The organism is Paenibacillus solanacearum, assembly GCF_910593845.1.
Lineage (GTDB): Bacteria > Bacillota > Bacilli > Paenibacillales > NBRC-103111 > Paenibacillus_G > Paenibacillus_G solanacearum.
Map to the genome: position 1 here is coordinate 1 of NZ_CAJVAS010000039.1, position 57,062 is coordinate 57,062.

Here is a 57,062-nt window from a genome sequence, read left to right on the forward strand (position 1 = left end):
CTGTTATATTTTACACCTGGTGTTTATTTAGATCATGATTTTGCTACAACTGAAAATAAAAGTATTGCGCAAATAAAACAAGGTAAATTTTATAATATTCATAATTATGTTCCTAAAGAAAAAAGAATTATTTATAATGAAAGTCAGTTTAAAGATATTTCAGATTTTTTAGATAAGAATCTTGACGAAAATCAAACTTTCCTTGATTTTACCAATTCGCCTTTCTTATATGTTAGTGCTAATAAAAAGTTTCCAACATATCTTATACCAACAGTTTATAATGCTTCCGAACCAATTCAAAAGTTCGAAGTCTATAATTTGAATCGTATGTATGAAAAAGGCGAAATTCCTTTAGTTGTCTTTAAGCAAGGAAACTCTTGGGACTATCTTGATGATGTGCCTAACGAAATAAGAAGTTATAGAATTGCAGAGTTTATCTATAAAAATTACAGGCCATTTGGGAATATTAACAACTATCAAATTTGGATATCGAATGATTCTCAATATCGTTTTATGTTAGATAACGAAAAGGAAAATCAAAAAAAAATTCAATATAAAAACAATAATCAATTCGTAACAAATAACTTAACATTCACAAATAATGACCAAGCTTTAATTTTGACGACTAATGGTAAGGACCCTCATATTTCTAGCTTTTTAAATCTTGATGATATAATCATTAATGAAGGTCGAAATTATTTTTTAAAATTGAAATACAACAGTAACATTAGTGGGAATGTTCAGGTTTTCTTTTCTATTGACGACAAGCAATTTAATGAGGAAGATAGTATATATGTTCCAATTATTAAATCCACAAATTTAAATGATCTTTATATACCATTACCGAAATTAGAAGGCCATAAAATATCAAATATTCGGATTGATCCACCCGATGGTAGCAAAATAGAAATTAACGACATCTCCTTGGTAGCTAAGAATAACTCGGTTATCCCGATTAAAAGTGTCTCTCAACAGTTCGATTTGAAAAAACTACCGTTTATTTGGGCTAATTATGATGATAATCAAGCTGCTCTTAAGTCCAAAGATTTATTTAGGCTGTTAATTGACCAACAAGAATTGACTCCAAATCAAGTTTTAAGTTTAGCAATTACACCTATTGATGATAAAGAAACAGGGAATTATTTGTATCTAAGACTCCAATCTTCAAAAGATGCGCAGGTCAAAATTATATATGGAGAAGGTTCGGAAATATCCTTTGATGTACAGGCGTCATCCAACTATCAAGATTATATTGTTAGGATTAGTTCCCAGTGGGAGTGGATGGAAAAGCAAATTCAGACGATTAATATAATCTCTAATCAAAATATAAAAATTGAAAAATTAACAATAAAAAAAGGTGACTAATAATGAAAAAAGTTAAATATTTAATATTGGGAGCTGGCCCCTCAGCACTTAGTTTTGCACATAGACTTTTAGAACATGGTGAAGATTCTTTCTTGCTATTAGAAAAAGAAAAAGAAGGAGGAGGTCTTTGTCGAAGTATTGAAATTGATGGAAGTCCACTTGATATTGGTGGCGGACATTTTTTAGATATTAGGAAAAAAGAAGTTTTACGTTTATTGTTTAAATTTATGCCTGAAGAAGAATGGAATCTTTTTGATAGGATTTCAACTATTAAGGTAAAGAATAATGAAATAGATTATCCGTTCGAGTCAAGTATTTGGCAATTACCAATAGAGGAACAAGAAGAGTACTTATACTCTATAGCAAGAGCAGGTTGTAATTTAGGATTGCCAATGCCTGAAAAATTTAAAGAATGGATTTATTGGAAGCTCGGCGATAAGATTGCTGAAGATTATATGATTCCATACAATAATAAGGTTCAATCTATTGATCTTGATAGATTAGGAACATATTGGTTGTATAAGCTTCCAAATGTCAGTTTCAAAGAAACTTTATCTAGTTGTCTTAATAAAAAACAATGTGGAACAATACCGGCGCACGCTCAATTTCTTTATCCAAAAAAATACGGTTATGGAGAAGTTTGGCGAAGAATGTCTGAAAATCTTGACAATCGGATCATTACTAATACGACTATAAATAAAATTGATTTTGACGAACTTATTGTGAACGATTCCTTCAAGGGTGAAATAATTATTAATACAATTCCATGGACTGAATTCAAAACGAGAATAGGAATGCCAGACCAAGTTATTAAATTGATAAATGATCTTGAATATAGTTCAATCGATGTGACTTACTATGATGAAAACGAACAAACAAATGCACATTGGACATATATTCCTGATGAAAGAATTTCCCACCATAGAATTTTATATAGACATAATTTTTGCAGTAATTCAAGAGGGTATTGGACAGAAACAAATTCGAAAAGATCGGTTCTCCTGGATCTCAAATGGAAGTACACAAATAAATATGCTTACCCTTTAAATACCATTGCGAAACCGGAATCGATAAGTAAAATTTTAGAATGGTCAAAGTCAAAAAATGTTGTAGGATTAGGACGTTGGGGTGAGTGGGAACACATGAATTCTGATGTAGCTGTAGAAAAAGGTATCCAGCTAGCTGATAAAATATATTTATAAATTGTCCAAGATGGGTGGAAAAAATGAAAATAGCTCTTTGCTTACTTACGTTTAATGAAATAGAAGGTTGTAAACATGATGTACCATTAATTGATAGAGCTAACTTCGATGAGATTTATGCCATTGATGGTGGAAGTAATGATGGGACAGTGGAATATTTAATGCAGCAAAATATTCCCGTGTTTAAACAACCAAAAAGAGGATTAAATGCTGCCTGCGTTCATGCTATAGAAAAGTGTAGTTCTGATGCAATTGTTTTTTTTCATCCTAAGGGAACGATACCAGTAACAGATACTCTAAAATTTAGAGAGTATTTTGAAAATGGATACGATGTAGTAGTAGGAAGTAGAATGATTAAAGGTGCAGTGAACGAAGAGGATTCCAAATTTTTAAAGCCACGTAAATGGTTTGTGAAATGTTTAGCACTTACAGCCTTTGTGTTTTTTAGAAGAAAGGGGAAAATGATTTGGGATGTCTTACATGGTTTTAGAGGTGCTACAATAGATGCCTTTAAAAAGATAGATCCATTAGATTACGGATTATCAATAGATATTGAGATGGTTGTTCGTTCATATAAAAAGAACCTTCGCATGGTAGAATTCCCAACAGTAGAAATGCCAAGAATTGCTGGCGAAACACATTTTAAAGCAATCCCAACAGGAATGAAACTCTTAAAATATATGTACTATGAAACATTTATCCGGAATGACGAGAAAGTTGTTTCAGATCCTCCTTTATCGAAAAAGTTTGGTGCATAAATGCAAAAGATTATAGAATCTTATAAAAAAAATAAATTAGGCATATTCTTAATGATTGTATCGTCCCTATTAGTATCCCTAGGACAACTTTTTTGGAAGTATTCAATGGGTCAATTGGGAATATTAATATTTTTAGGATTTGTATTTTATGGGCTAGGTGCAATGTTAATGATTGTTGCATTTAAGTTTGGCAAATTTTCCGTATTGCATCCAATGATAAGTACCAGTTATGTTTTTGCGATTATCTATGGTTCAATTTTTTTAAACGAAGAATTGTCTATATTGAAATGTGCCGGTGTAATGCTAGTTCTTTTTGGCGTTGGCTTCATTGGGGGAAGCGATGATTAATTTTTTCTGGATATTTATTATTTTTACTATTATGGGTGCCTTCGGAGGATACTTTGTAAAAAAAGCGACATTAACTTCTGACGGAATAATTGGATTAATCAAGTCGAAATTCATCTATATTGGAGCTATCTTGTATTTTTTAAGTGCACTCTTAAATATATTTGCGTTAAAAATGTTTCCTTATACAGTGGTACTTCCGATAACTTCTATTACTTATGTATGGTCTCTCTTAATTTCGTCAGTTTTTCTTAATGAAAAAATTACAGTAGGTAAGGTTATAGGTGTGTTATTAATTTTCAGTGGATGCGTTTGTATAGGGGTTTCAACTTTATAAACTATTCTTGGAGGTATGGTAAGAATGAAAGGTATAATTCTTGCGGGTGGTACAGGTTCTAGATTATATCCGTTGACAAAGGTTACAAATAAACATCTTCTGCCTGTCGGTAAATACCCAATGATTTTCCATGCGGTAGCCAAGTTGAAAGAAGCCGATATTCAGGATATTCTTATAGTTACTGGTAAAGATCATATGGGTGATGTTGTTAACCTTCTTGGTAGTGGACGAGAAATGGGAGTGACATTTACTTATAAAGTTCAAGATGAAGCAGGGGGAATTGCCCAGGCTCTGGATTTAGCAGAGCACTTTGTTGGGGATGATCAAATGATTGTAATTCTCGGGGATAATGTCTTCTCAGGTAGTATTACACCCTATGCACAGAACTTTAAAAAGCAACATGTGGGCGCTAAAATTCTTATACAAGAAGTTCATGATCCTAAAAGGTATGGTGTTCCCGAACTTCAAGGCGATAAGATTGTCTCAATCGAAGAAAAACCGCAATATCCCAAAAGTAGCTACGCTGTGACTGGGATTTATATGTTTGACAGTTCAGTTTTTGAAATTATTAAAACATTAAAGCCTTCAGGACGAGGGGAATTGGAAATTACGGATGTGAATAACGCCTATATCGAACGTGGTCAACTTACTTATGATATATTGCAGGGTTGGTGGACGGATGCAGGAACACATGCATCGCTTGCAAAAGCAAACGAACTTGCAAAAGATCTTCAGTTCGGCGAAGAGTTTGGCAAACTTAAACTGTAAGGGGTGAGCCATTTGAATATCATAAAGACCAAGCTAGAAGGTTTAGTTATTGTCGAACCTGCTGTTTTCGGTGATAACCGAGGGTTTTTTATGGAAACCTATAGCAGCAAAATTTTTAAAGAGGCTGGAATTGATTGCTCGTTTACCCAGGACAACCACTCCTTGTCGGTTGAACCTGGAGTATTAAGAGGACTTCATTATCAATTAAATCCGAAAGCACAAACGAAATTAGTTCGCGTGGCATCAGGGGCTGTCTATGATGTGGCGGTAGATATTCGAAAAAACTCTTCAACGTTTGGACAATGGGTTGGCGTCATATTAAGCGCAGCTAACAAAAGACAACTTTTAGTACCTAAAGGCTTTGCTCATGGATTTTGTACATTGGTTCCTAATACTGAAGTATTATACAAAGTTGACGAGTTTTATGCACCTGAATGTGATCGTGGAATTGCTTGGAATGATCCAGCACTGGGTATTGATTGGCCTACAGCTAATCCGATTTTGTCTGAAAAGGATGGGAAACATCCGGTTTTAAAGGATGCCGAGAATAATTTCGAATAACGGAGGCTCATCAAATGAAAGTACTCGTAACCGGCGGTGCTGGTTTTATAGGTAGTAATTTTGTTATTTATATGCTCAATAAATATCCTGATTATCAAATTATTAATTTGGATGAACTAACATATGCTGGGAATTTAGAGAACCTGAATTCCATTCAAAATTTTCCGAATTATACGTTTGTCAAAGGTGACATCGCTGATGCTAGGGTAATTGATCAGTTATTCGAAAAAGGGGTAGACATTGTTGTTAATTTCGCGGCTGAATCACATGTAGACCGAAGCATCCTGGACCCGCAAATTTTTATTAAAACGAACGTGATGGGAACGCAAGTGCTACTTGATGCTGCGAAGAAATATGGTGTAACCAAGTTTGTTCAGGTTTCAACGGACGAAGTATACGGTTCCTTAGGAGAGACAGGATTGTTTACAGAAATGACGCCTTTATCTCCTAATAGCCCATACTCCGCGAGTAAAGCTGGGGGGGACCTTATTGTTAGAGCATATCATGAAACATTTGGAATGAACGTTAATATCACACGTTGCTCGAATAATTACGGACCTTATCAATTCCCGGAGAAGTTGATTCCATTAATGATTTCCAATGCTCTTAATAATAAGCAATTACCGGTTTATGGAGACGGCTTAAATATTCGAGATTGGCTTTATGTCGAAGACCATTGTAGTGCCATTGATTTGGTCATGCATAAAGGTATTAGTGGTGAGGTATATAATGTCGGTGGAAATAATGAAAGAACTAATATCCATATTGTAAAAACGATTTTGGAAGCTTTGGACAAACCCGAATCTCTCATTACTTATGTTGAAGACCGTCTAGGACATGATCGTCGTTATGGTATAGATGCCACCAAAATTACTCAAGAGCTCGGTTGGAGTCCAAAGTATAATTTTGAATCGGGAATAAAGGCAACGATTCTATGGTATTTGGAAAATAAAGAATGGTGGGAAAGAATTCAATCCGGTGCTTACCAAGAGTACTATACGAAACAGTATGCTTCTCGCCTGGGTGTATAAAGATGAGGATTTTAGTAACTGGCGCGAATGGTCAACTGGGACAGAATGTCGTATCCTTATTTCGGGATTATCATGAAGTTATAGGTGTGGGAAGAAATGAATTGGATATTACCGATATAAATCAATGTAAACAGCAAATTAATAATTACCAACCAGACGCCATTATCCATTGTGCAGCTTATACTGCAGTGGATCAAGCTGAGAGCGATGAGGACCAAGTCTATCTCGTTAATGCCTATGGGACGCGCAATCTTGCAGTTGCAGCTGAACAACAGGGGAGTAAACTTTGCTATATTAGCACCGATTACGTTTTTGATGGCCAAGCTTCTCAACCGTATAAGGAATATGATAATACGAATCCGACAGGTGTTTATGGAAAGTCTAAACGAGCTGGGGAAATATTAGTTCAGTCCTTAGCATCGCGATATTTTATCGTACGCACGTCGTGGGTATATGGTCTTCACGGGAATAACTTTGTGAAAACCATGCTTAAGTTGGCTAAAGATAGGGATCATCTGAAAGTTGTTAATGATCAAATAGGTTCTCCTACGTTTACGGAGGACTTGGCGGCATTCTTGTTACGGCTTGTAGCCACAGAAAAATATGGTATCTATCACGCATCCAATTCGGGTAAGTGTTCATGGTTCGATTTTGCAAAAGCGATATTTGAAGAGAGTGATTTGCAAATTGCTGTTGACCCTTGTACTACGGAAGAATTTCCAAGACCAGCGCCGCGTCCCAATTTTTCAGTGATGGACCATATGTCAATTCGGACGAATGGCTTTGAAGATTTACGTCCATGGAGAGAAGCGCTTCGTGATTTCTTAGATAAGCTAGGAAGAATCGAGCTATGAAAAAAGTCAGTGTTCATATTGTGACCTATAATAGCGATGCTTTTATTGTTGACTGTATAGAGTCCGTTATGAAGCAGTCTTATCCTATTGATCGCATTATTGTGGTTGATAACGGCTCTCGCGATCAGACTCGGCAAAAACTGCAAGAATACAGGGAAGTTGTTACGACCATATACAACCAAGACAATGTAGGCTTTGCAGCAGGGCATAATCAAGCGATTCATATGGCTGAAAGTGACTACTATTTAGTGCTTAATCCGGATGTAATATTGCATCCGGATTATGTTTATCATCTGGTTCAAACGATGGAAGCAGATTCGGGGCTCGGATGTGCAACAGGAAAACTGGTTTTTAAGCAGTCTCCCGATATAATAGATAGTACCGGTTTAAGCTTTACTAAGTCAAGACGTGCCTTTGATCGGGGAGCGGGGCAAACAGCGGATCTATGTGAGAATAAAGGATATGTAATCGGCGTATCCGGTGCAGCCGCTCTATATAAAAAGAAGATGGTTCAAGATGTAAGTATAGAGGGTTGTTTTTTTGATGAGGACTTTTTTGCATATAAAGAGGACGTAGACGTTGCATGGAGAAGCTACCTTTTCGGCTGGAAAGCTTTTTATTGTCCACAAGCTCTAGCTTATCATGATCGAGGGTGGAAAAAAGGGGCGAGGAGACAAATGCCAATTCGCATCCGAAGATTCTCGTATATTAACCGTTACAAAATGATCATAAAGAATGATCATTGGATATATCTTTTACGGCATCTGTTGCCGATTGTAGCTTATGAGATTCCCGGGTTTATTTACTTTCTAATAAAAGAACCTAAAGTTTTAGGTGCTTGGTGGGATTTTTTGCTCAAATTCGGATCTTTACTTAGAAAAAGAAGGGAGATCCAAGGAAAACGTAGGATCAGCTTTCGCGAGGTTTACAAATTTTTTGAATAGCGTTCAAGATCTGTCATATATTCGAAATGTTTTTCATGATATAATGTATCTATATGTCTTCACATTTGGAGAACGTTATGGACTTAAGTATTATCGTAGTAAATTATAATACACGTGAATTGACGCTGAATTGTTTGGAATCCATCTTCGATTCAGAAACATGTTTTAAATATGAAGTGGTGCTTGTAGATAATCACTCTACCGATTCCTCGGTAGATGCAATACTGAATCAATATCCTGATATTAAACTGATTTGTAATCATGTTAATTTAGGATATTCAAAAGCAAACAATCAGGGAATTTGTATGGCACAAGGCAGATATATTCTGCTATTAAATTCTGACACTATTGTCCAACGATATACTTTGGAAACGATGATCAGATTTATGGATCATAACCTTTCGGTAGGCGCAGCAGGCTGCAAGATCATATTGCCTGACGGCTCTCTCGATAGAGCTTGCCGTCGTGGCTTCCCAACACCGTCAGCTTCGTTTTATTACGCCTTTGGCATTTCAAAGCTCTTCCCGTCGATTTCCCGGTTTAATCAGTACCAGTTAAGCCATTTAGATCCTGATAAGGATTATCCGGTTGACTGCCTGGTAGGCGCCTTTATGATGGTAAGACGTAAGGTAATTGAACAGGTTGGGTTGCTGGATGAGGAGTTTTTTATGTATGGCGAGGATATTGATTGGTGCTATAGAATCAAACAAGCCAGGTGGGGGATATATTATTATCCTTATACTCATATCGTCCATTATAAAGGCGCAAGCAGCCGGCGTAAGCCTTTGAAGATTATATATGAATTTCACCGTGCGATGTTTTTATTTCACAAGAAGCATTTTCGTAAAAAGTACTCATTTTTGATCAATGGCTTAGTGTATGCTGGCATTTCCGCGAAATTATTGATGGCACTCTTATTAAACAGGTTTGGATCCGTGAGGTGAGAACGTGGTTAGGCAAAGTCAGAGCTTTTTATCTCAGTTATATGCGTTAACGGATTTTGTTTTTATCCAATTGGTGTTCTTATTTTCATGGTGGTTGAAATTTAAAAGTGGATTGATTCCTTACGAAAACCCTCTGCCGATTGAAAATTATGCTCTATGGAGTGTAGTATACGGCGGAATTGCAATATTATTAAGTTATTTTGTCAATTTTTATACGCCAAAGCGAAAAAAAGGATTTTCATACGAATTATTCACCATTATTCAAGTATACACCATTAGTTTACTGATACTTTTAAGTTTTTTGTTTATTTTCAAGGAACTTGATATTTCACGTTCTTATTTGTTACTTTTCCTGGTAAATAATATGCTAGTCATAAGCTTTTACCGATACATGATGAAGACAACTTTAAAAAAATTGAGGGAAAAGGGCTACAATAAGCAATTTGTGTTAATATTGGGTGCCGGTTCCGTAGGGAAACATTTTTATTCAAATTTAATACAGCATCCTGATCTAGGGTATGAGGTTGTAGGATTTTTAGATGATTTTCTTGTAAAACATGAATCTGGCTTTGATACCTTTAAGCCGATCTTAGGTAAGGTAGATGAACTCGAGGATATTCTTCAAAAATTATTGATTGATGAAGTAATCATTGCGTTGCCATTGAATGCGCACCGTAAATATGGAAGAATCATTGGTATTTGTGAAAAAGCTGGCGTTAAGACATTAATAATTCCTGACTATTTCGATTTTTTACCGTCTCGTCCTTATTTTGATAATTTTGCAGGTATCCCATTAATAAATGTTCGAGACATTCCATTAGATGAATTTCGCAACCGTTTCTTGAAAAGGGCTTTTGATATTATTTTTTCTCTAGCTGCAATATTTATAACCTCACCGTTGCTGATACTAATTGCAATTGGAGTTAAACTAACATCGCCAGGCCAGATCATCTTTAAACAAGAACGGGTGGGCCTAAATCGTAGAACGTTCATGATGTACAAATTTCGGTCAATGCGGGTACAAGCAGAAAATTCATCTGATAAACAATGGACTACGGCAGATGACCCAAGAAAAACAAAGTTCGGATCTTTCCTTCGAAAGACGAGTTTAGATGAACTGCCACAATTCTTTAACGTTTTATTTGGACACATGAGTGTTGTGGGGCCAAGACCTGAACGCCCGTACTTCGTAGAACAATTCAAGGAAGAAATACCAAAATACATGGTTAAACATCATATACGTCCGGGGATTACCGGGTGGGCGCAGGCGAGTGGATTACGTGGTGATACTTCGATAGAAGATCGAATCAAGCACGACATCTTTTATATAGAAAATTGGAGCTTCTTGTTCGACATTAAGATCATTTGGCGAACAATCATTAACGGTTTCGTAAACAAAAACGCCTACTGATATCGTAACCTAATATATATCAAACTCCTATAACCTCCCCGTTATAGGAGTTTTTATTTCCTCCCCCAACCTTGTCTGCATAATTGTCCAAGTCCCCACATAGACATGTTATCAGTTAGCATGATCATGTGGTGGAGGGGATGGAGTTATGCGGCGGTTCACGTGGGTAGTGGCCCTAGTGATGGTTTGTTTAAGTGTGGTGGTGAGCGGGTGCGGCCTCTCAAGGAAAGACGCCGGCTCGGTTGTGAAGGAACTGGATGGGACGATGAGTAAGCTGAGCAGCTACCATGGAATCGGCCAGATGACGCTCAAGACGGGACAAGAACCGCAGGAATACGCGGTGGAGGTCTGCTTCCAGGCACCGTCGTATTACCGGATTTCGCTGACGAACGCCAAGAAGGATATTACGCAAATTGTGCTTCGCAATGACGACGGCGTGTTCGTGTTGACGCCGCATTTGAACAAGAGCTTCCGGTTCCAGAGCGATTGGCCGGAGAACCAAGGGCAGGCGTACTTGTACCAGTCGCTGGCGCAAAGCATCATTATGGATAACGAGCGGCAGTTCGTATCCGATGAGAAAGCGTATATTTTCGATGTCGTGGCCAACTACCAGAACGGCTCTCTGGCGCGCCAGAAAGTATGGCTCGATAAGAAAAACTTGGCGCCGCAGCATGTGGAAGTGTCCGACCAAAATGCCAACGTGATGATGGTCGTGAACTTCGACAAGTTTGAATTTGGCACGAAGTTTGACAAGGATTATTTTGACATGCAGCGTAACATGACAAGCTGGAACCTCAAGTCGCTGCCGACAATGGCGCAGGGCAGCGGTGCAGCTTCGGCGGCAGGTACGCACGACACGACGCATAGCAACGAGAGCACCAAAGGTGCCGCTGCAAGCGCGGGAACGGGCAAAGAAGCCGCCGCGGGCAATGGAGCAGACAAAAATAACGGCGCAGCCGCGTCAACCGATAACAAGTCTACTGCAAACACCGGCTCCGGATCGAACGGTGCGGCTTCCAGCAGCAATGGGGCAGCGGCGAATGGCGGCAGCACGAATGGAGCGACCAGCGGCAATACAAGCGCTGCCAACGGTTCTGCCGCGGCTCCAGGCACGAATAAGGGCACAACGGCCGGGGCGGGAACTGACGCGCAGAAGCAGCAATCGTTCGGCATTATCGAGCCGAGGTATATGCCTACTGGCGTGAAGAAGCAGGATGTGACCGAAATCAAGCTGGGCGAGGATAAAGGGGTTATGCTGCGTTACTCCGGAAAATACAGCTATACGTTGACGGAGTCGCGTCCGCAAGCGCAGACGGTATCGCTGTTGCCGGGCGATATTATGGATCTCGGCTTCACGCTGGGCGTGGTGACGGGCGATGCCAAGAAAACGTTGACTTGGACGTATGATGGGGTGGAGTTCCGTTTGTCGACGGGCGACCTGCCTCCGGAGGAAATGATCAAGGTCGCGCAAGCGGTGCAAGGCGAAATGGGTAAATAAGCAGGTGTAGCTGGAAAGCTTCGCCCTTCGATGGAATTACAATCGGAGAGCGGAGTTTTTTGGCATAATTGGGAAGAAAGCTTGTAGGCGGCATTCAATCCGCTTTATTAAAAATGTCTACCATTGCTTGAGTTCTGCAACTCTTGAGTTATATAGGGATTACCCATCTCTAAGCAGCCATGCGTTTCTGGAATGATATGAGCATTATCGGTCATCTGGGGTTCCGAACACGGGTGGAACGACCTTCCAACGGCTGTTAGTAAGGCGGTTGGTAAATACTGACGAACGCATTTGTTACTGTTTTATTCGTTGACAGTCGGCGGTGGAACGCATTAACATGGGGATATTGCACGCCGGGAGCGCCCATTTGATGGATTGAAGCCACTCATGAAGCGCGTTCCATGAGACGGTCGTGCGCAATGAGAATTGAAGAAGGTGAGAGGGTATGGACTCGTTTTACCGGCCCACTCGAGTGGAGATCTCTCTGGATGCACTGCAGCATAATTTGCAGCAATTCCGGACGGTTCTGCCCGAGCATGTGAAATTGATGGCTGTGGTCAAGGCGGATGCTTACGGACACGGCGCTGTGGAGGTTAGCCGGGAGGCGCTTCGCTGCGGCGTTGAGTATATTGCTGTGGCATTTTTGGATGAAGGACTGGAGCTTCGCAGAGCGGGCATACAGGCGCCGATTCTCGTGCTGGGGTACACCCCGCCGGAAGGGCTGGAGACGGCCTGGACGCACGATATTACGCTGAACGTATATACGCATGAGCTGCTGGATGCATGGCAGAGGATCGGGCGAGCTAAGCACGACGAGCGTCCGTTAAAGGTTCATATTAAGATCGATTCCGGGATGCATCGAATCGGGCTCACAGATGTGGGAGAGGCTATCGCATTGATCGAGCGGGCTAGGCAGCTTCCTGGGCTTTGCGTAGAGGGCTTGTTCACGCATTATGCTTGTGCCGACGAAGCGGACAAAAGCTATACGTACGAGCAGTACAACAAGTTTGCGCAAGTGGTGGAGCATTTTCGGCGGGAGGGCGTGGAGTTCCCTTATGTTCATGCTGGGAACAGCGCTGCGGCCATCGATCTGCCCGATTGGACCTTCAATATGGTTCGGATCGGGATCAGCATGTATGGGATGTACCCGTCCGAAGAGGTGAATAAAGCCCGTATCGAGCTTCTGCCGGTGCTTAGCATCAAGTCCAGCGTCGTGATGGTCAAACAGGTTCCTGCCGGTGCAGGCGTCAGTTATGGGGCGATCTACCGGCCGGCTGCGGAAGAGACGATTGCGACGCTGCCGATCGGGTATGCGGACGGGTTCTCGCGTATGCTCACGGGCAAAGCGGAAGTGCTGGTTGGAGGAAGGCGCGTGCCGGTAGTAGGAAGAATTTGCATGGATCAATGTATGTTGAATGTGACCGGACTGGCCGATATAAGTATAGGGGAACAAGTTGTCATTCTCGGCAGCCAAGGGAACGAGTGCATTACGGCGGAGGATCATGCGGCATGGCTAGGAACGATCAATTACGAAATAACCTGCATGATTTCCCACAGGGTACCGCGAGTCTACATCAAGGATGGACGCGTATGTCTGACCGTCAATCCGCTGCTTCATCACGAGTGGGAGCAGCCGGGAGCGCCGCGCGATTGAATGGTAACCTGCCGTTGAGGTAAGGTACAGTGAGTCAGTGGCACACGGAAAATATGCTGCGAATAGTCGCTGACGATAGGCCTTATGCGGGGCGCACGTTAAGGCGTCATCCGTTCGAAAGTTGGGTGTGACGTATGCTTAATCCCGGTATAACAAGCCGTATGGGTACAATTGCCACCGAACTTTTTTTTGCCCATGAGAGGATTTTCTTGTTTTACCGCGAATATGTATATATCATACTTTTGCGAATACAGCGCACGGTATAACATACTTGCTATACTTCGTGCATATACTCACTTTGTATATTTTTACTGGAAGATTGCCATACTGGTGGTAACAGGTTTTTGTATTGTTTTGGGGGTGCATGTTCAGGTGTCCAATGCGCATAACACGAAGCGTATCATGATCAGTTTGCCGGATTATTTGCTGCAGGAAGTGGACCATCTGGTTGAAAAGGAAAATTCCAATCGGAGCGAATTCATTCGCCAAGCCATGAAGCTTTATCTGTTGGAACGGAAAAAGCGTCATTTGCGCGAATCGATGCAGCGCGGGTACATGGAAATGGCGAAGATCAACCTACACATGGCCTCGGAGGCATTTCAGGCGGAGGAAGATGCGGACCATACGCTAGACCGTCTAGTGAGCGGGGTGTGACGATTGATTGTCAAACGTGGCGATGTTTTTTTCGCGGATCTGTCACCAGTTGTCGGTTCGGAGCAGGGCGGTATTCGTCCGGTTCTGATCATTCAGAATGATATTGGCAATCGCTTCAGTCCTACGGTCATCGTGGCGGCGATTACGGCGCAGATTCAAAAAGCCAAGCTGCCAACGCATGTGGAGATTGACGCGGAAGCGCACGGTTTTGACAGGGATTCGGTCATTTTATTGGAGCAGATTCGGACGATTGACAAGCAGCGTCTCACCGATAAAATTACGCATTTGGACGAAGAGACCATGCGGAAGGTCGATGATGCTTTGCAGATTAGCGTTGGACTGATCGAATTCTAATGAATCTTCGAGGCGGGGGTGGTCGAGACCCTCGTTTTTTATTTGACGTCAAGTATCGGCAGGACGATGTTGCAGTTGCAATGTAAATTGACAACTGACATCCATAACTCGATGTAACAGTTGCAATGTGATTGACAACAGACATCAGTGAATTCGATGTAGCAGTTGCAATGTAGGAGGGGCAGCGGATGGCCAAGGAACAAGTGGGACAAGCGGACGAAGTCAGAGCGCATGTGGAATTGACGGATGAGATGAAAGCCGTGATTCGCGAACGTATTCTTAAACAGATCGCGTCGGAGCTGCAGCTGCCGGTAGGGCGCGTGAAGACGACGATCGGGTTGTTGGATGAGGGAAACACGATTCCGTTCATCGCCAGGTACCGGAAAGAAATGACCGGCGAACTCGACGAAAACCAGCTTCGCGATATTGAAGAGCGGCATTCGTATCTGAAAAACCTGGAGGACCGCAAGCTGGAGGTCATCCGGCTGATCGATGAGCAGGGCAAGCTGACGAGCGAGCTTCATGCTGCGATCGAAAGCGCTGTAAAGCTGCAGGAAGTCGAGGACTTGTACCGGCCGTACCGGCAAAAACGGAAAACGCGGGCCAGTGTGGCCAAGGAAAAAGGGCTGGAGCCGCTGGCAGCATGGATCCTCGCGCAGCCGAAGCAAGGCGATGTGATGGCCGAGGCCGGTAAATACGTGAGCGCGGATAAAGGCGTTGGCTCCGCCGAGGAAGCGGTGCACGGCGCGATGGACATCATCGCGGAGCAGATCGCCGACGACGCCAAGGTGAGAGCCTGGGTACGGCGCCATACATACGAACAGGGCATCCTTCGCACGGAAGCCAAGCATGCGGACCAGGAGTCCGTTTACGAAATGTATTATGCGTACCAGGAGCCGGTGCGTAAGCTGCCCCCGCATCGAATATTGGCGATCAACCGAGGGGAGCGGGAAGAGGTCCTGAAGGTATATCTCGAAGTTGCGCCGGAACGGATTCATGACTATATCGCAAAACAGGTTTTGAGAGGTCCGTCCGTCGTGCGCGAGACGCTGACGTCTGCGATCGAGGATGCTTACAAGCGGCTTATTGCCCCGTCGATCGAGCGCGAGGTTCGCAACGAAATGACGGAGAAGGCCGAGGAGAAGGCGATCGAGGTATTCGCCGAAAATCTTCGCAACCTGCTGCTACAGCCCCCGGTCAAAGGAAAAGTGGTGCTGGGCGTCGATCCTGCTTACCGGACTGGCTGTAAGCTCGCGGTGGTGGACGATACGGGCAAGATGCTGGAAATCGCCGTCACCTACCCGACGCCACCGAATAACAAGGTTACGGAAGCCAAGGCGGTCATTAAAAAATTGATCGACAAGTACAGCGTCGAACTCATCGTAATTGGCAACGGCACGGCGTCGCGCGAGACCGAGCAGTTTATTGCCGAGCTGATCGGCGAGATCAAGACGCGCAAGCTGCAGTATTTGATCGTGAACGAGGCGGGGGCGAGCGTGTATTCCGCATCGAAGCTGGCCCAGACCGAGTTCCCGGAGCTTGATGTGGCGGAACGCAGCGCCATCTCCATTGCGCGCAGGCTGCAAGACCCGCTGGCCGAGCTGGTCAAAATCGAGCCGAAAGCGATCGGCGTAGGCCAGTACCAGCACGACGTTACGCAAAAAAGGCTCGAAGAAAGCCTCAAGTTTGTCGTGGAGTCGGCCGTAAACCATGTCGGCGTTGACGTCAACACCGCTTCGCCGTCGCTTCTGTCCTATGTTTCGGGGATCAATAGCACATTGGCTAAAAATATCGTGAAGTACCGCGATGATAATGGGAAATTCGCGAGTAGGGCGGAGCTGCAGAAGGTGCCGCGACTTGGGGCCAAAGCGTTCGAGCAGTGCGCCGGCTTTCTGCGGATCGGCGAGGGAGACAGTCCGCTGGATAATACGCCGATTCATCCGGAGTCTTACGATGTGGTGGACAAGCTGTTTCGCGAGCTGAAGCTCGCGCTGTCCCAACTGGGCAGCGCGCAGCTGAAGGAAATGCTGCAGCATCTTGAGCCGGAGCAACTTGCGCCGAAGCTGGGCGTTGGCGTGCCAACGCTTCGCGACATATTGGACTCGCTGCAGCGGCCGGGACGCGACCCGCGCGAAGATGTGCCGGCGCCGATCTTCCGCACCGACGTGCTGCAAATCGAAGATTTGTCGCCGGGTATGGAGCTGAAGGGAACGGTTCGCAATGTCATCGATTTCGGCGCGTTCGTCGATATCGGGATCAAAAACGACGGGCTGGTGCATATCTCCCAACTGAGCGATTCGTACGTGAAGCATCCGATGGATGTCGTGTCTGTGGGCGATGTCGTGACGGTATGGGTGTTGAACGTCGATTTGAAGAAGGGCCGCGTAGGGTTAACGATGAAAAAGCCGTCCTAACACATAAAAATAGAGCATGCGTCGGCGCAGGAAACGCTCGCAACGAAGGTTGCGGCGGCTTTCTTGCGGCGCGCACATGCTCTATTCGTTTTTATTAACATTACAGTTCGGATGTCGACGATTCGCTGTCGCTTCGTTTCGTTCGGTAAAAAAACCAGCAATCGTTAAGCAGCCGGATTTGCCGGCGGTTTTTATTGTAAAACGCTCGCATTAACTGGTTGCAAAGCCATTGTGGCAAAACGATCAGTCCCTTCCGTTCTAGCTGCCTTCCCTACTGGTATAACATATGGGCGGCAGAACATAACGGTGCAGGTCCTACAACGGTCCGTTTGCACGTAAAAAAGGTTCCTGGCAGGCTGTTGAGAACGGCGGCAGCGCGGAAGACTACTCGAGTGCTTCCTCTTCTTCGTACCATTGCTCGAGCTGTGCCTGGAGCGCGCGAATTTCGGTGAGCAAAGAGACAAGCGGGTATTCCTTCTCCTGAATGGAGGCGAAGGTTTGCTCTAACCGGTTAATGTAATCCAGTCCGTTGTGGAGCTTGTAATCCGGGTGAATGATCTCGAGATTGTCGAATTCCGCAACGAAGCTCGGCAGCGCCGGTACGCCGCTTGCGGTGAGTTTGCTTACTTCTTTATGCAGACGCTGATTTAGGGCAGCCAGCTGGTACATATGGGAAGCGGGCATTTCCACAAATTCAATCGTTTCGTTTTGTTGAAGCAATGCATACTTTTTAGACATGTTGGGAAAAGCTCCTCTCATCGGGGGGAAGTGTCTTACAATGTCCGTAATGGATGATTCCTACTTGACAGTTTAGCCTAAGCAGCGGTTACAATTCAAGTGAGAAACGTGAGAGAGAGACTAGAAAACCAAGGGTGGGAGAGCCGATGGATGACCGGCAGCTGCAGCTGTGGGTGGAGCAAATATCGCTGTCGTCGTTTGGACGTCCTTTTGTGCATCGGGCAAGGTTCAATCGCAGGCTTCGTTCGACAGGAGGCCGCTACTTTACCCGGACGCACGACATCGAGATCAGCTGGCTTCAATACGAACAGTTCGGAGCCGCCGATGTGGAGAAAATCATTAAGCACGAGCTGTGCCATTATCATTTGCACTTGCTCAAGCAGGGCTACCAGCACCGGGATGAAGACTTCAAACGGCTGCTGGCCCAAGTAGGCGGGACGCGTTATTGCCAATCGCTGCCGACGTCGCTTCAGCGGAAGGAGCCGTACCGCTACAAGCTCGTATGCGTGGACTGTCGCGCGGAGTATATGCGCAAGCGAAAGACCGATCCAAGGAAATATGTGTGCGGCCATTGCAAGGGCAAATTGAAGCTGTACCAACTTGACTTCAAGCAGCATTCATGATAAATTAAAAATTGTCTTTCCCTGATAGCTCAGTTGGTAGAGCACTCGACTGTTAATCGAGTTGTCACAGGTTCGAGTCCTGTTCGGGGAGCCATTTCTTTCTGGAGAGATACCCAAGTGGCTCAAGGGGACCCTCTGCTAAGGGGTTAGACTGCGTAAGTGGTGCGAGGGTTCGAATCCCTCTCTCTCCGTATAACAAAGAAACCGCCGAAAGGCGGTTTTTTTTGTTATACACGGAGGAATGAGAGGGGTTCGAACCCGAGAAGAGGGGGCGTCGAAGCAGCGAGTGAGTGCTGCGGAGTCTCGCAAGCCAAGCGCGAGTATCCCGCTGTTTCTGTAAAATAATTAAACCGCCGAAAGGCGGTTTTTGTTATATACGTAGAATTAAAGTCGCGGCGAGCCGATGTCATGGGATCATTCGGGTAATTTAATACACCGCTCCCCAGGAGAGTGCAGTCTATCCAATCATTTATCTGTGCTGCAACAAGGATGCGACAAGATCTTTTTAATTAAACGAATATCCATATCACGATCTTGTACTATAGAAGATATGTCATTGAGGGACGATTCCTATTCGCTATTGCGAGCTGGCTGCTCACACACCGCATCGAGTTTGTCTTCGATACGATTCAATTTTGATTCAATGCGATCGAGTTTTTCAAGAATTTGTTTCATCAACTCTTCCACGATATCCTCTCCCAACGAACATATTATAGCGTGTATCAAGGGGTGTTGTAACGCTGAAAACTGTGATATAATCGAACCCGTTGAACATCGGCCCCGACTTTTCTGAGAGTGGAAAGTCAACTGAATATTATATGAAATGAGGGTGTTTCTTTGCGGTTGGCACAAAAACTGAAAACGACGTGGCTTGCTTCGCCAAAGAATGATTTGTTGGCGGGGATCACCGTAGCGCTGGCGCTCATTCCGGAAGCGATCGCTTTTTCCATTATTGCGGGCGTCGATCCGATGGTGGGACTGTACGCTTCTTTTTGCATCGCGGTCATTATTTCGATAGCGGGCGGACGGCCTGCGATGATCTCGGCGGCGACGGGCGCGATGGCGCTTCTTATGGGAACTTTGGTGGCCCAACATGGGATTGAATATTTATTTGTAGCGACAATTGTGACGGGAATCATTCAATTCATTTTGGGTATGCTCAAGCTGGGCAGATTCATTACCTTTATCCCGCATTCGGTCATGACCGGGTTTGTGAACGCGCTGGCGATTCTTATTTTTATGGCGCAGCTCGTACATTTTAAGGGCGCGGGCTGGATGATGTATGCGATGCTAGCGGGAACGCTGGTCATCATTTATGGATTGCCGCGTTTTACCAGAGCGGTTCCTTCGGCGCTCGTGGCCATTATCGTGATGACGACCGTGTCGATGCTAATGGGGCTCGATTTGAAAACGGTAGGCGATATGGGGAGTATAACGAGTGCACTGCCGATCTTCCATTTGCCGGGGGCTCCATTTTCCTTGGATACGTTGATGATTGTACTGCCCTATTCCATCGGGCTTGCGTTTGTAGGCATTATTGAATCGCTCTTGACGGCAACCATCGTCGATGAATTTACGGAAACCAAGAGCGACAAGAATAAAGAGATTCGCGGGCAAGGCATCGCCAACTTCGTTACCGGCTTTTTTGGCGGGATGGCCGGGTGCGCGATGATCGGGCAATCGGTCATTAATGTGAAATCTGGCGGCAGAGGGCGCTTATCTACCTTAGTGGCTGGTGTATTTCTGCTGTTTTTGATTATGGCGTTGAGCGATGTTGTGCAGCAAATTCCAATGGCTGCGCTCGTGGGTGTCATGGTTATGGTCTCCGTGGGTACGTTTGACTGGAAATCCCTCACGAATCTCGGGAAAATACCGCGCAGCGATTCTATTGTAATGATCATTACGGTGGCGATCGTGGTTTATACCGATAACTTGGCATTGGGTGTAGGAGCGGGCGTTATGTTAAGCGCCGTTATTTTTGGCTGGAGAATCGCTCGTTTACACAGTACGGTAAATTGGAGGGAAAACGGAACGAAAGTATATACGATTACAGGGCAATTGTTTTTCGGCACGATGTCCCATTTTGTTGAGCAGTTTGATTACAACAACGACCCGGACCGCATTGAAATCGATTTTAGTTCGTCGCATGTGTGGGATCATTCCGCCGTAACGGCCATATCGAAGGTCATTTCGAAGTATGAGACGCTTCATAAGAAGGTATCGATTATCGGACTTAACGAAGAAAGCAAGGTGCTGATCGAGCGCGTTGGCGTCGCGGCAACATCAGGGCACTAATGGCACGGACCGTCTGGCGTACTCGCGCGGGCGGTCTTCTGCATTAATGACGGCATTACTGGATGCATGCGTTGTCAGCAAAAGGGCAGGCTGACGTTGGAGGACATACTTCCACATGGTTTGCAGCCATCAAGGTGAGGCTGATCAGCTATTAAAAATAGCAGAAAAAAGCTTGTCAAAACATGTCGGCTCCGATATAATAACACTTGCTGATCGAATAGACGGCGTTTATAACAAGCGTGGCCCGTTGGTCAAGGGGTTAAGACACCTCCCTTTCACGGAGGTAACAGGGGTTCGAATCCCCTACGGGTCATAATAAAGTAGGGGTGAGAACCCAAGGGTTCGTCGGAGCAACGCTTCGGAAGGATGGCTTCGCAGTCTCGGAGAGTTCGGTCCCTTCTAATTTTTATTGCGCGGTTGTGGTGGAATGGCAGACACGCTATCTTGAGGGGGTAGTGGGCGTACGCTCGTGGAGGTTCGAGTCCTCTCAACCGCATAGAAATAAAAGAGAAGCCTGCGAGAGCAGGCTTTTTTGCTTTTTCGAAATTTTTGAAAAAAACCGTTCGCCCATCCGCTCAACTGCCAGCCCCTATCGCCCCGCAGCAAGGATTCCTTTTGTACAATTCAACATATCCATCGCCGTTCGGAGTGCTTTCCAGCCTGACATTTTGCAAAATACATTATGACATTCCCTTTTATTCCCGTTCAAGGTAATCTGAATGTAGCTTAAACAGCGTGCAACCAAATCGAGATCACCGGGGAGTTGTTCGAATGAAGCGGCCGAATATTTTGTTAATCACAAGCGATCAGCAGCACTGGAACACCATCGGGGCGTTCAATCCGGAGTTACGCACGCCGAATCTTGACCGGCTGGCCGAGGAAGGGACGACCTTTACCCGAGCCTATTGTCCGAATCCGACGTGCACCCCAACGCGGGCGTCGATCATTACGGGAATGTATCCGAGCCAGCATGGCGCTTGGACGCTCGGAACGAAGCTGCTGGAGGACCGCCATACGGTGGGAGAAGATTTCACGGCTGCAGGCTATAAGACAGCGCTGATCGGGAAGGCGCATTTTCAGCCGCTGAAAGAGACGGAGCAGTACTCGTCGCTGGAATCGTATCCGATATTGCAGGATTTGGACTTTTGGCGATCGTTCCACGGACCGTTCTACGGCTTCGATCATGTCGAGCTGGCGCGCAATCATACGAACGAGGCTCATGTGGGGCAGCATTATGCGCTCTGGATGGAAGAGAAGGGCTGCAGCAACTGGCGGGATTATTTTTTGCCGCCGACCGGTACGATGGACAAGAAAGTGCGGCACAAATGGCCGATCCCGGAGCCGTATCATTATGATACGTGGATCGCGGAGCGGACGAATGCGCTGCTGGAGCAATATAAGAACGAGGATCAGCCGTTCTTTTTGTGGTCGAGCTTCTTTGATCCGCATCCGGAATATTTGGTACCTGAGCCTTGGGATACGATGTATGACCCGGAGCAGCTCACGATACCGTCCATCACGCCGGGAGAGCACGACCGCAATCCGCCGCATTTCGGGATGACACAGCAGCAGAAGCCCGATTTCAGCCATTTGCGCGAAAGCGGATTCGGGGTGCACGGCTACAGGTCGCATTTGATGCCCGAAGGCGAGCGGAAGCGGATCGTCGCAACCTATTATGCCATGATCAGCCTGATGGACAAATATATCGGCAAAATTCTCGACAAGCTCGACGAGCTCGGTCTAGCGGATCAAACGCTGGTCGTCTTCACGACAGACCATGGCCATTTCTTCGGCCAGCATGGGCTGCAGCATAAAGGCGGATTCCACTATGAGGATTTGATCAAGCTGCCGTTCATCGTGCGCTATCCGGGACAGGTGCCCGCAGGAAAGCGGTCGGCTGCGATCCAGTCGCTCGTCGATCTGGCTCCGACCATGCTGCGCTTCTGCGGGATGGATGTACCGGCCGCGATGACCGGCGTAGATCAAAGCGCTGTCTGGACGGGGGCGCAGGAGCAGGCGCGGGATCATGCGATATGCGAGTTCAGACATGAACCGACGACCATCCATCAGAAAACATATGTGGATGCGCGTTATAAAATCACGGTGTACTACAATCAAACGTACGGTGAAATCTTCGATCTGCAGGAAGACCCCGGCGAGCTTCACAATCTGTGGGACGAACCGGAGCATGCGGCTTTAAAATCGGAGCTGCTGCTCAAATACGTGTGGGCGGAGCTCGGCAAAGAGCCGCTGGCGATGCCGCGAATAGGGCATGCTTGATATAGAAGGAGAACGGTAAGAGGGGAGAAGCGCGAGGGTTTCTCCCCTCTTACCATTTCGTTATCAATTCGATCCTGATGAAAATTCGGCCATGCGGTTAGCCGTTCGACAGCTGGCCGTGCCGCCACCACATTCCTGCGCATTCCGGAACGATGCTCCATCGGTGATGCCGTACAGCTTCTGCAAGCGTATCGCCAAAGAAGAACCGGGTGAGCCGCTCGGCTTCCTCCGGCGAATCGAACCGGTAATCCGTCCGATGGACGGCCCGGGTGAATCCGTATGTTTCTTCGAGCTGGCGGTAGTAGGCGTTCAGGAAATCGGGAGGTTGGGGCTGCTCCACACCCGTTCCCATCGTTTCGAAAACAATGACCGTCCCGTCCGGTTTCAAGACGCGGTCGATTTCGGCCATCGTCTGCTGCAGATTGCGCTGCCAGTCCGCGACGTTGCTGCTGGCAATATAACAGATGCTCCAGCCGGATACGACCAGGTCGACGGCGCTGTCCGCCACCGGCAAGCTGCGGTGATCAGCCGTCTCCGTCCGCCAGTTGGCATGTCCAGCTTCGGCCAGCTTGGCGGCCGTGATGCGAAGCATCGCTTCCGATGCATCCAGCGCGACGAGCGACCGGACAGCTGGCGCCAGCGCCATGGAGAACCGCCCGGTCCCCGCGCCCAGATCGAGCGCATCGAGTCCGGCTGCGGGTCTTACAGCCTCAATCAGGCGGAGCAGAGAGCGCTGCTTCGAGATGAGCTGATCGTACGTATCGGCTTGCGTGTTATAAATAACCGTGTGGTTTGGCATGTGAGCCTCCTCGAGTGTTTTTTTGCTGCAAGATGAGCGTACAGCTTCACGCAGCGAGAAGGTCAAGAATGAATTTTACTGGAGAGGGGAGAACGCTGGAGGGATGCAGCGAGCGGCCGTCCCGACGATGAAGCCGGGAACGGAAAACCATCGCTGTGTAATTGTTGAACCTGAATAAACAACGGCAGCAGACATCCGGGTTACTGCCGCATGATCGGAACGGCATACATGATGCACAGTTGCTCGTCCAGCATTTTATAGGTGGCAAGGTAGCCGCTGGCCTCGAACCAGCCGATCAAGCGCGGAATATCGGCAAAGTGCCGCTCGTCTGCAGGAGAGGCGGGCGTATGCGGGCTGCCCGTTGGTAAGCCTCCCTGCATCAGATCGGCGATGCAGATGCGGCCGTGCGGCTTCAGCACGCGCTTCATTTCCGCGAGCGCCAGCTTCTTCTCTTCATCGGTCAAATGGTGAAAAGCGTAGCTGGAGACGATAAAATGGAACTGCCGATCCGTGAACGGGAGCGATAAAAAATTGCCGAGCTTCGTCTCCAGCCCGGGATATTTGCGGCGGCAATGGTTCAGCATTTCTCTGGATTGGTCGGTTGCCGCCATTCGAATACCGTGAGCCAGAAACCGCCCGGCCAAATTGCCTGTGCCCGTGCCGATATCCAGCCCATACTCGCCCGGTGCAGGGGCGACCCAGCGCACGGTTTGGTCTAGCGCTTCGTCGTAATTGGGGTAATCGGCGCCGCCGGCGACCCGCTCGTCGTGAAGTGGAGCGAGCTTGTCGAAGTTCCAGTGGTCATGCCAGCTGGAACGCAATTCGCGAAGTCTTCGGGAGCCCTCGGCCAGCGTATAGACGTCGGCGAGAGGCAGCGATTGCTTCTGCTTGAGCATTGAGATCATCTCGTCCGTCGTTTCGACCATTTGCTTCAGCTCGAGCCATTGCGAGAACATGACCGATCGCTGAATCTCCAGCAGCGCCAGCAGCTCGCTCTGGTTGCCAGCCTCAACCTCGATCAGCGCCATCCGAATATCTTCGATGCGCATGCCAACTTCCCGCAGCGCAATAATGCACTGCAGCTTCCATACATCAGCTTCGGTAAATGACCGGTATTGGTTGTCGGCCGATTTGGCCGGACGAATCAACCCTTTCTCCTCGTAAAAACGGATGGCCCGCGGTGAAATGTTCAGCTTGGCGGCGATTTCTTTAATTTGCATGAGACAGCGGTCGTCCTTTCCCGGATTGCGGTTTGGAAACGTCTGGGGAAGATGGAGACGGATCTCCTTTTACGATAAACCTTTCCGCAACGTCAATGTAAAGAGCCGAGGAAGCGAGGCTGGTCGGCGAAAAGCCTGAACATACCATCGCCTACCGATCATGAAGAACAGGCAGCATCTCCTGTACTTTGCTGCGATAGGCCGCCGGGGAGATGCCGTACTTCTCCTTGAACACTTTATGGAAAAACGTGTAGCTCTTGAAGCCGCAGCTATCGGAAATTTGTCCGAGTGTCATCGAGGTATAGTTCATCCGGTCCACGGCGCCTGACAGTCGGATGTCCATGGCATACTGGATCATCGTCTTGCCGTAGCTCTCCTTGAACAAGTGCACGGCTCGCGAAACGCTCAAGCCGACATGCTTGGCAACGTCCTCGAGCGCAAACGTCTCCATCGCGTGCGCTTCGACGTACCGCTTCATGCGGGCTGCCGTGTAGGGTCGGCTCTGGGCGGGATCCGTCTCGTGAATCGCCCGGTCCAGATACAGGCAGAAAGCGCCGAGCAGATGGGCCGTCAGCTCGCGGTTATCCTCACTGAGCCGGTGCTTCTCCAATATAAGCTGCTTCCACAAGGATAATAGCATTTCGCTCGGCTCGATCCGGTATTTCCATTTGCGCGGTGCCCGATTCCACCATGCAATCATTTGATCATTCAAGCAAAATAAATAATAATCGCCGCTGGCGATTTTGGCGGCGGACGGGTCAGCCGCAGGTTCTTCGCCGATTCGCAGCTCGTAGAGGGTGCCGGGAGGCAGCAGCAGCACATCCCCTGGAGCCAGGCGGCTCTCCCGGCCGTTCACCGAGACGACGCCGGCGCCTTCCGTTTGCAGGCGAATCAAATAACTGCCAAGCCCTTGCCCCCGATGGCTTGTATAAAATTTGCTCGTGTGGTAAGAGAAGCCGCACACCAATATGTTCTTCTTCAATTAAGTCCACCACCCCAACAGCAAGATCGTTGAACTATTATATATTATCGGCGAAGTAGGAAGAGCTTGCAATCCGAGGATTCGTTCGCGGTAGAGAAGGAGGGGGATACGAAGAAAGGGATGCGGCATGAACAGACGTGAGGGCGCGCCCGGAACTCACACGCACGGGTCCGGGTAATAAGTGCTACCGGTAGGGGCCCTACCGACCGCCACGCAGTGCTGAATCACACGCCCGCATGCTTAAATTCGCGCCCATTGAAATCACGGGATCATGGTGCTCGGGCCGCTCACCCGCGTGCCCCCGTGCTTCCGCAGGGGGTACGCGTTCGAGTCAGGGGAGGGGGAGATACGGCGCTGAAATTTGCGTTCATACGCGCTATTGCTTGAATGGACATATGGCGGACGCATTATTCCGATCGCATGGAATGATGACAAGCCCGGCGTTCGTTACCATCCTGTGCCGGCGCGGTGGAAATGCAGGAACCGCGTGCCCTGGTACCCGAGCTGGCCTTGATCGCCTTCGGCCATCAGCCCGTAGTCTGCGCCGCGTACGTGCAGCTCGATCCGGTCGCCGTTCTCGAACTGAAACGTCACGTAGTACGAAGTGTGAGCGGACGTGTCGCCGCTCCCACCGCTGACCTGCGTCCGCTTGGATACGATGGTTGCGGAGGCGACGACTTTCTCGCTTGCGTTATTATTCATCCAGGTGAACAGCCCCTTGCCGATCACGAACACGAAGACGCCGATCACGAATATGGGAATTAAGGTGAACAAGACCGAAAAGAGGGGTGGCGGTCCGCCGAACGATACATGCACAGTATCAGCTCCTAACGTCGAATCTTTGATAATAAAGACGTGCGGGTACATAAAAAGTTCCATGATTTGCAAAAACGGGTCCCTGAAATTGCCGGAAGCCCCCACTTTACTCTTGCCGCGGAACGCGATATAATGACAGCATCACGCGGTTGTGGTGGAATGGCAGACACGCTATCTTGAGGGGGTAGTGGGCTTACGCCCGTGGAGGTTCGAGTCCTCTCAACCGCATATGCATTTGCGCAGGAAAGACGCCTTGGGCCCAAGGCGTCTTTATTCATGTCAAGCATGGGCCGGGTTTGCCGAGCCTGGCCTTCTGTCGTATACGCAATCGCTATTGTAACGCAGCAATCGCACAAGGCTGCGTTCACAAGCTTGCGTGCCTTCCCGCGGCCTATAACCGCGCCAGAGACTGCCGCTCCGCCTGCGGCTTGCATTTGCGGCAGACGCCCACAACTTTGCCGTGCACGGGGCCGGCATAGAAGGTGAGCTCCTTCGGATTTACTTTTTGCTTGCAATAAGAGCAGCTTTGCTTTTGCAGCGACAGCTTTTTTCGCTGCAGCGGAGTCGGTCCCTTACGGCTGCGCTTTCTCGACCCGACGATCCAGATCAATAACAGTATAACTGCCACGGCGACGAGTCCGTACGCAAGCTCCCGGCTGAAAAACGCCATTGCACTCACCTCGCAATATAGCTGCTCGCGGCACGCCAAGGCAGCTTCATTTCCTGGAACCTATAATATAATTCTGCAAACGGCGGGAGGATTCCTTTTTCTTGCCGCAAAATGGCCTATCCCGTATACTATACTGGTGAAATATGGATTGTTGGGGAAGGTGAGCCTCGTGAATGTGAATGCGGCATTGCAAGCGGCAAACGGTACCGATCTGCTCAAGCAGGCGGTCGGCATCACGCTGCTGAATACAGTGAAGGATACCCAGGCGGCGCAAGCGGCAACGATGCTGCGCGATTTTGCCGCGGCTCAGCATCCGCACCTGGGCAAAAGTCTGGATATACGCGTATAGCGGGTGCCGGCATGGCGTTTCACTGCTCCGTACAGGCGGCCGTCAAATGGCTGCGCTTGGGCGGGGCTGTTTTTTGTTCGGAGAAAGGTAACAAATTCCTTCCGGCCATCCGATATAAAAGATGAGAGAATGGAGGGAATTCAGTTGATGAGGCTTTCCTTACCGATGCGACGATTGCTTGTCGCGATGCTTATGGCTTCCTTGATGCTGACGCTTTGGCCAGCCCAAGCGATTCGGGCGGCAGCCAGCTTCTCCGATGTCGACGCCAGGTACGATTGGGCGGTTCGCTCCATCAGTGTCATGGCGGAAAAGCAAGTATTAACCGGCTATCCCGACGGGAGCTTTCGTCCGGAACTGCCGGTCAGCAAAGCTGAATGGTCGGTCATGGTATACCGGCTATTCGACAGATACCGGCCGAATTTGTATGTGGAAGGTCCGCGAAAACTCGGCGGCTTGGCCGATGTGCCTGCGCAGTATTGGGCGTATAAGGAAATTTCGGAGCTGTACGATACGACGTTCTCCATCGGCGGCTACGGCGTGAACCGGAGCGGGGAGCTCGCGTTCCGTCCCGACAAGCCGCTCACGAGACTGCAGCTCGCGCAGCTGCTGTATGCTTTCTTCGATAACCGGCTGATCGACTGGAGACTCGACAATTCGGTGGCTTGCTCGGTCGTTTCTCAGCTCAAGGATGTCCCGGTGAAGGTCTTCGCGGGCCAAGCGGGATATGATGCCGCTACGGCCGACGGACGGTATGCGGCGAACGGCTTGATGAACGCGGACAGCGACGAGATGTATACGACGCTGCTGCTCGATCACGAGCGCGACGATTGCACGCTTGGCAGCGACCCGCTTTCCAACGTGCAGACGAAGGCGCTTGCCAGCTTGAAGGCCAACGGCATTATGACGCCGGATGAGGGCGGCTATTTTCGTCCGCAAGAACCGGTGACGCGGGCGGAAGCCGTCACCATTCTCGACAGGGCGTATCACTTCCTGAAAAGAAACGACTGGCTGTTCGATTACTCCACCGTCAATCTGGACGGAGACGGGCCGTTAGGCGGCTCGGGCGGTCCGGTTCTTCCGGGGCAAGGGCAGAGCTCGTCCGGCGGCGGCACGTTCAACAACAATCCCAGCAGCAATGTGATTGTCCCGCCGGGGAGCAATTCGTCGTCCTGGTCCGACAAATCGATCATCCGCGTGCAGGATTATTTCAACGAGAACGGCGTCATCGTCAAAGACGTGCGGAATAACGGCGAGCTGGAGGCGGCGGTGCAGCCCAAAGGGAAGCGGTATATGACCGTGGATCTGAAAGCGAAGGAAAAGGTGGATCTGTACATCATCTTGGACGGTAAAATCGCCTTCGTGAAGCAGGAGGAATTCCCGCTGACGCTGTCGGTGACCGGCATATCCACCGTAGGTCTCCGCTCGCAGCAGCGCAGTCCGAACCCGAACGTGCGCGGCGAGCTGAACGTGACGGTGACGGTCGCTCTGCTGGATGAAGAGCCGACGAAGAAAAAGAAATAAGACCAGCGAAAAAGGCCGCCGCACTCCGATAGGAAGAGGATGCGACGGCCTTTCCATTTCAATATGCCGGGCCGCGGCGGATGTATGGCTGCAGGAAGCGGGGCTTATTGCAGCAAATGCTTGTATGGCGAATAGTCGATTTGATGTTTATCCAGATAAGAGGTCAGACTCTTGTAGTCCCGTTTGGGCGTAGCCAGTATGTACCCCTTGATGCAGTGCTCCTGCGTGACGCGGTCCGCCTTGTCCTCCAGAGCGACCTGTCCGATCTTGGCCGCGATCGAGTGGCTGGCGATATCCCGGAACGGGCTCGGTACCGGCGCGACGAGCATCTCCAGAAACGCCTTCGATTCGTCATCCCACAGATGGCGGGAAGCTTCGACGTAATGATTTTGCCAATCCAGCTTCGATTTGCCGTCCTCGCGGGGAAGCACCTTGAAAAATTTGCGGAACATGAAGTAGCCGCCGACCGACATCATAAAGATCAGCACAAATACCCAAAAAAATATAAACCACATAAACCCGGTGTGCACGGAATTCATCGAAAGGTCACCTCGCCTCCATTATACCCCAAAATACGCCGCGACGAAAACGTTCGGTTCTAAAGGTATTCTTTTCCTATTCTAGCTTTCTGGCGGCAATCCTAGTAGAATAATAAAAGTGAATAAAAAAGGAGTGATTCTTGCTTATGATCAAGATAGGCTCGCATGTATCGTTTTCCGATAAAGGTCTGCTCAACGCGGCGGAGGAAGCCGTATCTTACGGCTCCGGCACATTCATGATCTATACCGGCGCACCGCAAAACACGCGCCGTAAACCGATAGAAAACCAATACATCGAAGAGGGCAAGGCGCTCATGGAAAAGCACGGCATCGGCGACATTATCGTCCATGCCCCATATATTATCAACCTTGGGTCGTATAAGGAAGACACGTATGAGCTGGCGATCCGTTTCCTTCAGGAAGAAATTCGCCGCACGGATTATATCGGCGTGAAGCAGATCGTTCTGCATCCCGGCGCTTATACGGACAAGGATGCCGAATACGGCATTTCCCGGATCGCGCAAGGCTTGAACGAAGTATTGGACGGCGTGAAAGACACGAACGTGAACATTGCGCTGGAGACGATGGCCGGCAAAGGAACCGAGATCGGCCGCAGCTTCGAGGAGCTGGCTTCGATCATCGAGAAGGTCGAGAATAACGGCAAGCTGACCATATGTCTGGATACGTGCCACGTGAACGACGCCGGTTACGATATCGTGAACGACCTCGACGGCGTCGTCGAGCAGTTTGACCGCATCATCGGGCTGGACCGTCTCGCGGTTGTCCATTTGAACGACAGCAAAAACCCGAGAGGCGCCGGTAAAGACCGTCACGCTCCTGTCGGAGCGGGCTGGATCGGATTCAAGGCGATGCACGGCGTCGTGCATCATGAGCAGTTGAAGCATTTGCCGTTTATTCTCGAGACGCCGTGGATCGGCAAAGAGGACAACAGCCAGCGTCCGATGTACGAGACGGAGATCGCGCTGCTCGGCGGTACGGTGAAGGAGCGTTTCGGCGAAGAGTTTCTGAGCGATGTCGAGAAGCTGGACCATTTCTTCACCAAGCAGGATATCCGCGCGCGGGAATACGTGCTGCAAACGTGGGATGTGCTGAAAACCGACGCGAAGGCCAAAAAAGCCGACGGCCGCGAGCCGATGGAGCGGCTGTACGATATGGTGCTGGCCGAAAGCCTGCTGCCGGAGCTAAACGAAGAACAGGTAAACCAGCGGTTGACCGCTTGGTTCGCGGGCGAGCATCTGTTTGCCGCCGTATAAAATAAAGGAATAGCAGCTGAAGGAGTAGACAGAACATCATGATTCAAAAAGTAACCCCAACGAAAAGCGCCGATCTGACGAACCGCGCGCGCATGCTTGTGTCGTGCCCGGACCAACCCGGCATTGTTGCGGCGGTATCGCAATTTCTGTTCGAGCACGGAGCGAATATCGTACAATCGGATCAATACACGATGGACCCGGAAGGCGGATTGTTCTTCATCCGGATCGAGTTCGACCTCGAGAAGCTGGACAGCCGGGAGGCGCAGCTGAAGGCCGACTTCGCCGAGGTTGCGGCCAAGTTTCGGATGGAGTGGAGCATGACCCGGGCAGATCGGAAGAAGCGGCTTGCCATCTTCGTCTCCAAGGAAGAGCATGCCTTGCTGGAGCTGCTGTGGCATTGGCAATCCGGCGATCTGGATGCGGAGATCGCCATGGTCATCAGCAACCATGACGATATGCGGGGATTGGTCGAGCCGCTGGGCATCCCGTATCACCATATCCCAGTGTCGGCCGAGACGAAGGCCGAGGCGGAGAAGCGCCAGCTGGAGCTGGTGTCCGGCGAAGTGGACGCTGTCGTTCTGGCCCGCTACATGCAGATCATTACGCCGAAATTCATCGAGCATTTCCCGAACCGGATCATCAATATTCACCATTCCTTCCTGCCGGCTTTCGTCGGCGGCAAGCCGTATGCGCAAGCGTATAACCGCGGCGTCAAAATCATCGGCGCGACCGCGCACTATGTGACCGAGGAGTTGGACGGCGGCCCGATCATCGAGCAGGACGTGCAGCGGGTCAGCCACCGCGACAACGTCGATGACCTCAAGCGGATCGGGCGCAACATCGAGCGGACCGTATTGGCGCGCGCCGTGTCGTGGCATGTGGAGGATCGCGTTATCGTGCACCAGAACAAAACGGTAGTGTTCAGCTAAAAAGAGAGCGAACGCGCGGAACGGCGGGCTCGGCGGAGCCTGCCGAATCCGTGCTCTTGGCGTGCGGTGCGGCAGGGAAGGCGGTCGCACCGCTGCCTCGCCGCTGTGCGCTTCACCACTTTAAAGCAATCGCAGAGTCGTCTTGTTGCAGGCAGCGAAGCAGTCGGCTGACCGGAGGACAGGCGTATCTGCCGGCAAGCCTCTGCCTGGCGGTTGTCCTGCGCACACGTCCGGTAGATGTCGTGCGGCAGCTCGCCAGGGCTCTGCTGTCGTCATGCGTCCCGTGCGGGTGCGGGAAGCCGCAGGAATGGGGAACACAAATTTTTCACGTATGTTTCGCCGTTTGTTATGGCAAACTGGGACAGGGAATGGTACAATAAGGCAAGTTTAAATAAACGACAATGCACACGTGAACAATGGCCTTGTTTGATAAATGAACGAAGTCGGACATGCTTATACGCCGAAGGTCTCATGTGCTGTAAAAAGACGTAGGAGGATAACAATGACGGTAACAAACAAATCGATCGAACAATTATCTGTGGATACGATCCGTACGCTCTCCATCGATGCGGTGGAAAAAGCGAAGTCCGGCCACCCGGGCATGCCGATGGGCGCTGCGCCGATGGGGTACGAGCTGTTTGCCAAGGTGATGAACCATAACCCGGATCAGCCGAACTGGATCAACCGCGACCGTTTCGTGCTGTCGGCAGGACACGGCTCGATGCTGCTGTACAGCCTTCTGCATCTGAGCGGCTACGATCTTCCGTTGGAAGAGCTGCAGAAGTTCCGCCAATGGGGCAGCCTGACGCCGGGTCACCCGGAAGTGGGACATACGCCGGGCGTTGACGCGACAACCGGTCCGCTGGGACAAGGTTTCGGCATGGCTGTCGGTATGGCGATGGCGGAAGCGCATCTGGCTGCGGCATACAACCGCGATCAATTTAACGTAATCGATCACTATACATACGTCATCTGCGGCGACGGAGACCTGATGGAAGGCATCTCGTCCGAATCCGCTTCGCTGGCAGGCCACCTCAAGCTCGGCAAGCTGATCGTGTTGTACGATTCCAACGATATTTCGCTCGACGGCGAGCTGAACCTGTCCTTCTCCGAGAACGTGGCGACGCGCTTCGAAGGCTACGGCTGGCAAGTGCTTCGCGTCGAGGACGGCAACGATTTGGACGCGCTTCACCAAGCGGTGCTCTCCGCACAGGCGGACTACCGTCCGACTATGATCGAAGTGAAGACGGTCATCGGCTACGGCAGCCCGAACAAAGCGGGCAAAGGCGGCCACGTCGGCCCGCACGGTTCTCCGCTTGGCGTGGACGAAGTGGCGCTCACGAAGAAAGCGTACGGCTGGGACGACTCGCAGCATTTCCATGTGCCTGCTGAAGTACGCGCGCATTTTGACGAAGTGAAGCAAAAGGGCATTCAAACCTACGAAGCATGGCAAAAGCAATTTGCGGCCTACGCAAGCGCTTATCCGGAGCTGGCGAAGCAGTTCGAAACCGCGGTAGCGGGCGACCTGCCGGAAGGCTGGGACAAAGACATTCCGGCTGAGATTCCGGCCGATAAAGGCACGCGGACCGCTTCCGGGATCGTGCTGAACGCGATCGCGCAGAACACGCCGGCGCTCGTAGGCGGCTCCGCCGACCTCGAGTCTTCCACGATGACGCACATGAAAGGCCTTGGACAAATGACGGCCAAAGACTATAGCGGCCGCAACATTTACTACGGCGTGCGCGAGTTCGGCATGGGCGCGGCAGTGAACGGCATGCTGCTGCACGGCGGCTTGAAAGTATTCGGCGGCACGTTCTTCGTCTTCTCCGATTACTTGCGTCCGGCGATTCGTCTCGCTTCGATCATGAACGTACCGGCGATCTACGTGTTCACGCACGACAGCATCGGTGTCGGCGAAGACGGCCCGACGCATGAGCCGATCGAGCAGCTCGCGGCGCTTCGCGTCATTCCGGGGCTGACGGTCATCCGTCCGGCCGACGGCAGCGAGACGGCAGCGGCATGGCGTTATGCGGCGGAGAACAAGCGCGGTCCGGTTGCGCTGATCTTTTCCCGCCAAGCGGCCGCACAGCTGGAAGGCACGAAGGACGGCGCGGTGAACCGCGGTGCATACGTGCTCTCCGATGCGCCAGGCGGCAAGCCGCAAGCGCAACTCCTGGCAACGGGAACGGAAGTGCAGCTCGCGGTAGCGGCGCAAAAGCAGCTGGCCGAAGAAGGCATCGCGGTTCGCGTCATCAGCATGCCGAGCTGGGAGCTGTTCGACAAGCAGTCGCAGGAGTACAAAGATTCCGTCATTCTCCCGGACGTCAAAGCGCGTCTTGCGGTAGAAATGGGTCACTCGTTCGGCTGGGAGCGTTATGTCGGCGACCAGGGCAGCGTGCTGGGCATCAACAAGTTCGGCGCATCCGCTCCGGGGCCGGTCGTGATTCGCGAGTACGGCTTTACGGTTGAAAACGTCGTTTCCCAAGTGAAACAGCTTCTGAAATAAATGATTGCTGATGAAGGACGCCGCGGATGGCGATCGGACGCTTCGGGCTTGCAGCGCAGGCTCGGAGCGGTCCGAAGCTTCCCGGCGTTCGTCAATGCTTAAAGGAGAATCCGGTTCATGTCCCAATTCGAGAACGTTACCGCCGTAAAGAAAGCGAATATTTACTTTGACGGCAAAGTCACAAGCCGCACCGTCCTGTTTGCCGACGGCACCAAGAAGACGCTTGGCATTATGCTTCCGGGCGAATACGAGTTCGGTACGGATGCGAAGGAAATTATGGAGATTATGGCAGGCGAGCTCAAGGTGCTGCTTCCGGGCGCAAGCGAATGGCTGCACATTAACGGCACGGGGGAATTTACCGTACCGGCCAACAGCAAGTTCAAGCTCGAGATCCAGACCGTGACGGATTACTGCTGCTCTTATATCGCTGAGTAATCTTTCGGACGAGAATATAAAAGAACCCCGCAGACAACGAGGGCGCTTCCTATGGGAAGTGCTGCGCTCGCGTCTTGCGGGGTTTTTGTTAACGTGCATACGGAAAATGTAAGCTTGGGCAAGCATGTAAGCGAACCAATCCACTGTGGCTGCGATTACAAGGCGGTGTCCGCTTCCGGCTCGCTGCTCTGGCTGCGGATATACTGCTCCAGCTTGAGCCGCACATGCGGCGAGAGGCCGGACAGCATGCAGCCGTAGCGGAACTGACTCTCCTCGTGATCGATGCGGATGATGCGCGCCGTAATCGGGGGCAGCTCGGCCTCCTGCGGAAAATGGATCACAATGAACATATCACGGGCAAGCGGCGTTTCGGATAAGATGCGAATGCCGCTGTCCGACAAGTCCTCCAGCATCCCGTCAATCAGCTGTCCGGAGAATGCGCCTTCCTGCTCCCATTGATAGACCGACAGGTGAAGCTTGATATTCATGCGGATGCGCGTGCTTTTGCGGCGTTCCCCGTCCGCTCCGGCTTGTCCGCCGGATGGCCGGCCGCTGACCTCGGCATGGATCCAGTCTTCATAGCATTTGACGACTGCGCTCAAGTCTTCGTCGCCGAGCCCTTTGCCGAATCCCATCTGGAACAGGCTGGAAGCGGCGCGAAGCATCGGGGCGGGCATGCGGAACCGATTCGTCGCGTCCTCGGCCAGAATCAAATCCTTGAGCATCAGGCCAAGGGAGAACTGGCTGCTGAAATCGCGTTCGACGATTTTCGGACCTTTCAGCTCCGCTTGCTTGCTGTTGGCGCCGCCGGCTTGCACGATGCTCAGGAAGTTCGAAGGATCAATTCCGGCCTTGACGGCCATGGCCAGCCCTTCTACAAGCGCAGCGGCATTAATGCCGACGATCGTATTATGCGCCAGCTTCGCATACGACCCGGAACCGGACGGTCCCATATAGATAATCGTCGTACCCATCGCTTCCAGCACGTCCCGGTGCTTCTCCAGCGCTTCTTCCGGTCCGCCAACCATAAAGCCGAGCGTTCCGCTCTCCGCCGCCGGCTTGCTGCCGGCAACCGGCGCGTCCAGGAAGTCGGCCAGATGCGCGGCGCACTCGTCATGCAGCCTTCGGCTCGTCTCCGGCGATACGGTGCTGCAGTCGATGACGGTTTGTCCGGGCCGCAGGCTGTGGACGATCCCGTTCGCTCCGAAGACGGCGTCCAGCACGACCTGCTCCGTGCTCAGCATCGTAATGACGACATCCGCCTCCTGCGCGGCGTCCGCCGGACTTTGGGCCACTCGGGCCCCCAGTAGGGCCGGATCATTCGCTTTCTCCGCGGAACGGTTATAGACGGCGACGGAGAAGCCTTTCTTCAATAAATTGGCGGCCATAGGCTTGCCCATGGTTCCCAGCCCGATAAAAGCGATGGTTTTCAATAATATCACCTCTTCCACTGATTGTAACATTTCATCGCTTTACTGTGAAATGGACACTTGCTTTCCCGAGGTAAAGTGAAGTATGCTATGGAAAAGCGAATATACAGCAAAAGTATAAGGTTAGGGGGATTTGTGATCAATGAGCGGTAAGCTTCGTTTCGATTACAGCAAAGCGCTCGGCTTCGTCGCGAAGCACGAGGTGAATTATTTGGAGGCGGCGGTGCAAAAGGCGCACGAGCAGCTTCATGAGAAAACTGGCGCAGGCAGCGACTATCTCGGATGGATTGACCTTCCGGTGAATTACGATAAAGAGGAATTTGCGCGAATTCAGCAGGCGGCAAGGCAAATCCAGTCCGACTCCGACGCGCTCGTCGTGATCGGCATCGGCGGATCGTATCTCGGAGCAAGAGCGGCGATCGAGATGCTCAGCCACAGCTTCTATAACTTGCTTCCCAAAGGCAAGCGCAAGACGCCGGAAGTATATTTTGTCGGACAAAACATCAGTTCTACATATGTGACGCACCTGCTGCAACTGCTTGAAGGGAAAGACATCTCCGTGAACGTCATTTCCAAATCGGGCACGACGACGGAGCCGGCGATCGCTTTCCGCATTTTCCGCGACCTGCTCGAGAAGAAGTACGGCAAGGAAGCGGCGCGCAAGCGTATTTACGCTACGACGGACCAAGCCAAGGGCGCGCTGAAGAAGCTGGCGACGGAGGAAGGCTACGAAAGCTTCGTCATTCCGGATGACGTTGGCGGCCGCTATTCGGTGCTGACGGCGGTCGGTCTGCTGCCGATCGCAACGGCAGGCGTCGATATCGAGGCGATGATGCGCGGAGCGGCGGATGCGCGCGAAGCGTATGCAAGCCCGAGCCTGCAGGAGAACGAAGCATACCAATACGCAGCGGTGCGCAATGCGCTGTACCGCAAAGGCAAGACGACGGAAATTCTCGTCAACTACGAGCCGTCACTGCACTACGTGTCCGAATGGTGGAAGCAGTTGTTCGGCGAGAGCGAAGGCAAGGACAACAAAGGTATATATCCGTCCTCCGTCGATTTCTCCACCGATCTGCATTCGATGGGTCAATTCATTCAGGAAGGCTCGCGCAACCTGTTCGAAACGATCATCCAGGTAGAGCAGGTAGAGCACCATATCGAGATCGGCCACGATCCGCAAGACTTGGACGGGCTGAACTTCCTGACCGGCAAGACGATGGATTTCGTCAACAAGAAGGCGTTCCAGGGCACGATGCTGGCCCACTCCGACGGAGGCGTGCCGAATCTGATCGTGACGCTGCCGGATACGAGCGCGTATACGTTCGGCTACATGGTATACTTCTTCGAAAAAGCTTGCGGCATCAGCGGCTATCTGCTCGGCGTCAACCCGTTCGATCAGCCAGGCGTCGAAGCGTATAAGAAAAATATGTTCGCGCTGCTCGGCAAGCCGGGATACGAGAAAGAAAAAGCGGAGCTCGAAGCAAGACTGTCCGAATAAACGCGCGGTCGGTTCGCGCCCAGGCGGCGGAACGGCTGCCGGTTCATTGAAAAATGCTACGTTACGGTTTCACGGTTCACTGGCGTGAGATCGGATTTGAGTCATATGGCGAAAAAAGCGGTTCATCCTTCGGGTGGCTGCTTTTTTTGCAAATGGTGTATACGCTGCCATGCAGAAGGAGAGAAAGGAGGAGCCAAACGAAGGTGCTGATGCAATATCGTACGGTCAAAGGTCCGGGTCAGGCGGAAATCGTGATCAAGAAATCCCGCTTTATCGGTCATGCGAAACCGGTTGCATCCGAAGAGGAAGCCATCGAGTTTATTGAGGGGATCAAAAAGGAGTATTGGTCCGCAACGCATAACTGCTCCGCTTATATGATCGGCGAGCGCGACGAAATTCAGAAGGCGTCTGACGACGGCGAACCGAGCGGGACGGCGGGCAAACCGATCCTCGAGGTGATCAGAAACCAGGGGCTTAAAAACGTCGTCGTTGTGGTTACGCGTTACTTTGGCGGCATTATGCTGGGTGCGGGCGGATTGATTCGGGCGTATACGGACGGCGCGGTGGCCGGTTTGTCGGCTGCAGAGCAGGTGTATAAGGTACTGCATCAAGAAGTGCGGGTGGAAATCGACTATACGTTATTGGGGAAAGTCGAGAACGAGCTGCGGGGACGCGACATGCTGATGGGGGAAACGGCATTTACCGATAAAGTCACACTTTGTTGTTTGCCGCTTGCTGCGGAGGCCGATCACTTCGTCCATTGGATGACGGATCTAACCCATGGTCAAGGCGTGATTGTTCCAGGTGAAGAGCGATATATAGAGCATGCCGAGCTGCCCTGAGCAAGGGAGCCGGCGGCCTTGAATATAGAGGAAGCGAACTAGCGCAAAGGGGAGTGCGGGAAATTGGCGAGAAAAGCGGTTGCACAGGAGTTGAGCCGTGAGCGGATTCTCGATGAAGCGAGGCAACTCTTCGTCGAGCACGGCTATCATGCTTTAACGATGCGCAGCATCGCAAAGGCGATGGGATATAGTCATGGTGCGCTTTACTACCATTTTAAGGAAAAGGCAGAACTGTTCTACGCGTTGGTAACGGAAGACTTCAATACGCTGCTGGATCGTCAGCGGGAGATGCTGAGCCGAACGCGTCTCGGCGATTTGGCGCAGCTGGAACGGCTGATGCTGGAGTTCGTCCGCTTCGGCCTCGAGAATCCGAACCATTACGAGATCATGTTCATGATTAAAGATCCGGAGCTCCAGCGCTACTCGCGGACCGAGCAGGCGCAGAGCCTGGATTTGTTCGCAACGGTCGTGCGGGCGGTCGTGGCCAAGCAGCCGATGAGCGAAAAGAAGATGTACAGTTTGCCTTGGAGCTTGTTTATGTCGCTGCACGGATTCATCTCGTATAATATTCATTATAGCCAATCGTACGAGGACGTAAAAAAACTGGCCGAGTCGCACGTCAAATATTTATGCCAAGGGCTGCAAGCCTAAAATACGCTCCTGACACACATCCCAATAAATCGTTGCAGCCTGCTGCTTCAATGCTTTGAAGCATTGACGCTTGCCCGCTTATCCGCGTATAAACTTTACCAGACAAGTGCGGTCCCGCGGGCCGTCGAATTCACAAAAATAAATGCCCTGCCAGCGTCCGAGCAGCAGCCGGGACCCTGCCACGATCACCGTCTGGGAGGAGCCGGTTGTCATGGCTTTCAGATGCGACGCGGTGTTCCCTTCGGCGTGCCGGTACTTCGGATGCTCCCAGGGGTATACTTCATCGAGCCGCATCAACACATCGCGCTTCACATCCGGGTCGGCGTTCTCCTGAATGGTGATGCCGGCCGTCGTATGCGGGCAATAAATGACGGCGAGCCCGTCTTCCATCGCTTCTTTTTTCAATAAATCATGCACGTCGCGCGTAATTTCTATTAGCTCATCCCGTTCTTTGGTTCGAAGTTGCAGCGTATGTATCATATAGACCTCCTTAGACGTCAGCAGAATGCAGGTGTCCCCATTATATAGCACAGGGCGCTGAATCACAAAACGTGGTACAATGATTCAAGCTTGGAACAGAACAATCATGGGAAGGGATGAGATCGGTACATGGCGAATTTGAATGTGAACACGCTGGATAACACCGAATATATGATCGAGGCGATCAAGAAGAAGCTGCGCATGGCTACCGGCGCCGCTCTCAAGGCATCGCAATTAAATGACGAGCAGTATGACGACCTGCGTGATATTTATGAGATGGTCGCCAGTAAAAACCAGTTCAGCATTAGCGAGATTGAAGCGATAACGATGGAGATCGGCCGGCTTCGACGCGCTTAGAGCCGTTATTCCCCGGGGGCCTTCGAGTAAGCTGTGCCGCGGCGGCTCCGTTGCGGCGAGGGGTCCCGGGAAGAGCATTGCGGCGGCCCGTAAGGCGGCTGCTGAGTGATCTTGCGCGGATTGGACAACGGCACATCTTTGCCTGCTACGGACAGCCATACAGGCACAAGTGTCGCGCCTTCCGTACAATGTAGCGTTAACACCCGTTGACCGTCACCTGCCGGTGACGAGGATACGCAGGGCCTGGCCCGACGCTACAAGTTGGAGGTGCACACATGCAAAGCAAAGTGAGCAAGCAGAATGTCCAGACGCTGATCGGCAAATCGATTTATGCGGTGAAGAAAGACGGTACGGTTGTACAAGGCAAGCTGATCCGCATTAGCGGCAACAAGCTGCTGGTGGCTCCCCCCAAAGGGAAGCGAGCCAAGACATCAGCGATTCTTCCGCTCGTGCTGTTCGATCTGCTCGCGGTCGGAACGGCCCCTTATGCCTATGGCGGCTACGGTGGTTACGGAGGCTTCGGCGGCTACGGCTATGGCGGCTATGGTTACGGCGGATATCCGTACGGTTACGGTTTTTATTAGTTCGGTCATTTCATCGGCAATGCCGTCTCAAGGTTTGATCGCAATATGACGAACAGCCCGCTCTTGCGCAGTACGCTGCTGCTCGAGACGGGCTGTTTTTCCCATGTGGAGGATCTGAGAGGGCAGAGTCTGGCTGCATCCGGCAGACGCTGGGGCGTGTGTCTTATCGGCTCCGCGCGCGCTCGCTCCACTCGTCTGCCAGCGTGCTGTATACGGCCAGATCGATATAGCGGCCATAGAGCAGCTGCGCTCCGCGGGCGACGCCTTCCTGCTGGAAGCCGAGCCGCTCGGGAATGGCCCGGCTCTTGACGTTATGAATGCCTGCACAAATTTCCACCCGGTGCAGCTTAAGCTCGTATACCGCATAATCGACAAGCGCGCGGCAGGCTCGGGTCATGATGCCTTTTCCCTGAAACGATGCGCCGAGCCAGTAGCCAACCGCAGTCTTGCGGTTTGTCCAGCTTAGGCCGTGCAGGTCGATCACTCCGCACAGCTCGCCGCGATACTCAACCCCTGTCGTAATGCCTTCTCCTTTGGCCCAACGCTTGCGGGTTCCTTCGATGAATAAGCGGGTGTCCTCGACCGATTTCGTGTCATCGACCCAGGGCATCCACTCGCGAAGATAACGCCGATTCGTGTCCGTAAGCCGGAACAGCGCTTCGGCATTCGCTACCCCTAACATCGCGAGCCCGACTTCGGCATCGGTCTGGTACTTGAACATGGATACACCTCCACATTGTGCTGCATGGGTTCGCTCTCATTCATAAGATTCGATACGACGACACGGGAGTCCTGTCTGTGCGAGGGCATGGATCGTTATTCTGCAGGAATGAAATAGCGCCTTGCCGCTGATGATAACGTTATAAGAGCATGCTGTGCATTGCTCCATAAAGCGGACATAAAAATAAATGGCGCATAAACTTAACGTTGACGTTAACGTTAAGTTGTATTATGATAAGTAACGTTGATTTTGATCGGAAGGGGACGGAACGCATGGAGAAGTATAAGATCGACGAAGTAGCCAAGGAATGCGGCTTGACGAAGCGGACGCTGCGCTATTATGAGGAGATCGGGCTGCTGCCGCCTCCGGAGCGAAGCGAAGGCGGCATACGGCTGTACTCCCGCGATCATATCGATCGGCTGAAACGGCTCATTAATGCCCGCGATGTGCTGGGGTTCTCGCTGCAGGAGCTGCAAGCCTATATCGGCATCAGCGAGCAACTGGACAATTATCGCCAAGGCTACCGGCAGACGGAGGATAGGGAGGAGAAGCTTGCCAAGCTGCTGGAGATCGAACCGGCCGTCAGCAATCAGCTGGAGCTCATCAACGAGAAGCTGAGGAAAATGGTTGAGATTCGCGATGAAGTGGAGCAGTTTCATCAGCGGGTTCAACAAGCGATAGCTAGTGAGAAAGGCCAAGAGCCGAAAGCATAAGGTTAAAGGAGAATGCTTCATCATGGAACCTACTTCAGGGAAAACAAACATGTTAAGCCAGCCGAAAGCGGTATGGGCCGTCGCTTTCGCCTGTGTCATTGCGTTTATGGGTATCGGGCTGGTCGATCCGATCTTGCCGGCGATCGCTGAGAAAATGGACGCCTCGCAAAGCCAGGTGACGCTGCTGTTCACTAGCTATAATCTCGTCATGGCGGTGGCGATGCTCGTGACCGGCGCCATCTCGACACGTCTTGGCGTGAAGAACACGCTGTTGTGCGGGATTATCATTATCGCGATATTCGCCGCGCTCGGCGGATGGTCCGGAAGCATCTGGGAATTGGTCGGCTTGCGCGGCGGCTGGGGACTCGGCAACGCGCTGTTTGTCGCCACCGCCTTGTCCGCCATCGTATCCTTGTCAACGGCAGGAACGGCGCAAGCCATTATTTTATACGAAGCGGCGATCGGCATCGGCATCTCCGTGGGACCGCTGCTCGGCGGAGAGCTGGGCTCCCTGTCGTGGCGCGGGCCGTTCTTCGGCGTAAGCGTGCTGATGGTGCTCGCCTTCCTGTTCCTCATGGTTATGATGCCCCGGACGAAGCAGGTCATCAAAAAGAAAAGCTCGCTGCTGGATCCGTTCCGTGCGCTGAAATACCGCGGCTTGCTGACGCTCGGGCTGACGGCGCTGCTGTACAATTTCGGATTTTTCACGCTGCTGGCGTATTCGCCGTTTGTCATGCATTTGAAGGAACGCGGCCTCGGCTACGTATTTTTGGGCTGGGGACTGCTGCTGGCCGTCACGTCGGTTTTTGTGGCGCCTAGACTCGAGAAGCGGTTCGGAACGATTAAATCGATGATCGCTATGCTGATTTTATTCGCCGCTACGCTGCTCGCGATGGGGATATGGACCGATGTGAAAGGCGTTGTCATTGGCGCGGTGATTATCGCCGGCGCGTTTCTGGGCAACAATAACACGCTCATTACGACGGCCGTGATGCAATCGGCGCCGGTGGAACGGTCGACGGCGTCCGCCGCCTACAGCTTTCTCCGCTTCCTCGGAGGAGCGGCCGCTCCGTGGCTAGCCGGCAAGCTGGCCGAAGTGTTCAATCCGCATGTCCCCTTTATCGTCGGCGGTTGTTTCGTGCTGCTGTCCGTATGGTTCATCTGGATCAACCGCAAACACTTGATGCACATCGATCGTGCCGAATCGGCGCATTAATCGGCTGGTCCTCTTTACACGAGGAGCAGATCGGAGTACCTTAATACTAATGCACACTCGCTCTGCAGCATGTTGACAGGGCAAGGCGCTTTAAGAAATGCCGATACAATAAGGGGAATCGTACCGATGAGCTTGAATGAACATAATGAAACGGCAGATGCCTCCATTCCATCTGGCGCTGGAGCACGCATCCTGGTCGTCACTTCAGTTGCCGCGGAGCAGGCGGCGGTTCTGCGCGGACTCGCCGGCAAGTCCGACCGCTTCGACGTCCTGGTGTCCGGCGTCGGCGCGGCGGCTACCGCGGCTCGTACGGCCGCGGCGCTGGCGCTGTCTCCGGGCCGATACGGCCTCGTCATCAACGCCGGTATCGCCGGAGGATTCGCCGGACAAGCCGGACTCGGCGCGATCGTCGTTGCGAGCGATATCATCGCCGCCGATCTGGGAGCCGACTCGCCGGACGGCTTTATCAGCCTGGACGAGCTTGGCTTCGGCTCGGCCCGTGCCGAAGTCGACGGCCCGGCGGCTGTCTGCCTGACCGGAGCGCTCCGTGCGGCCGGATTGCCGGCCATCTCGGGACCGGTGCTCACAGTATCGACGGGTACGGGCACGGCGGAGGGCGCTGCGGAGCTGGCGCGGCGTGTGCCGGGCGCGGTAGCCGAGGCGATGGAAGGCTACGGCGCGGCTACAGCCGCTCGTCATTTTGAGCTGCCGGTCCTCGAAATTCGCGCCGTCTCCAATGCGGTCGGTCCGCGCGACCGGTCCGCATGGCGAATCAAAGAAGCATTGGACGCGCTGGAAGCGGCCAGTTCCATCATTGCGGAGGTGTTGTCATGAAAATCGCTTTTTCTCCATGCCCGAACGATACATTTGTGTTTCATGCGTTGGTGCACGGGCTTGTGCCAGGGGCGCCGGCATTGGACGTCATGTATGCCGATATCGACATTACGAACAACTTGGCGGCCCGGCCGGACGGCCCGGAAGTATTGAAAATCTCGTACGCCGCGCTTCCCTGGGTGCTGTCCGAATACGCGCTGCTGCCGTGCGGAGGGGCACTTGGGCGCGGCTGCGGTCCGCTCGTGCTGGCGAAAGAAGCGGCCGAACCGGCGGCGCTGTCCGGCAAACGCGTCGCCGTGCCAAGCGAGCGGTCGACCGCCTACCTGTTGTTCCGCCTATGGGCGGCGCAGAACGTGCCGGGCGGCGTCGGCGAAATCATCGTCATGCCGTTCCACGAAATTATGCCGGCCGTCCGCGACGGGAAGATCGACGCAGGACTCGTCATTCATGAAGCGCGGTTCACCTACCCGGCCTATGGCTTGACGCTGCTGTCGGACCTCGGCAGCTGGTGGGAAGCCGATACTGGTCTACCGATTCCGCTCGGGGCCATTATCGCGCGCCGGTCGATGGACCGGGAAGCGCTCGCGGGCTGGATTCGCGCGTCGGTCGAGTACGCATGGGCCAACCCGGAGGCGTCACGGTCGTATGTAATGAGCCATGCGCAGGAGCTGTCTCCGGAAGTGGCGCAGGCGCATATCGATTTGTATGTAAATGCGTTTACCGCGGATTTAGGCGAGGACGGGTATGCCGCCGTGCACGCGCTGCTCGGCCGTGCGGCCGAAGAGGGGCTTGTACCCGCGTTTGATTTGGACCTGCTGCGCCGGTGAGGCCGCTGCGGAGATAACGAACGATATGAAATGAAAAATGAGCGCTTTCCCGGTGGGGGAGCGCTCATTTTTTACATAAAGGCGATGCAGGCCGAACGATCGAGTAAGATCGCTGACCGCCGCGCGCTGGGGCGTGTAACCCGACCCGCGCTTATTCGTGCGAGCCGAACCCTTTAGCCGTTGGCATTGCTGCGCTGCATCGCCGGCATGGCGGCAGCGGGCTTTTCGAGCTTTTGGCGCACAAGGAATAGATTGACGGCAAGAATAACGGCCAAAATCAAATATACAGTTCCGTAGGTGGAGGCTGCGCCAACAGCGTTCACATTGAGGGCCTTCCAGTCGAACTCTACTGCCTTGCTCAATACGGCTCCACTGATGGCACCGGACAAGAAGTTGACCAGATTGTATACGCCCATGCCGACTCCCGTCTGCTCGCGAGGCAGCACAGAGGAGACGACCTTGGCCAGAGCGGCTTGCACGAACGTGAACGAGACGTTGATCAACGGAAGGCATAACGCGACGATCCAAGGCGATAAGCCGGTGAAGGACGAAAGGCATACCAGCCCTACGATCGACATGCTGAACGCAAGCAGCAGCACATAGCGGCTGCCGCGGGAATCGGTCAGCTTGCCGCCGAGCCGTCCCATCACCGCCGCCAGCATGGCGGCCGGAAACAGCACGAAGCCAATGGCTTGCGCATCCAGGTTATGTATCGCCTTTAACATCATGGGTGTCGTTAAAAAAATCCCAAACACCGAGAATAACGCGATGAAGCTAATCATAAGACCGTGAACGAAGCCGGACATGCGAAACAGCGACAGCCGGATGAACGGATGAGGCGTATGCTTGACGCGCAAGAAGAAGCATACGCCCAGAACGGCGCTCGCTACGAGCCACGCCAAACTGAACTGGGTGACGGACAGCATGAATGAAGCGACGCTTCCTCCCAGCATGCCGGCTCCGACTAAATCGACCTTCTCCCCCGTACGAACTTCCTCGTGGGGAAGCGATTTGCGGATGAACGGCAGCGCCACCGGCGCCAACAATGAAATTAGAAACAAACCGTTCCAATGAAAATGCCCTGCGATAAATCCGCCGACAATCGGGCCCAGTCCGGACGAGAAGGCGATGGTGGAGGCGATCACGCCCATCACCCGGCCCCGCTGCTCCGGAGGGAAGAACCGGACCGGAATGAGCATCACCAGAGCGGGCACACAGGATGCGCCTGCGGCCTGCACGAGACGGCATACCAGCACAAGTGCGTACGAATTGGCGAAAAATCCGGCTGCGGAAGCGCCGGAAAACAGCAGCAAACCGATCGTAATCAGCCGCTTGAGCGGATACTTATCGGCCAGCTTGCCGAAGAGCAGCGAGCCAAGTGCGTAAAGCACAGAGTATCCGGTAACGGTCCAACTGACGGCCGAAGGCGCAAGCTGGAACTCCGAGGCGATATCCGGCAAAGCGACATTAAACATCGTCGCATTCATGACCGAGAAAAAGAGCACGAAACAAAGCGCTTGAACGAGCCGGTTCGACGGTGCCGCGGCGGAACCGGTTTTGCCGCGGTCTGCTTCTAATGGCATATTTGTCGTTCTCCCCCCTTTATCCGAGCATGGCCGCTGGGATTAACCACAGCACTTTTTATACTTTTTCCCGCTGCCGCAAGGGCAAGGGTCGTTCCGGCCGACGGATTTTCTCGTCGTCAGATCGATTACGTCTGCCTTGGCTGCCGGCGCCGCCGCTTTACCGCTGCCGGACGCAGAAAGCTCATCGGGCGTATACCCTTTAAGTTCCCACTGCCGAGTTGAATTGTGCAGAATCATAATGTGCGCCATGAACGCTTTCAGCAGCTCCAGATCGGCAATATCCATCTGGGATTGCAAAAATTCGAGCACCTGGTTCGGCATCTCGCCGCTCCGAATGGCGTATACGCATTCTTCCACCAAATGCTCCGCAGCGTCTGCGGATATTTCATAATTTTTTTTGATAAAGCCGGTAAACGCTTGAATCGCAGCGCTCCGCTCCATGAACTCGGGCTCCGAAGCCAGCTTCAATTGCGATTTGGTGAATGGATACAACGGCACATCCGCCCGGATGCGATGCGCTTCCAGCACTTTGTTTTCGTCCCATACACGGTAATGAGCGAATCCGTGAGCAGTGCGCTTCATATTATCATAATACGGCAGGGCGTCCTCCATGACCGCCAAATAAGCGGTTACGTTCAGGTTCGCACCGGTATGTTGCTTCAGCAACGATTCCAAGTGGGCCAGTCCCAGCACGCCATAGTAAAACAGCATCCCTTGCGTCAGCTGAATCCATTCCGTATTGCGGCGCACCGTTTCGCGAAGGGCAGGGCTATCCGCAGCTTCGAAGCTCTTCACGAGCGGCTGGGGCAGAAGCAGCGTGCGGTTTCCTTTATATGTGCCTGTAAACAGCAAGCCCCGCTGCTTGAAATACTCGAGCTGCTCCGGTTCGAGCGGAAGATAGGCACGGCCGCCGCGGCCGGCCACTTGCTTCAAAATCCGGAAACGGGCTTCGTCCATTTTGCTCAGCAGAACAGGCAGCATTGCCGAAAGCTTGTCCGCCAGCAAATCGATTAGTTCCTGTTTCTTCAGCGAGCTGGCTCCCTTAATATCCAGATGGCCGCGAATGGCCGACAACTCGCCTTTGGTCAGCTTCGCCAGACATCCGGCGAGATCGGCCGACTCGCCCGACGGCTGCCAGCGCTGCTCCTCTTCCTTAGCCGCCATTTTCTTTCTAGATCCTTTGGCCTTCTCCAAGGCATCCAGCAGCCTCCTCTGATCCGCCGCATTCAAGCTCTTGTCCATGCATTCTCATCCTTTCCGAACAGTTAAAACCCCCATTCGCGAAGCTTGCGAATAGGGTGGGATATCCATATATCGCCCGTCTTCTATCAAGATTACTGTAAAACGAACGTTTTGCCAACTGAAAATGCTGTTCTGACGCGATTTGCAGGGCTGAGAGGAACATTCTTCCCTTATATCGGAATTATATGGATAATCATTCCTGATATGCTTGTTGCAAACGGGCGCCGGTCCAGCTGCGATTATATATGTTATGCTCATCTTGCGATTCCCCGATTCATCGGGACTGGAAGCAGGTTTGCTGACAAAGCCATCGCTCGTGTAAAGAAACGTAGGAGACCATTGCCGCAGAGGAAGCGGGGGGAACAGCGGCAAATTTGATTATACGGTTTCGTTCCGTACAAGCGTTTGGGAAAAACGATTATACTATCAACAAGACGCGCAGCATGCGGCGCACATAAGAAGGAGGGATCGACTATGACATGGAACGAACAACGAATCGTGCTGATTACGGGGATTATGGCCAGCGGCAAATCGACCGTCGCGCAGCGGCTGTCGGAACGATTGGCTTCGTCTGTCCATTTGAGAGGGGACGTGTTCCGCAAAATGATCGTGAACGATCGCCAGGAGGTGCATCCGGATGCAACGGAAGGGCAGCTGGAGCAGCTTCGCTTGCGCTACCGGCTAACGGCGCAAGCGGCAGACACCTATTACGACAACGGCTTTTCCGTTGTGATGCAGGACGTGGTGGTGGGGCCGCTGCTGCATGATTTCATCGCTTACGTTCGCAGCCGGCCGCTCTATGTCGTCGTCCTGTGCCCGAGAGCCGACGTGGTTGCGAAGCGGGAAGCTGCCCGCGCCAAAACCGGCTACGGCGTATGGACCGTAGCCGGACTGGACGATGTGCTGCGGAAGGAAACGCCGCAGCTTGGCCAGTGGCTCGACTCGTCCGGGCTCACGCCGGAGCAGACGGTCGATGAAATATGGCGGCGGGCGCCGCAGGAGGCGATCATCCGCTGATTCCGTCCGCGGAGCTGCGCAATCTGAATGGGAAGCTTCCGAATCCGATCTGAAGGCGAATTTGCGTCAAGAGGTCCAGAGGCGGCGGATGACCGGAGGATGCGGGAGCGGGTCGTCAAACGAGAGCTCGTACACGTCCGGATTGGTCATCGCTGCCCATGCCGCGAAGCCGATCCGCTTGTCGTAATGTTGGAGCAGCAGCGAGATCAAATTGCCGTGCGAGACGATCGCGATATGACGATGCCCGCAGCCGAGCGCATCTTCGACGACGTCTGCGGCGCGGCGCATGGCCGTGCGGCTGGACTCGCCTCCCTCGAAGCAGAGGTCAAGGTCATCGTACGTGGTGCGAAGCCGCTCGCGCCAGTCAGGGTACGGATGGGCAGAGAGCACCCTTTCCGCTAACCGCTCGTCGGTTGCAACGGGGAGACGCAGCCTCGCGGCTAACGGTTCAATCGTCCGGTAAGCCCTTGCGAAAGGACTGGAAACAATCGCATCGATCTGCTGATCGGCAAGGAACTCGGCCAATGCCTCCGCTTGTTTCACGCCAACTTCAGTTAACGGCGCATCGGAGGCTTGTCCTTCCGCCTTCGCATGGCGAATCACGTATATTTTTCTCACAGCAGCCGCACCTCTCTTACAGTCCGATATTGTGCTTTAACCCTTGATAGCTTCCGGCTTGCGGGAAACCTTCTTGAACAAGTCTTCGGAATGTCGCCGAAAATCCATGCGCCTCCAACTGATCTACTGGAACCATCGCGACCGCGCGGATCGGATTCCGGTCGAATTCGTTGGAAGGCAGACGCAGCTCGCCGCCCACCTTTTCCAATAAAAAAGTAATATGCACAAGCGGCGGCACGGCATCCGGCTTATCGCAGACATACAGCAGCTTGCCTACGTTCACGGCAATGCCCGTTTCTTCCTCCATCTCCCGAATGACGGCTTCTTCCAGTGTTTCTCCCGGCTCGACGCGCCCGCCGGGCAAGGACCATCCCCGTCCCCCGGCAACCTGCTGTTTCACCAGTAAAATATGATCGTTCTCCACGACAACCCCGGTCACTCGAACCTGCAGAAGTCCGCTCATGTTCCACCCTCCCAACGATAATATTAAAGAGGATATATTATCACAGGTTACCGTTTTATGGAATCATTATTTTAGGCCAAAAAAGCCCGTCAACACGCGTCGCAGCTCATCCGGCTTGCTGAGCATCGGCAGGTGTCCTGCCTCCAGCGTCTCAACGCGTTCCGGCGCGAAGCGGGATATGATGCCGTCTTGTCGGGACAAGCTGAGCTCCCGGTCGTTCGTCAACTTAATATACAGCTTAGGCACGTTAGGAATGGGCGCTTCGGCTCGATCCGTGTAGAGATGGAGCGATTCAGGGGCGAAGCCGCGCACGACTTGCTCCGTCTGTTCCGCGGTCAAGTCGTTGCACAGCCCGCTGCGAATTGCCGCTTCCGGCGGCTGCGTGCCGAATGCGCGTAGAAGGACATGCATCAAGGCCCGTTTGGCCGGTGGCATGGTCGACAGAAAGGAGCCCCCGTCTGCCGGTACGGCGGCTCCAACAGCGGCGAAGCCCGCCAGCCTGTCTCGCATCGATGCAGCGATTTGCAGCGCGGGTATAGCGCCGATCGAATGCGCGACGATGACGAACGGGCGCTCGTTCCAAGCTTCGATCTGAGCTTGAATATGGGTAGTGTAGTCATGGAGCGTCAGGTGGCGCCGTGAAGCTGCCGGACCTTGCCGATGAGGGAAATCGGCAAGCAAGTAGGGATGCCCCAGCTGTCTGACGACCGGCTCCCATATGCGTCCGCTTAAGCCAGCGCCATGAATAAAGACGAAGCCGATCGGCTTCGAGTGCATTGTTGCGGTAGCGGTATCGTTCATATCGATGTCTCCTTGAATCTAAGATACCTGTATCATAAAACAAGTTCCCTGCCAGATTCGGTCAGGGAACTCCAGTTTCATGCTTAGGAACACGGTTATCCTTCTTTCCGTATGCGATAAGCATTATATTATGGCTTCGCAGGGATGCTGCGCTTTCCGCTCCCGTTCGCTTTGCGAAAGCCTTGGTAAGCGTCAATCAAAGCGAATATAACGAATAGGAAGACGGCAAGCCCGTAAATTCCGTTTTTGGAAACGTCACTCATGTCGAATAAATCCGTCATATACGCGACAAAGGAGGGATTGAACAGCCGCTCATCGCTGATGACGATGACAAAAATAACGGAGGACACGAGATGCATGGCCGCGTTGAGCAAGGCCACCCTGCGGGTCCACTGCGCGGCAGTCCATTTATAAATGGCTGTCGCCGCCTCCAGCGCGATGACGAGGACGATCAGCGGCCAGTAAGACAGCAGCACCTCTTGATTGAAGGTCGGCGTGACGAACACAAGGCCTTCCGGTCCTTTCTCATATACGCCCACCAGATGAACCGCGTTAAAGTAAACGGTTGCCCAGATGGCGGTCCATAATAAGCTGCCGAACACGTCCCCTTTGGAGATCGCTTTTTCTATAGGGATAAACGCGATGTTGTGCAAGTCATCGGGCTTCCAAGGCTGAAAGCAGGAGGAGGCAGCACCTGTTTTCCGATTGGGGGTGCGTTCCAGGATCGCGAATACGATCGTTACCCAGAAGAACAGTTGAATTGCGGCACTCAGTATCTTCCAAATGCCGTACCCGATTGTGTCGAGAATGACGTTAAGCACCGCTTCGCTGCCGTCGTAGGCGACTACGCGTTCCGCAATAACAGAGATGATGGAAATCCCGGCAGCGATAGGCAGTATCATTTTTAGCAGTTGAAGGTACAGGTCATAAAATCGCGGCCCGATCAAATGCATCGGCCGATCCAGGTAACCGTTCGCCAGGTTTGCGGGGCTGCCCAGCTTCGAGAGTGCGGCTTTGACGTCCTGCTCGGAATATTCGTCCGGCAGCATGTCTTCGATCGTCGAGCGCAGCTCCAGCGCAATGTCGTCGCGATTTCGCTCTGGGAGCCTGCGCGTCACTTCTTGAATATACAAGTCAATCAGCGTCATGAGGGTCATCTCCTTTTAATAAAATGTTCAATTCCCGCGTCGTCTCTTCCCATTCGTTCATTAGCTGCTCATAAATCTCCGTACCGAATGCGCTTAGTTCATAATAGCGGCGCGGCCTGTTTTCCGACGTATCCCAGCTGCTCGTCACCAGCTCTTGCTTCTCCAGACGGCGGAGCAGAGGGTACAGCGTGCTCTGGTCAATCGCGATCCCGCGCGCTTCCAAAATTTGAACAAGCGAGTATCCGTACTTGGGCGTACGCAGCTGGCTTAATACCGCTAAGGTCAGCGTGCCTCTGCGCAACTCCGTCGTCAGTGAACTCAGTAAACTGCTCATCCTTCCACCTCGTGTGCATCATACTGTGCGTCATACACTATATATTTTATACTGTGTATCATACACTATAGTGAAAAATATAGCAATAGTCATTGAAAAGTATGGATGATTTTGGGCTGAACGATAGCAACGGTGCTCCGTTCTCCAGCCTAGCTGTAGATCGTGCGGTACAAGCCAAAACGTATGAGAAGTTCTCATTCAGTTGTCACAAACCGCGTTGGATCCAAGAGGGGCGGCAATAAAAAAAGATCAACCCGCTATTGTGCACTCGGATTGATCTATTGACTTTTTTTCTAAGCGATCTTTCGCCGCGTTCCTGCAAGTGGGAATACCGATCGAATGGGGAAAAAGGTGTGCGCTATTGGATGGACTCCAGATGATCGACATGCTGCTTTACTTGCGGCCAGTTCGAAGCGCGATAGACCCGATCATTCGTAACGTGCACATTATAAGGCTGTTCGTATAAAATAACGGGTCGGTTGACAAGAGCAAACTGCTCTGCATAGTGCGGGGCGTCGTCGATCAGAACGTCGACCTTGGAATCGATGCATTGCCCAAGCTTGTCTTCGGTAAAGGCAATGCTGTGATAATGGATGTTGTGCGCCTCCAGCCACTTCACGGTTACATCCCGAAAGAGCGTCGGACGCGCAGTAATAATCGAGATGCGATGCCGAGCGGACAGCTCCCGCACAATAGAGGAAGCCATCGGCAGCGGCGGCGAATTCCAGTGGATCTCATGTCCGTATTCGCGATAAACCGCATCCCGCTTCGCGTCATCCCACCCGTACAGCCGATAAATGTAGAAATCGGTGACGTCGCCGGGAGTCAGCGATAATCCGGATACGCGGTTATAATAGTGCAGATGGGCCGATGTGGCGTCCAATACGGTGTTGTCTAAATCGATTCCAATATGCAATGGCGGCCGGCTCCTTGCTATGAATTTATGCGTTTCACAAGCGGGATAGGGATACTCTGTTCAGATTTAAACGCTTAGTGCGCCGCGGAACCCTCTAGCAGCATAGTAGGATTCAGCTCCATTGTGGTATACGAAGACCGTGTCGTAGCGCCGATCGCAAAAGAGGGCTCCGCCGAGTTTTCTAACACTAGCGGGTGTTTTCACCCAGCTCGAAGTTTTCAAATCGAAAGATCCAAGATTTTGCAGCGCCCGGTATTGTTCTTCTGTTAAAAGCTCAATGCCCATAGCCGCTGCCATTTCCATCGCACTGTTTTGTGGTTTATGTTCTTTTCTTGACTCCAGCGCCTCATGATCGTAACAAACACTTCTGCGCCCTTTTGGACTTTCCGCTGAACAATCATAAAAAATGTATTCACCCGTCTTGCTCTCATAAGCCACAACATCCGGCTCGCCGCCGGTTTGCTCCATTTCATGGAGTGACCACAGTTTTTCGGCATGAGCTTCAAGCTTCGTTTGTACGTTTGCCCAATCAAGACCTTCATGGCGATTCATGTTTTTCTCAAAACGGGCTCTCAAGGCTTGGAGCAGTCCTTCACATTGTTCCGGCAATAGCTCCTTCTTATCGGTGGTTGTCATGTTCTTTTCTCCCTTCAACTTGCTATATTTAGTAAACATATTCGCATTCTCATTTCAATGCTTTACTGACAAGCATTTTACTGAACCCTCACCCATTATATCCCTTTTCTTTCATATGTCACTGAATTCGAATTAGAAAGGATGATTATTAGGTCAAGCCGCTTGATCTGAAAAAACGAAAATAATCCGCCCGGGTTGACGGCCGATTGATTCATAATGTACTAAGCCGCAGTTCATAAAAATACTGCACAACGGGATGCTTTAACTTCATCTTCTCGGCCATGTTTAGAATTCGCTTTTTTCCAACCCGTCTGTCCATCAAAGCTAGAATATTCATTAAGATATTATCGCATTCCATGCTATCTTCGATAGAGCTGGATAGAAACTTGGTCGCTACAGCATTAAAGTCAGATTTGCTTAATGAAGCCTGTGCTGTCAAAAGCTCCTTTGCATATTCGGACATTTTTCGATTCCTTGCAATGACCTTTAGCCGATCTTCCGGAACATTTCCTTTGGTATCTTTTCTGGCTGCTTCCATTTCTTCTATGCTGATGGGGATTTGAATACCCGAATCATTCTTAATTTCCAACTCCGTCTGATACCATTTGATTAATGTGGTTCTATCGCTCATATGGAGTATGTTCTTTTTATCCACCGAAATATAACAAAGCCCCGCTTTATCGGGCAAATAACGGTAACCTGTTGCACGGTATTCAACCCTTCCCTGTAACCCTGGACTAAGAAAGCTCTCCAGCTGTTGTTTTAATTTACTCCAAGACATGGATCCTCCTATGTTTTAAAAGCCTGACTACCATTTGTTTTGGCTGTCAGGCTCTATCTTTTCTCAACCGTATCTTGATTGATTATATTTCATTTCCATTAACAAACGTTATCAAAGTGAGACCTAAAAATCAATTCCGTTTGACGGACATAGTTTTGAAAGACGTGAAATGCTGCGTTATAAGGAGAATTCAATCAGCGTAAATGACCCATGAAAAAAAGCCTTCCGAATCACAGGAAGAAATCCTGAAGATGGTTGGTTCTACGTGGGTAATGATTGCATTCTAATATAGGACATACGTTTGCAGGTAAAAAAGAAGCGGGAATATACCTGGAATATACCCGCTCCTTACTGTATAAGCCAACATCCTCAGCTATTAGTCTTTCCTGACCAACAGTGAGCAGCACTCCACATGCGACGTGTGCGGGAACATGTCGACCGGCTGAATCCACTCCAGCCGGTAGCCGTGCCCGAACAATACTTGGCAGTCTTTCGCCAAGGTGGACGGGTTGCACGACACGTAGACGAGTCGTGCCGGCTTCGCCTGCGCGAGCGCGTCGAGCAGCGGCCGCTCGCAGCCGGTGCGCGGCGGGTCGACCACGACGACGTCGGGGCGGACGCCGCGCTGCACCCATTCGGGCAGCAGCCGTTCGGCGCGCCCGGCGTAGAACTGCGCGTTCGCGGCTCCACTTGCGCGTGCATTATCCCGGGCATCTTCGATCGCCTCGGGAACGGCTTCGATGCCCCGCACCTCGCGGGCGTGCGGGGCGAGCCACAGCCCGATCGTGCCGGTGCCGCAATAGGCGTCGACGACGAGTTCGTCGCCGGTGAGCGCGGCGGCTTCCTTGACGGCGTCATACAGCTTCACCGTCTGCGACGGGTTGAGCTGGAAGAAGGCGCGCGGCGACAGCGAGAAGCGGACGCTGCCGAGCGTCTCGTCGAGCCGCTCCTTGCCCCACAGCACGGCCGTTTGATCGCCGAAGACGAGCGGCGCCGCGCTGGGATTGACGTTATGCGCGATCGTCGTCACCTGCGGCAGCGTTTCCCGGATGCGCCGCACAAGCAATTCCTGGTGCGGGAGGTGATCCGCTGCGGTGATGAAGGTCAGCTGCACCTCGCCGCTCTCCGTGCCGGCGCGAGCTACGACGGTACGAACGGCGCCCTTGCGGGTACGTTCGTGATAGATCGGGATGTGCAGCTCGTGGAGCAGCGTCTTCACCTGCTCCACGACCGTGTTGATGGCCGGATGCTGCACCGGGCAGCCGCTAATGTCGACCAGCTTATGCGTGCCTGGCGAGTACAGGCCGGTCAGCACATGTCCGTCGACGTTGCCGACCTGAAGCTGCGCTTTGTTGCGATAGCCCCATGGATCGTCCATGCCCGCGATCGGGCGCAGCGGCAGTGCTTCGGGAGCGGTGTCGGTATAGCGGTGGAACGCTTCCCGGATCAGCTCTTCCTTCGCGCGCAGCTGCGCGGGATACGCGAGATGCTGCAGCTGGCAGCCGCCGCAGCGGTCGTACACCGGACAGGGCGGGGCCATACGATCCGGCGACCGCTTCTCGATCTCCGTCAGCTCCGCCTGCAGGAACGTCGGTTCCGCCTTCGTCACCGTCGCTTTGACGACTTCGCCCGGCAGCGCGCCGTCAATGAACGCCGCTTTGCGCTTGTAGTAGCCGACGCCCTCCCCGTTGATGCCGATGCGCTTGATCGTGACGACAATGCGGTCGCCGATGCCGACGGACGCAGCATCCGGCGAGGCGGACTGCCTTGGGGCGGACGCGGACGGTCTCCGAGCGGCGCCGGGCTTGTCCCGCCCGGGAGAAGAAGAATGCTTGCTGCCGGCAGCTCCCAGCTGCGCGGCGGTAGAGGAAGCGGACCGCGACTTCGTCGGGTTCCGTCGGGAGGTTGAATCGGAATTCAAAGGTGCCATAGCGTGAATCGCTCCGTTTCTTGTAATCGATGTGCTACTACTATACCACGGAGGCTGTCTGGGGAGAAACCGCCCGCCTTTGATCCAGTGCATTGCGTGGAAACGAATGGTATACTGGAGCAAGGTTTGGAATAAAAAGCATTGCAAAGGAGCGGGAAAGTTTGACGGCCCCAGAAATCATGATCCGTGCGGAAGGATTAGTCAAGAAATACGGCGATTTTACGGCGGTCAAAGGCGTTCATTTCGAGGTGTACACCGGAGAGGTGTTCGGCCTGCTCGGACCGAACGGCGCCGGGAAAACGACGACGATGGAAATGATCGAGGGCTTGCGCCGGCCAGACGGCGGGCAGGCGATCGTTGCGGGATA

At 51.7% G+C, this 57,062-nt stretch carries 59 protein-coding genes and 5 tRNA genes (1 of these 64 running past the window's edge); 42 read left to right on the forward strand and 22 right to left on the reverse strand.

The annotated features are described in order from the left end of the window. The 17 genes from KXG62_RS27025 to KXG62_RS27105 all read left to right on the forward strand — a co-directional run. Positions 1-1,365, forward strand: a 1,365-nt coding sequence (locus tag KXG62_RS27025) for a hypothetical protein (protein WP_218095144.1), incomplete at its 5' end; no start/stop codon positions are given. 2 nt (positions 1,366-1,367) lie between these two features. Beyond that, positions 1,368-2,567: an NAD(P)-binding protein gene (locus KXG62_RS27030; RefSeq protein WP_218095145.1), complete on the forward strand. Its 1,200-nt coding sequence runs from the start codon at positions 1,368-1,370 to the stop codon at positions 2,565-2,567. Between the two features lie 23 nt (positions 2,568-2,590). After that, positions 2,591-3,325, forward strand: a complete 735-nt coding sequence (locus KXG62_RS27035) for a glycosyltransferase (RefSeq protein WP_218095146.1) — start codon at positions 2,591-2,593, stop codon at positions 3,323-3,325. 51 nt (positions 3,326-3,376) lie between these two features. Continuing rightward, a complete protein-coding gene (locus tag KXG62_RS27040; RefSeq protein WP_485020610.1) occupies positions 3,377-3,673 on the forward strand; it encodes an EamA family transporter in 297 nt (98 codons plus the stop codon). Positions 3,674-3,704: 31 nt separating this feature from the next. Further along, entirely contained in the window at positions 3,705-4,007 is a 303-nt protein-coding gene (locus KXG62_RS27045) for an EamA family transporter (RefSeq protein ID WP_246627663.1), read from the forward strand. Positions 4,008-4,031: 24 nt separating this feature from the next. After that, positions 4,032-4,775 (forward strand): sugar phosphate nucleotidyltransferase, encoded by a 744-nt coding sequence (locus tag KXG62_RS27050; RefSeq protein WP_218095149.1) that lies wholly within the window; start codon positions 4,032-4,034, stop codon positions 4,773-4,775. A gap of 12 nt (positions 4,776-4,787) precedes the next feature. Beyond that, on the forward strand, positions 4,788-5,336 hold the full coding sequence (rfbC, locus tag KXG62_RS27055) for a dTDP-4-dehydrorhamnose 3,5-epimerase (protein ID WP_218095150.1): 549 nt from the start codon (positions 4,788-4,790) through the stop codon (positions 5,334-5,336). 14 nt (positions 5,337-5,350) lie between these two features. Beyond that, entirely contained in the window at positions 5,351-6,367 is a 1,017-nt protein-coding gene (gene rfbB / locus KXG62_RS27060) for a dTDP-glucose 4,6-dehydratase (RefSeq protein ID WP_218095151.1), read from the forward strand. 2 nt (positions 6,368-6,369) lie between these two features. Then, on the forward strand, positions 6,370-7,221 hold the full coding sequence (gene rfbD, locus KXG62_RS27065) for a dTDP-4-dehydrorhamnose reductase (RefSeq protein ID WP_218095152.1): 852 nt from the start codon (positions 6,370-6,372) through the stop codon (positions 7,219-7,221). Beyond that, positions 7,218-8,165 (forward strand): glycosyltransferase family 2 protein, encoded by a 948-nt coding sequence (locus KXG62_RS27070; protein WP_218095153.1) that lies wholly within the window; start codon positions 7,218-7,220, stop codon positions 8,163-8,165. The genes rfbD and KXG62_RS27070 overlap by 4 nt, the downstream gene beginning before the upstream one ends. 77 nt (positions 8,166-8,242) lie before the next feature. Next, positions 8,243-9,109: a glycosyltransferase family 2 protein gene (locus tag KXG62_RS27075; RefSeq protein ID WP_218095154.1), complete on the forward strand. Its 867-nt coding sequence runs from the start codon at positions 8,243-8,245 to the stop codon at positions 9,107-9,109. A 4-nt stretch (positions 9,110-9,113) separates the two neighbouring features. Continuing rightward, positions 9,114-10,520, forward strand: a complete 1,407-nt coding sequence (locus KXG62_RS27080) for an undecaprenyl-phosphate glucose phosphotransferase (protein WP_218095155.1) — start codon at positions 9,114-9,116, stop codon at positions 10,518-10,520. Between the two features lie 148 nt (positions 10,521-10,668). After that, positions 10,669-12,018 (forward strand): outer membrane lipoprotein-sorting protein, encoded by a 1,350-nt coding sequence (locus tag KXG62_RS27085; protein ID WP_218095156.1) that lies wholly within the window; start codon positions 10,669-10,671, stop codon positions 12,016-12,018. A 445-nt stretch (positions 12,019-12,463) separates the two neighbouring features. Continuing rightward, entirely contained in the window at positions 12,464-13,672 is a 1,209-nt protein-coding gene (gene alr / locus KXG62_RS27090; RefSeq protein WP_218095157.1) for an alanine racemase, read from the forward strand. A 372-nt stretch (positions 13,673-14,044) separates the two neighbouring features. Then, positions 14,045-14,326, forward strand: a complete 282-nt coding sequence (locus KXG62_RS27095) for a CopG family ribbon-helix-helix protein (RefSeq protein WP_218100193.1) — start codon at positions 14,045-14,047, stop codon at positions 14,324-14,326. A gap of 3 nt (positions 14,327-14,329) precedes the next feature. Continuing rightward, on the forward strand, positions 14,330-14,680 hold the full coding sequence (locus KXG62_RS27100; RefSeq protein WP_014649298.1) for a type II toxin-antitoxin system PemK/MazF family toxin: 351 nt from the start codon (positions 14,330-14,332) through the stop codon (positions 14,678-14,680). A gap of 188 nt (positions 14,681-14,868) precedes the next feature. Further along, positions 14,869-17,094, forward strand: coding sequence for a Tex family protein (locus tag KXG62_RS27105; protein ID WP_218095159.1), 2,226 nt, complete (start codon positions 14,869-14,871; stop codon positions 17,092-17,094). A 100-nt stretch (positions 17,095-17,194) separates the two neighbouring features. Here KXG62_RS27105 and cmpA read toward each other — a convergent pair whose 3' ends face one another. Then, positions 17,195-17,332: a cortex morphogenetic protein CmpA gene (gene cmpA / locus KXG62_RS27110; protein ID WP_218095160.1), complete on the reverse strand. Its 138-nt coding sequence runs from the start codon at positions 17,330-17,332 to the stop codon at positions 17,195-17,197. Between the two features lie 146 nt (positions 17,333-17,478). Continuing rightward, positions 17,479-17,832, reverse strand: coding sequence for a hydrolase/acyltransferase (locus tag KXG62_RS27115; protein WP_218095161.1), 354 nt, complete (start codon positions 17,830-17,832; stop codon positions 17,479-17,481). A 146-nt stretch (positions 17,833-17,978) separates the two neighbouring features. Between KXG62_RS27115 and KXG62_RS27120 the strand changes: the two genes are divergently transcribed. From KXG62_RS27120 to KXG62_RS27150, 7 genes are all read left to right on the forward strand, one after another. Further along, complete coding sequence (locus tag KXG62_RS27120; protein ID WP_218095162.1) at positions 17,979-18,455, forward strand: SprT family protein; 477 nt, start codon at positions 17,979-17,981, stop codon at positions 18,453-18,455. A gap of 18 nt (positions 18,456-18,473) precedes the next feature. Next, positions 18,474-18,549, forward strand: a tRNA-Asn gene (locus KXG62_RS27125). A 9-nt stretch (positions 18,550-18,558) separates the two neighbouring features. Beyond that, positions 18,559-18,646: transfer RNA gene (locus KXG62_RS27130), tRNA-Ser, on the forward strand. A 652-nt stretch (positions 18,647-19,298) separates the two neighbouring features. Further along, positions 19,299-20,750, forward strand: a complete 1,452-nt coding sequence (locus KXG62_RS27135) for a SulP family inorganic anion transporter (protein ID WP_218095163.1) — start codon at positions 19,299-19,301, stop codon at positions 20,748-20,750. A 241-nt stretch (positions 20,751-20,991) separates the two neighbouring features. Continuing rightward, a tRNA-Glu gene (locus tag KXG62_RS27140) sits at positions 20,992-21,063 on the forward strand. Between the two features lie 100 nt (positions 21,064-21,163). Further along, a tRNA-Leu gene (locus KXG62_RS27145) sits at positions 21,164-21,246 on the forward strand. Positions 21,247-21,521: 275 nt separating this feature from the next. Beyond that, positions 21,522-23,030 carry a sulfatase family protein gene (locus tag KXG62_RS27150; protein ID WP_218095164.1) on the forward strand — a complete coding sequence of 503 codons (1,509 nt, stop codon included), beginning with the start codon at positions 21,522-21,524 and terminating at the stop codon, positions 23,028-23,030. Between the two features lie 97 nt (positions 23,031-23,127). On the opposite strand, the gene KXG62_RS27155 is transcribed toward KXG62_RS27150, so the two are convergent. From KXG62_RS27155 to KXG62_RS27170, 4 genes are all read right to left on the reverse strand, one after another. Further along, entirely contained in the window at positions 23,128-23,829 is a 702-nt protein-coding gene (locus KXG62_RS27155) for a class I SAM-dependent methyltransferase (RefSeq protein ID WP_218095165.1), read from the reverse strand. Positions 23,830-24,029: 200 nt separating this feature from the next. Continuing rightward, positions 24,030-25,049 (reverse strand): MerR family transcriptional regulator, encoded by a 1,020-nt coding sequence (locus KXG62_RS27160; RefSeq protein WP_218095166.1) that lies wholly within the window; start codon positions 25,047-25,049, stop codon positions 24,030-24,032. A 151-nt stretch (positions 25,050-25,200) separates the two neighbouring features. Then, positions 25,201-26,031, reverse strand: coding sequence for an AraC family transcriptional regulator (locus KXG62_RS27165; protein ID WP_218095167.1), 831 nt, complete (start codon positions 26,029-26,031; stop codon positions 25,201-25,203). 447 nt (positions 26,032-26,478) lie between these two features. Beyond that, positions 26,479-26,847 carry a DUF2500 domain-containing protein gene (locus KXG62_RS27170; RefSeq protein WP_246627660.1) on the reverse strand — a complete coding sequence of 123 codons (369 nt, stop codon included), beginning with the start codon at positions 26,845-26,847 and terminating at the stop codon, positions 26,479-26,481. A 145-nt stretch (positions 26,848-26,992) separates the two neighbouring features. Here KXG62_RS27170 and KXG62_RS27175 point away from each other — a divergent pair. Continuing rightward, positions 26,993-27,075 (forward strand) — tRNA-Leu (locus KXG62_RS27175). Positions 27,076-27,238: 163 nt separating this feature from the next. Here the strand turns inward: KXG62_RS27175 and KXG62_RS27180 are convergent. Then, positions 27,239-27,517 (reverse strand): hypothetical protein, encoded by a 279-nt coding sequence (locus tag KXG62_RS27180; protein ID WP_218095168.1) that lies wholly within the window; start codon positions 27,515-27,517, stop codon positions 27,239-27,241. 169 nt (positions 27,518-27,686) lie between these two features. On the opposite strand from KXG62_RS27180, the gene KXG62_RS27185 reads away from it, so the two are divergent. Then, positions 27,687-27,866, forward strand: coding sequence for a putative motility protein (locus tag KXG62_RS27185; protein ID WP_246627661.1), 180 nt, complete (start codon positions 27,687-27,689; stop codon positions 27,864-27,866). 147 nt (positions 27,867-28,013) lie between these two features. Then, positions 28,014-29,387, forward strand: coding sequence for an S-layer homology domain-containing protein (locus tag KXG62_RS27190; protein ID WP_218095169.1), 1,374 nt, complete (start codon positions 28,014-28,016; stop codon positions 29,385-29,387). 104 nt (positions 29,388-29,491) lie between these two features. On the opposite strand, the gene KXG62_RS27195 is transcribed toward KXG62_RS27190, so the two are convergent. Beyond that, a complete protein-coding gene (locus tag KXG62_RS27195) occupies positions 29,492-29,926 on the reverse strand; it encodes a DUF2621 domain-containing protein (protein ID WP_218095170.1) in 435 nt (144 codons plus the stop codon). 146 nt (positions 29,927-30,072) lie between these two features. Here KXG62_RS27195 and KXG62_RS27200 point away from each other — a divergent pair, with 146 nt between their 5' ends. The 4 genes from KXG62_RS27200 (at position 30,073) to ppnP (ending at position 35,070) form a co-directional block, all read left to right on the forward strand. Continuing rightward, positions 30,073-31,200 (forward strand): deoxyribonuclease IV, encoded by a 1,128-nt coding sequence (locus KXG62_RS27200; RefSeq protein WP_218095171.1) that lies wholly within the window; start codon positions 30,073-30,075, stop codon positions 31,198-31,200. A 38-nt stretch (positions 31,201-31,238) separates the two neighbouring features. Continuing rightward, positions 31,239-32,129, forward strand: a complete 891-nt coding sequence (gene purU, locus KXG62_RS27205) for a formyltetrahydrofolate deformylase (RefSeq protein WP_218095172.1) — start codon at positions 31,239-31,241, stop codon at positions 32,127-32,129. A 502-nt stretch (positions 32,130-32,631) separates the two neighbouring features. Beyond that, a complete protein-coding gene (gene tkt, locus KXG62_RS27210; protein WP_218095173.1) occupies positions 32,632-34,635 on the forward strand; it encodes a transketolase in 2,004 nt (667 codons plus the stop codon). A gap of 117 nt (positions 34,636-34,752) precedes the next feature. Continuing rightward, entirely contained in the window at positions 34,753-35,070 is a 318-nt protein-coding gene (gene ppnP, locus KXG62_RS27215) for a pyrimidine/purine nucleoside phosphorylase (protein WP_218095174.1), read from the forward strand. A 155-nt stretch (positions 35,071-35,225) separates the two neighbouring features. Here ppnP and KXG62_RS27220 read toward each other — a convergent pair whose 3' ends face one another. Next, on the reverse strand, positions 35,226-36,503 hold the full coding sequence (locus KXG62_RS27220) for an NAD(P)-binding domain-containing protein (protein ID WP_218095175.1): 1,278 nt from the start codon (positions 36,501-36,503) through the stop codon (positions 35,226-35,228). Positions 36,504-36,642: 139 nt separating this feature from the next. Here KXG62_RS27220 and KXG62_RS27225 point away from each other — a divergent pair, with 139 nt between their 5' ends. The 3 genes from KXG62_RS27225 to KXG62_RS27235 all read left to right on the forward strand — a co-directional run bounded on the left by KXG62_RS27225 (position 36,643) and on the right by KXG62_RS27235 (position 39,491). After that, the gene (locus KXG62_RS27225) at positions 36,643-37,998 is read left to right on the forward strand and encodes a glucose-6-phosphate isomerase (protein ID WP_218095176.1); all 1,356 of its coding nucleotides are present in this window, start codon (positions 36,643-36,645) and stop codon (positions 37,996-37,998) included. A gap of 203 nt (positions 37,999-38,201) precedes the next feature. Beyond that, positions 38,202-38,840, forward strand: coding sequence for a YigZ family protein (locus KXG62_RS27230; protein ID WP_218095177.1), 639 nt, complete (start codon positions 38,202-38,204; stop codon positions 38,838-38,840). A gap of 63 nt (positions 38,841-38,903) precedes the next feature. Continuing rightward, on the forward strand, positions 38,904-39,491 hold the full coding sequence (locus KXG62_RS27235) for a TetR/AcrR family transcriptional regulator (RefSeq protein WP_218095178.1): 588 nt from the start codon (positions 38,904-38,906) through the stop codon (positions 39,489-39,491). Between the two features lie 78 nt (positions 39,492-39,569). On the opposite strand, the gene KXG62_RS27240 is transcribed toward KXG62_RS27235, so the two are convergent. After that, the gene (locus KXG62_RS27240) at positions 39,570-39,971 is read right to left on the reverse strand and encodes a secondary thiamine-phosphate synthase enzyme YjbQ (protein WP_218095179.1); all 402 of its coding nucleotides are present in this window, start codon (positions 39,969-39,971) and stop codon (positions 39,570-39,572) included. Between the two features lie 129 nt (positions 39,972-40,100). Here KXG62_RS27240 and KXG62_RS27245 point away from each other — a divergent pair, with 129 nt between their 5' ends. Both KXG62_RS27245 and KXG62_RS27250 read left to right on the forward strand, forming a co-directional pair. Next, on the forward strand, positions 40,101-40,328 hold the full coding sequence (locus tag KXG62_RS27245) for a DUF1128 domain-containing protein (protein WP_218095180.1): 228 nt from the start codon (positions 40,101-40,103) through the stop codon (positions 40,326-40,328). A 275-nt stretch (positions 40,329-40,603) separates the two neighbouring features. After that, positions 40,604-40,912 (forward strand): hypothetical protein, encoded by a 309-nt coding sequence (locus KXG62_RS27250; protein ID WP_218095181.1) that lies wholly within the window; start codon positions 40,604-40,606, stop codon positions 40,910-40,912. 163 nt (positions 40,913-41,075) lie between these two features. Here the strand turns inward: KXG62_RS27250 and KXG62_RS27255 are convergent, their stop codons facing one another. Next, positions 41,076-41,633 (reverse strand): GNAT family N-acetyltransferase, encoded by a 558-nt coding sequence (locus KXG62_RS27255; RefSeq protein ID WP_218095182.1) that lies wholly within the window; start codon positions 41,631-41,633, stop codon positions 41,076-41,078. Between the two features lie 272 nt (positions 41,634-41,905). Here KXG62_RS27255 and KXG62_RS27260 point away from each other — a divergent pair, with 272 nt between their 5' ends. From KXG62_RS27260 to KXG62_RS27275, 4 genes are all read left to right on the forward strand, one after another. Then, positions 41,906-42,346 (forward strand): MerR family transcriptional regulator, encoded by a 441-nt coding sequence (locus KXG62_RS27260; RefSeq protein WP_218095183.1) that lies wholly within the window; start codon positions 41,906-41,908, stop codon positions 42,344-42,346. A gap of 22 nt (positions 42,347-42,368) precedes the next feature. Then, entirely contained in the window at positions 42,369-43,562 is a 1,194-nt protein-coding gene (locus KXG62_RS27265; protein WP_218095184.1) for an MFS transporter, read from the forward strand. A 126-nt stretch (positions 43,563-43,688) separates the two neighbouring features. Beyond that, positions 43,689-44,396 carry a futalosine hydrolase gene (locus tag KXG62_RS27270; RefSeq protein WP_218095185.1) on the forward strand — a complete coding sequence of 236 codons (708 nt, stop codon included), beginning with the start codon at positions 43,689-43,691 and terminating at the stop codon, positions 44,394-44,396. Further along, on the forward strand, positions 44,393-45,223 hold the full coding sequence (locus KXG62_RS27275; protein ID WP_218095186.1) for a 1,4-dihydroxy-6-naphtoate synthase: 831 nt from the start codon (positions 44,393-44,395) through the stop codon (positions 45,221-45,223). The genes KXG62_RS27270 and KXG62_RS27275 overlap by 4 nt, the downstream gene beginning before the upstream one ends. 173 nt (positions 45,224-45,396) lie before the next feature. On the opposite strand, the gene KXG62_RS27280 is transcribed toward KXG62_RS27275, so the two are convergent. Together KXG62_RS27280 and KXG62_RS27285 are read right to left on the reverse strand one after the other, a co-directional pair. After that, entirely contained in the window at positions 45,397-46,806 is a 1,410-nt protein-coding gene (locus KXG62_RS27280) for an MFS transporter (RefSeq protein WP_218095187.1), read from the reverse strand. Between the two features lie 42 nt (positions 46,807-46,848). After that, positions 46,849-48,051 carry a Rho termination factor N-terminal domain-containing protein gene (locus KXG62_RS27285; RefSeq protein ID WP_218095188.1) on the reverse strand — a complete coding sequence of 401 codons (1,203 nt, stop codon included), beginning with the start codon at positions 48,049-48,051 and terminating at the stop codon, positions 46,849-46,851. 474 nt (positions 48,052-48,525) lie between these two features. Here KXG62_RS27285 and KXG62_RS27290 point away from each other — a divergent pair, with 474 nt between their 5' ends. Then, positions 48,526-49,068 (forward strand): P-loop nucleotide/nucleoside kinase family protein, encoded by a 543-nt coding sequence (locus KXG62_RS27290; protein WP_218095189.1) that lies wholly within the window; start codon positions 48,526-48,528, stop codon positions 49,066-49,068. A 66-nt stretch (positions 49,069-49,134) separates the two neighbouring features. On the opposite strand, the gene KXG62_RS27295 is transcribed toward KXG62_RS27290, so the two are convergent. The 9 genes from KXG62_RS27295 to rlmD all read right to left on the reverse strand — a co-directional run bounded on the left by KXG62_RS27295 (position 49,135) and on the right by rlmD (position 56,695). Then, positions 49,135-49,686 (reverse strand): histidine phosphatase family protein, encoded by a 552-nt coding sequence (locus KXG62_RS27295; protein ID WP_218095190.1) that lies wholly within the window; start codon positions 49,684-49,686, stop codon positions 49,135-49,137. A gap of 16 nt (positions 49,687-49,702) precedes the next feature. Further along, positions 49,703-50,149, reverse strand: a complete 447-nt coding sequence (locus KXG62_RS27300) for an NUDIX hydrolase (RefSeq protein WP_218095191.1) — start codon at positions 50,147-50,149, stop codon at positions 49,703-49,705. Positions 50,150-50,215: 66 nt separating this feature from the next. Further along, positions 50,216-50,950: an alpha/beta fold hydrolase gene (locus KXG62_RS27305; RefSeq protein ID WP_246627662.1), complete on the reverse strand. Its 735-nt coding sequence runs from the start codon at positions 50,948-50,950 to the stop codon at positions 50,216-50,218. Positions 50,951-51,078: 128 nt separating this feature from the next. After that, positions 51,079-52,098 (reverse strand): HAAS signaling domain-containing protein, encoded by a 1,020-nt coding sequence (locus tag KXG62_RS27310; protein ID WP_218095192.1) that lies wholly within the window; start codon positions 52,096-52,098, stop codon positions 51,079-51,081. Then, the gene (locus KXG62_RS27315; RefSeq protein WP_218095193.1) at positions 52,085-52,432 is read right to left on the reverse strand and encodes a PadR family transcriptional regulator; all 348 of its coding nucleotides are present in this window, start codon (positions 52,430-52,432) and stop codon (positions 52,085-52,087) included. The genes KXG62_RS27310 and KXG62_RS27315 overlap by 14 nt, the downstream gene beginning before the upstream one ends. Positions 52,433-52,790: 358 nt before the next feature. Beyond that, on the reverse strand, positions 52,791-53,348 hold the full coding sequence (locus tag KXG62_RS27320; RefSeq protein WP_218095194.1) for a 5' nucleotidase, NT5C type: 558 nt from the start codon (positions 53,346-53,348) through the stop codon (positions 52,791-52,793). A gap of 66 nt (positions 53,349-53,414) precedes the next feature. Beyond that, a complete protein-coding gene (locus KXG62_RS27325) occupies positions 53,415-53,984 on the reverse strand; it encodes a DUF4256 domain-containing protein (RefSeq protein WP_218095195.1) in 570 nt (189 codons plus the stop codon). Positions 53,985-54,195: 211 nt separating this feature from the next. Next, positions 54,196-54,765, reverse strand: a complete 570-nt coding sequence (locus KXG62_RS27330; RefSeq protein ID WP_218095196.1) for an SF0329 family protein — start codon at positions 54,763-54,765, stop codon at positions 54,196-54,198. Between the two features lie 376 nt (positions 54,766-55,141). Continuing rightward, positions 55,142-56,695 (reverse strand): 23S rRNA (uracil(1939)-C(5))-methyltransferase RlmD, encoded by a 1,554-nt coding sequence (gene rlmD / locus KXG62_RS27335; protein WP_218095197.1) that lies wholly within the window; start codon positions 56,693-56,695, stop codon positions 55,142-55,144. Positions 56,696-56,874: 179 nt separating this feature from the next. Here rlmD and KXG62_RS27340 point away from each other — a divergent pair, with 179 nt between their 5' ends. Next, positions 56,875-57,062, forward strand: partial view of an ABC transporter ATP-binding protein gene (locus KXG62_RS27340; protein WP_218095203.1) — the start only. It continues 751 nt past the right edge of the window; only the first 188 of its 939 coding nucleotides appear in the window; the start codon lies at positions 56,875-56,877; its stop codon lies off the right edge, out of view.

What these genes read in the sequence shown, in the direction of transcription:
- KXG62_RS27325 (WP_218095195.1), bottom strand. Translation starts at nt 53,984, where the DNA reads ATGACAACCACCGATAAGAAGGAGCTATTGCCGGAACAATGTGAAGGA.
- rlmD (WP_218095197.1), bottom strand. Translation starts at nt 56,695, where the DNA reads ATGGCACCTTTGAATTCCGATTCAACCTCCCGACGGAACCCGACGAAG.
- KXG62_RS27085 (WP_218095156.1), top strand. Translation starts at nt 10,669, where the DNA reads ATGCGGCGGTTCACGTGGGTAGTGGCCCTAGTGATGGTTTGTTTAAGT.
- alr (WP_218095157.1), top strand. Translation starts at nt 12,464, where the DNA reads ATGGACTCGTTTTACCGGCCCACTCGAGTGGAGATCTCTCTGGATGCA.
- KXG62_RS27305 (WP_246627662.1), bottom strand. Translation starts at nt 50,950, where the DNA reads ATGAACGATACCGCTACCGCAACAATGCACTCGAAGCCGATCGGCTTC.
- KXG62_RS27070 (WP_218095153.1), top strand. Translation starts at nt 7,218, where the DNA reads ATGAAAAAAGTCAGTGTTCATATTGTGACCTATAATAGCGATGCTTTT.
- KXG62_RS27040 (WP_485020610.1), top strand. Translation starts at nt 3,377, where the DNA reads ATGATTGTATCGTCCCTATTAGTATCCCTAGGACAACTTTTTTGGAAG.
- KXG62_RS27030 (WP_218095145.1), top strand. Translation starts at nt 1,368, where the DNA reads ATGAAAAAAGTTAAATATTTAATATTGGGAGCTGGCCCCTCAGCACTT.
- KXG62_RS27195 (WP_218095170.1), bottom strand. Translation starts at nt 29,926, where the DNA reads ATGAATTCCGTGCACACCGGGTTTATGTGGTTTATATTTTTTTGGGTA.
- KXG62_RS27310 (WP_218095192.1), bottom strand. Translation starts at nt 52,098, where the DNA reads ATGACGCTGATTGACTTGTATATTCAAGAAGTGACGCGCAGGCTCCCA.
- KXG62_RS27105 (WP_218095159.1), top strand. Translation starts at nt 14,869, where the DNA reads ATGGCCAAGGAACAAGTGGGACAAGCGGACGAAGTCAGAGCGCATGTG.
- KXG62_RS27190 (WP_218095169.1), top strand. Translation starts at nt 28,014, where the DNA reads ATGAGGCTTTCCTTACCGATGCGACGATTGCTTGTCGCGATGCTTATG.
- tkt (WP_218095173.1), top strand. Translation starts at nt 32,632, where the DNA reads ATGACGGTAACAAACAAATCGATCGAACAATTATCTGTGGATACGATC.
- KXG62_RS27315 (WP_218095193.1), bottom strand. Translation starts at nt 52,432, where the DNA reads ATGAGCAGTTTACTGAGTTCACTGACGACGGAGTTGCGCAGAGGCACG.
- KXG62_RS27150 (WP_218095164.1), top strand. Translation starts at nt 21,522, where the DNA reads ATGAAGCGGCCGAATATTTTGTTAATCACAAGCGATCAGCAGCACTGG.
- KXG62_RS27285 (WP_218095188.1), bottom strand. Translation starts at nt 48,051, where the DNA reads ATGGACAAGAGCTTGAATGCGGCGGATCAGAGGAGGCTGCTGGATGCC.
- KXG62_RS27200 (WP_218095171.1), top strand. Translation starts at nt 30,073, where the DNA reads ATGATCAAGATAGGCTCGCATGTATCGTTTTCCGATAAAGGTCTGCTC.
- KXG62_RS27160 (WP_218095166.1), bottom strand. Translation starts at nt 25,049, where the DNA reads ATGCAAATTAAAGAAATCGCCGCCAAGCTGAACATTTCACCGCGGGCC.
- KXG62_RS27275 (WP_218095186.1), top strand. Translation starts at nt 44,393, where the DNA reads ATGAAAATCGCTTTTTCTCCATGCCCGAACGATACATTTGTGTTTCAT.
- rfbD (WP_218095152.1), top strand. Translation starts at nt 6,370, where the DNA reads ATGAGGATTTTAGTAACTGGCGCGAATGGTCAACTGGGACAGAATGTC.
- KXG62_RS27075 (WP_218095154.1), top strand. Translation starts at nt 8,243, where the DNA reads ATGGACTTAAGTATTATCGTAGTAAATTATAATACACGTGAATTGACG.
- KXG62_RS27225 (WP_218095176.1), top strand. Translation starts at nt 36,643, where the DNA reads ATGAGCGGTAAGCTTCGTTTCGATTACAGCAAAGCGCTCGGCTTCGTC.
- KXG62_RS27050 (WP_218095149.1), top strand. Translation starts at nt 4,032, where the DNA reads ATGAAAGGTATAATTCTTGCGGGTGGTACAGGTTCTAGATTATATCCG.
- purU (WP_218095172.1), top strand. Translation starts at nt 31,239, where the DNA reads ATGATTCAAAAAGTAACCCCAACGAAAAGCGCCGATCTGACGAACCGC.
- KXG62_RS27255 (WP_218095182.1), bottom strand. Translation starts at nt 41,633, where the DNA reads ATGTTCAAGTACCAGACCGATGCCGAAGTCGGGCTCGCGATGTTAGGG.
- KXG62_RS27115 (WP_218095161.1), bottom strand. Translation starts at nt 17,832, where the DNA reads ATGTCTAAAAAGTATGCATTGCTTCAACAAAACGAAACGATTGAATTT.
- ppnP (WP_218095174.1), top strand. Translation starts at nt 34,753, where the DNA reads ATGTCCCAATTCGAGAACGTTACCGCCGTAAAGAAAGCGAATATTTAC.
- KXG62_RS27290 (WP_218095189.1), top strand. Translation starts at nt 48,526, where the DNA reads ATGACATGGAACGAACAACGAATCGTGCTGATTACGGGGATTATGGCC.
- KXG62_RS27250 (WP_218095181.1), top strand. Translation starts at nt 40,604, where the DNA reads ATGCAAAGCAAAGTGAGCAAGCAGAATGTCCAGACGCTGATCGGCAAA.
- KXG62_RS27260 (WP_218095183.1), top strand. Translation starts at nt 41,906, where the DNA reads ATGGAGAAGTATAAGATCGACGAAGTAGCCAAGGAATGCGGCTTGACG.
- KXG62_RS27120 (WP_218095162.1), top strand. Translation starts at nt 17,979, where the DNA reads ATGGATGACCGGCAGCTGCAGCTGTGGGTGGAGCAAATATCGCTGTCG.
- KXG62_RS27270 (WP_218095185.1), top strand. Translation starts at nt 43,689, where the DNA reads ATGAGCTTGAATGAACATAATGAAACGGCAGATGCCTCCATTCCATCT.
- KXG62_RS27280 (WP_218095187.1), bottom strand. Translation starts at nt 46,806, where the DNA reads ATGCCATTAGAAGCAGACCGCGGCAAAACCGGTTCCGCCGCGGCACCG.
- KXG62_RS27330 (WP_218095196.1), bottom strand. Translation starts at nt 54,765, where the DNA reads ATGTCTTGGAGTAAATTAAAACAACAGCTGGAGAGCTTTCTTAGTCCA.
- KXG62_RS27240 (WP_218095179.1), bottom strand. Translation starts at nt 39,971, where the DNA reads ATGATACATACGCTGCAACTTCGAACCAAAGAACGGGATGAGCTAATA.
- rfbB (WP_218095151.1), top strand. Translation starts at nt 5,351, where the DNA reads ATGAAAGTACTCGTAACCGGCGGTGCTGGTTTTATAGGTAGTAATTTT.
- KXG62_RS27245 (WP_218095180.1), top strand. Translation starts at nt 40,101, where the DNA reads ATGGCGAATTTGAATGTGAACACGCTGGATAACACCGAATATATGATC.
- KXG62_RS27300 (WP_218095191.1), bottom strand. Translation starts at nt 50,149, where the DNA reads ATGAGCGGACTTCTGCAGGTTCGAGTGACCGGGGTTGTCGTGGAGAAC.
- KXG62_RS27035 (WP_218095146.1), top strand. Translation starts at nt 2,591, where the DNA reads ATGAAAATAGCTCTTTGCTTACTTACGTTTAATGAAATAGAAGGTTGT.
- KXG62_RS27180 (WP_218095168.1), bottom strand. Translation starts at nt 27,517, where the DNA reads ATGGCGTTTTTCAGCCGGGAGCTTGCGTACGGACTCGTCGCCGTGGCA.
- KXG62_RS27265 (WP_218095184.1), top strand. Translation starts at nt 42,369, where the DNA reads ATGGAACCTACTTCAGGGAAAACAAACATGTTAAGCCAGCCGAAAGCG.
- KXG62_RS27045 (WP_246627663.1), top strand. Translation starts at nt 3,705, where the DNA reads ATGGGTGCCTTCGGAGGATACTTTGTAAAAAAAGCGACATTAACTTCT.
- KXG62_RS27155 (WP_218095165.1), bottom strand. Translation starts at nt 23,829, where the DNA reads ATGCCAAACCACACGGTTATTTATAACACGCAAGCCGATACGTACGAT.